Origin of the sequence: Rickettsia africae ESF-5, from assembly GCF_000023005.1 — a bacterium.
Taxonomy (GTDB): domain Bacteria; phylum Pseudomonadota; class Alphaproteobacteria; order Rickettsiales; family Rickettsiaceae; genus Rickettsia; species Rickettsia rickettsii.
The window spans coordinates 1-57671 of the sequence record NC_012633.1 but is presented as its reverse complement, the minus strand read 5'-3'; the positions used below and the strand labels follow the sequence as shown (position 1 = coordinate 57671).

Genomic DNA, 57671 nt, shown 5'->3' with positions numbered 1-57671 from the left:
TAAATTCCGGTAGATTTAATTTGTTTATCAAGAATAATATTTGAATGAGAAATATTATAAGATATATTTTCAGATAATTTATCGGCTACTTCTTTATTAGTAACCGAACCGAAAAGTTTACCGTCATTTGATGTTTGACGGATAAAAACTAATTGTTGATCTTTAATAAGAGCATTAATTTTTTCTACTTCTTCTCTTATTTGCTTATCTTTTGCTTCAAATTCGTGTTTTTGTTTAACTATTAGCTCTTTATTAGGCTCAGTAGCTCTAATAGCTAATTTTTGCGGTAAAAGATAATTACGACCAAACCCGTCTGCTACTTTGAGTATGTCGCCAATTTTACCTAATTTTCTTACGGGTTTTATTAATATAATTTCCATGTACTATGCCTTTATTTAGCTTGAAATACAAAAGGTAATAACGCTAAAATTCTTGCAATTTTAATAGCATTATTTAGCTTTCTTTGTTTCTTTGCACAAACATTTGTGATCCTGCTTGGTAACATTCTACCGCCTTCAGAGACAAATTTTATTAAAAGCTCAGGGTTTTTATAATCAATAACAGGTGCATTAGGCACAGAAAGAGGGCATCCTTTACGTCTTCTAAAAAATACTTTTTTAGCAGTTTTATCTCCTACCTTGTGAGCAGCTGTTTCACTAGTATTATTACTTTTTAACATTCTTTAACCTTAATTCTTACAAATTTAATTATTAATCGTTACGTCAATTACCGGAGTATTCTCTGTACTTTGATTTTTTAATATCGGTGAAGGTTCACTACTAATTGAATCTGCTTGAATTGTAAGAAATCTAATGATATTTTCGTTAAGCTTCATTTTTCTTTCTAGCTCTTCTTTTACATTACCAGTAATATCTAGACCTAAAAAATAATAATGTCCTTTTTTGTTATTACCGATTTTGTAAGCTAAAGTTCTTAACCCCCAATATTCTTTTTTTATGATAGTGCCATTATTATCTTTAATAATTTTAGCAAAATCATCAACGATTTTATCTATATCGTTTAATGATACGTCTTGACGTATAATAAAAACTGATTCATAAAAGCTCATGATATATAAGAATCTCCAACAAACAAACTTTAAAATAAAGCTATTTATAGCAACTAAAACTATTAAATTCAAGTATTATCTTTAAAAAATTATTATTTCTTTGTTTCTTTTTATAAAAAGCTTGCTATAAACCCTAATAAATTAGAAAATTATTACAAAAATTTTTAATTATTTAACTAAATATTAATGAAGATTAATTCAGTGTTTGATAAGCTATTACCTGAAGTTTTAATTATAGAAGAAAAAAATAAAAAAGTGTTAGTATTTCTTTAAGTAATGATATAAGAGAGAGCAGGATTTAATATAATGAGGGCTTCAACTCTAGAAAAAGCATTAACTTATTTTTTTTAGTCAGCTGCTTGTTATCATGATTATTAGTGCAGAATTACAAGAAAATCCTTTAATAACAATAAATAACTAACAGAAATATAACGTACTATTTTTTTATAAGCCCTTCTTATCTGAACAAATAGTAGGTACTTTAAAGAGCTTATTGAGACGTTTCAAGTCAGTTGTACAAGATAATATTATTAAATTTAAGAATCTAAATATTGATTTAAATACTGAAAAAGTATACAAAGACGGACTGAATATTCCTCTAGGTTCTACTGAGTTTAAAAATTTACAACTTTTTTTTCAGGTTCCAAATGAAGTATTTTTGCGTCAAGAAATAATAAAATATTTATGGGAAAGTGAAGAGACCTTTAATGAACGTCTCATAGATGTTCATATAAATAGGATTAGAGAGGTCTTAGGGAAAGACAATTTAATTATTACAACCGTTCGTTTATCGGTTATTGTCTAAATAAAGGATAACTAGAATTTTATTGTCAAAATTTTCTTTGTATTTATGCATTAAGTATGTTAATATCTATTAATGTTGATGTATAATATAATTAAGATTTTATTCGTTGCCGATTTATATATTTTATAACTAAAAACTGTAAATTTTATGTTAAGTAAACTAAATAAGCCCGCTTTATTTGCTTTAATATTTTATCCTATTTTTATTATATCTCTTGTAGTTAAATATTCGTTTGATTATGGAATAGGGCTAACTGAAGTTATTTTTATAATTGCTAGTTATTATATTAATAATATTACCGTTGGGATCGGTCTGCATAGGTTATGGTCTCATAATGCCTATAAAATAAATAAATATGCCGAGTTTGTCTTAATTATGTTGTCTGCAGGAACATTACAAGGACCAGCTTTATCTTGGGCATCGAATCATTATAAACATCATAGATATACGGATCAAGACCAAGATCCACATACTCCTTTAAAATTTGATAATAAATTTTTAGGCTTTATGTGGTCTCATATAGGATGGATGCTAGTCGGGAGCGGTAGCTATAAGTCTATTGATCGCATTACTTGGGCTAAGCACGGGAAAAACAATTTATTAAAATGGCAGCTAAAATATTATTGGCAAATAGCAGCTTTTATGAATATTGTCGTGCCTTTATTTATCGGTTACTTAGTCGGTGGTACTATGCAATCGGCATATGCAGGATTTTTATTTATGGGGCTCGGTAGATTCCTACAGCAGCAAGCAACCTTCTGCGTTAATTCTTTATGCCACTTTGCCGGTAGTAAAAAATATTACAAAGGCACTGCTGGAGATATTTGGTGGATGGCATTATTCTTACTCGGTGAAAATTGGCATAATTACCATCATGCTTTTCCTTCAGATTATCGTAACGGTGCAAAATGGTATCATTTGGACGTTCACAAATGGATAATATTTTTAATGAGTAAAATCGGTTTAGCTTCAGAACTTGAACGTACTACAAAAGTACGTATACAGGCAAAAATGCAAGAAACTTTAAGCTATCTTAGTGAAAAACAAAAGCAAAAATTGACTTTAATGCAAACTAAAATAGATCATTTATTAGAAAATCTATGCTTAAAAATTAAAGAGCTTGAAGAATCATCTATTACTATCAAAGAACAATTTAAAAAATCTTTTGTAGAAATACAAGAATCACTTAAAAATTTAGCGGAGCAAGTAAGTACTGCAACGCAAATAACAGAAAAATCTTCGGAAAAACTATTAAAAATAGTTAATAAAAAAATTATTGATGCCGAACAATCTATTTATAAGCTGTATAATCAATTAAATACCTTAAAGGTATCTAATTAGGCATTATTAAATAAAGATAGATATCGTGATTGCAAGCGGGTGTTGGTGTTGTTACATGGATCCTGTTATGTCATGCCCGCCTACGCGGGAATGACATCGGTATCCACGTGGACAACACCTTCTCACAATGACGCAAACTATCATTTTTTACTTAACAACGCCTCTAATTAGTTTCAATTTGAATGATAAAAATTTTAGGTATAGAATCAAGCTGTGATGATACAGCTGTTTCTATAATCACCAAAAATCGAGAAATCTTATCTAATATAATCATTTCACAAAATACAGAACATGCAGTTTTTGGAGGGGTAGTACCTGAAATTGCTGCACGTTCTCACTTATCGCATCTAGATAAAGCATTAAAAAATGTTTTAAAAGAAAGCAACACTAAATTAACGGACATTAGTACAATTGCTGCAACTTCCGGTCCAGGTTTAATCGGCGGTGTTATAGTTGGCTCAATGTTTGCAAAATCACTAAGCAGTGCTTTAAAAAAACCCTTTATTGCAATTAATCATTTAGAAGGTCATGCTTTAACCGCAAGACTAACCGATAATATTCCTTATCCTTATTTACTCTTGTTAGCTTCGGGCGGACATTGCCAATTTGTAGCAGTTTTAGGTCTCGGAAAATATAAAATACTAGGATCTACTATAGATGATGCTGTAGGCGAAGCCTTTGACAAGGTAGCCAAAATGCTAAACTTAGCTTTTCCCGGAGGACCTGAAATTGAGAAAAGAGCAAAACTTGGCGATCCTCATAAATATAAATTTCCAAAACCTATAATTAATAGCGGTAATTGCAATATGTCCTTTTCAGGACTTAAAACTGCCGTGCGTACTTTAATAATGAATTTAAAGGAAATTAATGACACTGTAATCAATGATATAGCAGCAAGTTTTCAATTTACTATAGGAGAAATTCTAAGTAGTAAGGTACAAGATGCTATTAGAGCATATGAACAAATAACAAATAATTTTGATAAGAAGAATATAGTTATTGCCGGCGGTGTCGCTGCTAATAAATATTTACAAAAAATATTAAGTAGCTGTGCTAAAATATATGGTTATCGGCTTATTTATCCACCTATCCACTTATGCACCGATAATGCTGCAATGATTGCATATGCAGGACTTGAGCGTTACAATAATAAGTTATTTACTCCTTTGAATTTCTGTCCAAAAGCTAGGTGGAGTTTAGAGGATATTAGTAATTAAAATTTATTTACTGATATCCTCTAAGAAGAAATATAATTTTTTAATATTGACACTTCTTAATTTAGTAGTATGATATGTAATTACCATGAAACATGGCAATGACATATATAAAAAAGAGGTAAGTTTATGAGCAATAGCAATGATGCAAACATATACAAAGCATTTTATTGTTTTTCAGAAGCAACCAATTCTGCCTATTCAGCCGTAAATACTTTTTTAGAACTACCTAATGTATTTAATAAATATCCTACTATTATTTCTTTAATTTTGTCTAAAACAGCAACATTAGACGCTAATATAACCAATATAATTAAAAACGGTGTTATTATATATGATATATCAACAGCCTTAATAGGGGCCGTAAATACTTTTTATAAAGATAAAAAACTAGTCGATAAAATATTAAAAGACGGACGGCATGCTATTGATAAGCTTATTGAAGCAACAACCTATTTATCACCAATAGTTACAGATATTACAAATTTTTACTTAGTTGATCCGTATAAAGAAGAAAACGCACTATTATTTGACTTACAAATTCCTAACTCTACTAATAGTGATTATTATAAATTATCAGGTACTGAAAGTATAACATTAGCTGAAATTGAATATTATTAATACTAATTTATAGAATTTTCGTTTTGTGTCATTCCTGCTCCTGCAGGAATGACATCAAACGCGTTTTTTGAGCTATGCAACAAATCTTTTAATAGCTCGCAATGACAAAATCAATAATTATTAAACAGTGCCTTTAACAAGAATAGTGGATTATGCGATAATTCGTTATTCGGAAAAAATTAATCAACTCATTGTTACCTTCAATTCTTTATCCTTTGAATTTATTTTAACCGTTTTACCGCTACTTATTTCGCCTGCTAAAATCATTTTGGCTAAATTATTTTGTATTTCCCGCTGGATAAGACGTTTTAAGGGTCTTGCTCCAAAGCTTGGATCATAACCTTTTTCGGCTAAATAATTTAATGCAGATTCATCAAATTCAAGAATAATATTTTGTGCTAGTAAAATTTTCTTTAAACTTTCAAGCTGTATCTTAACTATATCATGAATATTATTACGATTTAGGCGATGGAATAATATAATCTCGTCTAGTCTGTTTAAAAACTCAGGTTTAAATACTGCTTTTACATATTCCATAACCTCATCCTTTACTTTATATGTATCTTCGTCCTCTTTCTGATTAACGAGTATCTCAGCACCTAAATTAGACGTTAAAACTATTATAGTATTCTTAAAATCAACCGTTATACCTTGACTATCTGTTAATCTTCCCTCATCAAGTATTTGCAGCATAATATTAAATATGTCGGGATGGGCTTTTTCAACCTCATCAAATAATATTACCTGATAAGGACGGCGTCTTACTGCCTCCGTCAACACTCCGCCTTGATCATATCCGATATAGCCGGGAGGAGCTCCTATCAGGCGAGAAATAGCGTGCTTCTCCATATATTCCGACATATCTATACGAAGTATTGCATTACGGTCATCAAAAAGAAAACCAGCTAAGGCTTTGGTAAGCTCGGTTTTACCGACTCCGGTCGGTCCTAAGAATAAGAACGAACCAAGCGGGCGGTTAATATCTTGAATCCCTGCACGTGATCTTCTTACCGCATCACTAACACCTTTAATTGCCTTATCCTGCCCTATTACCGATTCTCGTAATTTCTGCTCCATCACAAGCAGACGCTCACGTTCACTTGATAGCATCGTATCAATTGGAATACCAGTAATACGAGAGATAATACTTGCTATATCGCTTTCCGATACAATTTCTTTTAACAGCCCTTTATTATCCATACTCTCGGCTTCCTGAATCTTTTTCATAATCTCAGGTATAATTCCGTATTTTAGCTCACTAGCTTTAGCGAGATTAGCATCACGTTCGGCACGTTCAAGCTCGTTTCGGCTACGGTCTAGTTCTTCTTTGAGCTTTTGTGTTTGCTGTAGTTTAGACTTTTCAGCTTGCCATTTAGCTCCCATATCATAGGATTGAGACTCTAATTTTTCTAATGCTGTAGTTAAATGCTCTATTTTCTTTTTAGAATGCTCGTCATTTTCTTTTTTAAGTGCTGCAAGCTCTACTTTTATCTGAATAATACGACGGTCCAGCTCATCAAGCTCTTCTGGTTTACTTGATAGCTCTATTTTCATACGGCTACAAGCTTCATCAATCAAATCAATAGCTTTATCAGGTAAATAACGATCGGTAATATAACGGTTTGATAACGTCGCTGCTGCAACTATTGCACTATCGGAAATTCGCACTGCATGATGCAGCTCATATTTTTCTTTAATTCCTCTAAGTATTGATATAGTATCCTCAACCGTCGGCTCACTCACGTAAACAGGCTGAAAACGACGAGCAAGTGCCGCATCTTTCTCGATATATTTACGATATTCATCTAGAGTAGTAGCACCGATACAATGCAGCTCACCACGAGCAAGCATCGGCTTTAGTAAATTCGAGGCATCCATAGCACCGTCGGTTTTTCCCGTACCGACTAATAGATGCAATTCATCGATAAATAAAATAATTTCACCGCTTGATTCTTTGATTTCGCTAAGCACTGCTTTAAGACGTTCTTCAAATTCGCCTCGATATTTAGCTCCCGCTATTAAAGCTCCCATATCAAGCTCAATAATACGGCAATTAATAAGCGATTCAGGTACGTCCTTACTAAATATTCGTTGTGCAAGCCCCTCTATTATAGCAGTTTTACCGACTCCAGGTTCTCCAATCAATACAGGATTATTTTTCATACGTCGTGATAGTACCTGCACCGTTCTTCTTATTTCTTCATCACGTCCGATTATCGGATCAAGCTTACCGCTTTCGGCAAGCTCTGTTACGTCTCTGCCGTATTTCTTTAAAGCATCGTAACTATTTTCTGCCGATTCGGTATCTGCTTTTTTGCCTTTACGAAACTGTAAAATAGCTGTTGCTATTTTTTTATTATTAATTCCATTATTCGTTAAAATTTTACCGGCTATAGTATTATCATACGTTAATGCTTCAAATATACGCTCTATGGTTACAAAGCTATCCCCACTGTCTTTAGCAATGCTACTAGCTTTTTCTAAAACTTTAAGAGCTTCAGCAGAAGAATAAACTTGTCCCCCTCCCTCAACCTGAACTTTTGGGATTTTATTTAGTTCTAGCTGAACTTGATCTTTTAATAAGTTTATATTACCACCAGTATTATTAATAAGGGTTTGAATTATACCTGTTTCTTCACTTAAAAGACTAGATAATAAATGCAAAGGTAATATTTGCTGATGATCATTTTTAGCAGCAAGTGATTGGCTACTAGCTATCACTGATTTAGCATGTGCAGTAAATTTATCAATATTCATATAAATAATATATTTTAATTAATAAAGTTAAATATTTTTAACTAGACTATTTTTATATAATAATTTTTAATTAAAATAACAAGAGATACACAACTACATATAGAATTTTATAATGCTTTCATCATTAAAAAAACAATTTGATAACGATAAGGAGTTTTTATTAAATCATACAAAAGAATTTTTAACCACACCCGGAGTAGGCGTTACTTTAGAAACAAATAGAGCGAAAATTGAAGGAAAAAACGGTGAAACTCCAATATTAATACGTGACGGTCGTAACAATCCCAATGAAAAAATTGTTTTAGGCACTAAAGCTTTTGAAATGCAATATTTAAATGCTATCAGAGGAGCGATAAACATAGCAAAGGGCAAAAATAAACCTAAGCTTGTGCTGAAATTAAATAAAAAAACAGTAAAATTTATTAATAGTTTTAATGCTTTGAATATGGAAAAATCACAAGAAAACATATCAAAAATAGGCAAGCTGAAATTGACAGTGTTGCTGAATTGCTAGGAAAAAATGATATTAAAAATGCTCATAAAAAATTAAATGTTACTAAAGATTTTCAAAATTTCAATGATGAGCATTGTAATATAGTCACTTTGTCAAAAGTCATCAATGATGAGGGAAAAGAGCATATTGTAGTCGAAGCGGAAGTAGCTTTTAAAGACTTGACAGAAAAACAAAAGCAAGAATATCAAAATAGAGACGGTAAAAACTGGTATAATGTAATGCCTGAATGCGAGAGGAAGCTTGTTGATCAGTATACTGATACAATTTAAAACGGTAGGCATGTTATCCCAACCCAGTTACGACAAATTGTTGGCATGAAAAACGCCTTTGAGAAAATTGGGGCAATAACCAACAAAGACGGTAAAAATTTTGAAACATTGCTTACATCTAAACATGCAGGTACATTAGCTTCGATTTCAAATGATATAGATTCTAGACAAAAAATTACCAAATTAAATGCACGCCAAGCTCAAGAATGGCTTGAAGACGGCGTTATTCTTCATACTAATACATTAAACTCAGGTCCTATAGGAGCTGGCAATGATCCCACAATTGCTGATCAGACAAAAAAATCTATGGAAAATGTCGGTGGGAAAAATACTAATACTCCTCTTAATTTATTTAGGCTTATAGGAGTAACAAATAACTTTGCAGGAGTGAGTGATACTTTAAACAAAATAGCAAAAAATTTACCGACTGAAAAAGGCATTGATGAATTAAAAGCACATATTAAACCGAGAAGCAAATTTGAACATTTTTTTAGGATAAATAAACCTAAAGGAAATGCAGCAGAAACAATTAACAATACAAATTTAACGGATCAGGAAAAAGAAATATTAAAAAAAGCTGTAACATTAAGAAAAAATATTGAACAAGCAGATATTCCTTTTAGAGTATCCTTCGAGACAAAACTTCCTTTTATATCTTTTAATAAAGAAAATATTAATCTAAATATATCAGATGTCTTAAGTAATTTAACAGCGAAAATAAGACAAAATAAACAAGAAACTAAAACCACTAGTTTAATAAATTTACCTCAGGAAGAAATATGTACAATGTGTGCCAGCGGTAAAAATAGAGAAGGGCTTAATGAACATAATAAAATATCTCAAGCAGTATCAAAATATACCGGTATAAAAAGAAACAGACATCGATAAACAATTACTTAAAAACTGTCATATTACTCCGCAAGCAGGTAGTATTTATGCAGGCGGTGCAACAATAGGTTGTTACAGCACTATAAAAAAGAAAATAAAAGAGTCATTCCAAAAAGTAGAAAAGAAACACTTGCTGCTATAATGGCATTAACTGCTAAAACTAATAAAATTGCAGACAAAAAAAAGATGGATAAAAGATAGATGCAGAATATGAAAAAAATCACCCTAGAGAATCTATCGCAATACGCAGTGATAGGAAAGTTGTTAAACCGTTAACTAAATCGGTATCACAGCTTAAACTAAGTATAACCCCACCGGTTAAATTTAATAAAAGTCAAAATATAGGTATGGAGAAATAATGTCAGAACTTACAATTGTAACAGGTGATACTAGAAGAATAGGTAAAGTTACCGCTTTAGAATTAAAAAATAAGAGTCTTATGGTAGTTGCTAATTTTTTCAGCAATTACGACACTGCTAAAGAAATAGAAGAAAAATACGGTATAAAAACCAAACGCTGGAATATTGCGGATTTTGAAGAATGTAGAAAAGCAGTAAAGGAAATTGAAGAGGAGTTTAAAAAACCGGTAAGTATTCTTGTAAATAATGCCGGTATTACCAAAGATAAAATGCTACATAGAACGAGTCATCAAGATTGGAATGATGTGATTAACATTAATCTCAATTCTCGCTTTAATATGTCTAGTAGCGTAATGGAGCAGATACGAAACCAAGATTACGGTCGTATAATAAATATCAGTTCAATTAATGCTCAAGCAAGGCAGGTTGGGCAGACTAATTACTCTGCTGCTAAAGCTGGAATTATCAGCTTTACTAAGGCCCTTGCTCGTGAAACTGCTTCTAAAAATATCACCATTAACTGTATAGCTCCAGGGTATATTGCAACCGAAATGATAGGAGCAGTACCCGAAGACGTGCTTGTTAAAATCGTTAATAGTATCCCCAAAAAAAGACTAGGACAGCCGGAAGAAATAGCTAGAGCCGTGGCATTTTTAGTTGATGAAAATGCCGGATTTATCACAGGTGAGACTATTTCTATCAACGGCGGCCATAATATGATTTAAACAATTAACTAATAATAGATTAGAATATGAAAGAGATCGTAAACCAATTAATCTCTAAAGGAAGAGAACTTTTAAGTAAAAATGAATATAAAGAAGCACTTAATATATTTACCTTAAATTAAACAATATAAAGGTTTTCTACATATCTATTATTATGAAGGCATCACTTACTTGTGTTGGGGAGAGTATTATAATAATGTTGAACAAACAGACCTTTACCTTAAGGCAGTAGCTTCATTACGACAAACAGCTCTATATACATCTAAACCTAAAGATACTGATATTTTATTAGGAAAAGCTTTTTATAAAGCAGGCAAATTAAGCGAAGCTGGTACTGTACTTAACAAATATATATATATCTTGTCCAGAGAATGAGGAAGAATTTCAGGAAATTCTCAGTCAAATAACTCCAGAACTTAATAAAACTAATAATTCACCGATGTTATCGAGAGATAGTAGTCAATTAACTTCGTTTAATAATAAAGATTCGCATGATATAATAGAAGTGAGTCAAACATTAAATGCATTAATAAGCATAATAGCTAAACATGACCACGATATAGCTCGACATGCGCAAGCAATTGCAGACATAAAAAAATGTTACAATCTGCAAATGTTGGGTATACTGCAGATATAAACAACCAAATTAAAGAATTGAAAGTCATTAACCCTAAATTAGAAGAATATTATAAATGTTTTAATATGGCTTTACAACAATGTATGTATTGCTGCTAGTGCTGTAAGTAGCGGTCTAGTAGTTCCTGATGCAGGGTATTTAACGTGTGAGTGCCTCTTCTCTTATAAAATGGGTTTGTTATCTTGGCGACATAGCAGCGTCCGGTTTTTTAAATTCTATTGCCACTGCTCTAATAGCAGTTCTGCATGATGCCGGTGATAATATGTTTAACTCTAAGGAAGCAAAAAAGCTAGTAGATGTACTTACTAAATTTTGTAAAATGATTAATAAACAATCTGATATAACCGTACCTGTAGGACAAGATCTACAGAGATTAGCTTTACTTTTTGCTAATTTAAGGAGTGTAGAAATCAAAAAAATAATGAGACAGATTTCAGTAATTTCTTTACGACTAAATTGCCAATGCACAATAAATTTTTTCGTTATGATACCAAATAATATCAAAGAAATGAATAGTAATCCTATGGAAAAATTAGCGTTTCAAGATTCTATTTCTTTGATTAGTTATATGTATCATCATGCAGAGGATATATTAAAGAGTTCTAAATCGTTGTTAAATCAAATTTTAACTACTACAAAAGAAGGATTAAGCACATCATGGAATGATATAAAGCAAACTACTTCCGGCAATGTAGAGTACGATTTATGGCAAATGGAAAAGTAAGTACCTGAATCTGAAATAATAACTGAGAAAGCAAAAAGCGGACAGCTGCGAAGTATAAAGATATCTTGCTTTTCGGTTGATTGCTCAAAACCACTTTAAAAAAATAGCGATTTCTTCAACCGGTATCAGAAGAGGAGTTGAAGATTTTCTTAATCAAAAATATTTTGCTGATAAATTTACTGAAGAAGAACAAGGTTGTTTTGTCTTATTCTTAACATATAAAATATTTAGATATGGTAATAAGGTATGTCTCAAATATTTTAGCGAGCAACAGCCGGAGCTAATTACAAAAATTTTCGATGATTATCCTCATTTATTTTTTAGGAGAGAGGCAATTAACATATGTATTAAAAATAAAGATGGTAGACAAAAAGCATTAGATGCAATAAAGTTAAAATCGTCAAATAAATTTTTTAAAGATTGCTTTGATACAGTATTCCCTAAGGTAGATGTTGTTGTAAACCTCATATTTGAAGAAGAACCTAAACCGAAGCACGTACCTAATGAACCTGAGCTTGTATTTAACTTAGAGCTCATACCTTTAAATATAGACGAAAATGATGATGTACTACCAACAAGTAATGTAGAAAATAACCACTAAATTTTTAAAATGACTAGCATATATCACATTCTTGACCGTGTTCCTGCTATTTATAAGCAGGACATGGAAATAGAGTATGAGCATTTGGCTATGCAATTAATTAAGTCCGGTAAATTACGGATAGATACCGATGATTGCTGCAATTTTGCAAGGTTTACCGAACCTGCTCTTAATATAAGCTTAATGGTTAGTCAAGAAGAGCTAACAAGCCCGCATTTAATCCCTGAAACTACCAAGCTTTTTCAAAATTTATACAAAAATTCCGCTTCAGATCAAAAAATAAAATCAATTTTCGATAATTTAAAAAAGCAAATACAAAAGCTACAGCCGGTTAAGAAAGAAGTAACCGAAATGCTAGCACGTATTTTTGTTCAGTCGGCTCATCCGATCGTAATAAGGTGGCTTCTTCTTAATAAGACGGAAGTATTTCTTACCTACTCACATAATATCGGCGATATGATGGATATGGTTAGCTGGCAACGAGTAGGCGGTAATAGCGGTATGCAAAGCACTAACGGCAAGGACGTAGCTATTTTTGTTTCATGCGGCGGTAATCCTTTTGCTGAAAACAATAAAGATCATCCGACTTACGGTAACGGCTTTGCTGCGGCAGCAAGACTTCAGATTATCGCAGCCCAAGAGCTTGGGCATTTTGCCGATATAAAGAGAGATGATAAAGGCAGGCAAATAACTCGCCATTCAGCTAATTTTTCCGGTACTAAAGCTACCGATAAAGTACGAATTGCTAGAAAAAATGACATAATACATTGTCATAATTTGCTGAGTAAGCTACTTAAAGCAGGTATGAAAAAGCAATTAGATTATGAAACGAAACTTAAATTTTATAATGCAAATAAAGTTAGCGGCTTAAAAGTTTATGCTATAAAATTCATGATTTTTATATATAAATTTCAGCTTCTAAATTATAGCAGTAGGAATAATCTAATATTTGTAAGAAAATTTAAAACCGATGAATATATGGCATTAATGATTGATGCTATGTTTAAAGATATGCAAGCTAATTTATCACCGGCAGCTGACGTGTATAAAAATAAAAACCCTGAAATTGAAGAAGCGATAGCCTGCATTGAAGCCTTAGCAAGAGTACCGCAACAAACCGTAAAATGGGGATATTTAACTACCAAAGAAACTATGCATGACCTTTATAAAATATATTATAACGAGGTTATACCTTCTTTAATTACTAGCTATAATGCTATCACCGGTGAAAATTATCAACGTGATTTTAAAAAGCCAAAAAGTAATTTCTTTTCTAAAATCAATATCTTTAGTAACAAAAAGTTAGTACTAAAACCGGTTAGGGAATTATGAGTATACTGATGTGAAATGCAGAATGGTAGACGAAGATTAACTTCAAAAAGAGCAAGGAATTCACAAGGCGATGAGGCATTGCTGCGTGGATATTGTTTTTTCGTCATTGCAAGGAAAATTACAAAGTAATTTGACGAAGCAATCTCAGGAGTTTGTTATTATTTCATGAGATTGCCACGCAGCCTACGGCTGCTCACAATGACGATTTGGTATCCCGCACAGGAATGATATTTTTAGAACAATATCTTTAACTTTATGAACCTTTAGTGGCTAGTATATTTGCTGTGTAAATTACAGTTATACGTTGCAAATAGCTCAATATTCTTATGAGCGGTAAGTAAACTTGCACCTACATTATAGCCGACTTTCGGTGTGCTGCTACTTGTAGTGTTCTCAAAGTAATTATCTGCCCAAATAAATCTAGCTTTCACCTTAGGTTGCTTATTGCTAAAGCTATTTTCTACAGAAGCATGTAGTCCCGGTACTATTTGAGTATCGTTTGATAATCTCTTAGGAGCGGTTAATTTTATGCCTGCAATCCCTGTAGTTAAGTTACCGGACTTACCAGCGACATACATATTATTCACACCTGTACCGGTTTGCTGCAGTATAAGTATATCCATTAGGAACAAATCCATCTCCATTACTCATCCTCAAAATTGATAGGGCGGCTACATCATTCGCCGTGTGAACCCTATTAATATTAATCACAATATTTGTACCGAATACCGTAGGGAGATTTTGAAAAACTATATCGCTTTCTCCTAAAGCATTTATAGTAATATTACCTTCAAGTACTACATCACCAGTAAGAATTACGTTACGTCTAAGATCGAATGTCGAGCCATTAACGTTACCGTTAATTGTAATGTCCTGCGTGCAAATATTATAAGTTCCCGAATCAAAATTAGTTTGTCTAGAATGAATATCATTATGCAATTTGTGTTCATGATTACCTTCAAACATCACTTTAAAAACTTGTTTGGTTTGTGAGCCGATTTCATAAATATCAGGAATCTTTACAAAAGTTACCTCTCCTCTCATAGTTTTAGTATTAGTAATATTACCGGTAAAACCTTTATTAACCCTTACCTTCCCAAAACTTATAAACTCTAAATTCCCTGTATCTATTACACTGCCGTTGCGATGTTTCATATCAACTTTTTCTTTAAATACAAGCTCAATAGATTCAACGGCACTAATATCATTACCGGTAATGGTTAGCTCAGAACCTGTTCCATTACCGCTTATAAGCTTTAGCTTTGCTTTTGCATTATTATTATTGGCGCCATATGCAAGAGGTGCTCCTAAAGCATTTTGAACTGCCCTTTGAGTTTGGAGATTGTCAACGTTAGTTATATTGTTAATACTAACTCTTGTAGTTGAATTGCCTTCAATAATAGTAAATACCCCATTAAAACCATAAAGATTAATATCATTAATATTAATATTTTGGGCAAAATTAACCATATGGTTATTTTCTGCGATAATAATATTGTCATTATCTTGTGGAAGATAACGGTTGTGATTATATCTTCAATCATTCATCGTACCTATATTAGAAGATGGATTTCCCGCCGGGAATAATATCCGCCGCAAAGCCTCCCATGCTTGCAAGCAGCCCAATAATACTACTGGTTGCTAGTAAAAGTTTATTAAAAAAATTTTGTTCTTATTAGTTATAATTTCCCCTATAACTTATTGCTTTTAATGATTTTACCACTTAACTTATCGGTCATTATACACATTTACGATGGCGTGATTTATGAAATTTAAGGGAAATAGGCTGGTTTAATGAAAGGTAGGGGTTATGGTGTTTGTTTGGTAGGTAATCATCATTACGAGCAGGCATTACCCGTGTGGATCAGTTTTCCGTTGTCATCCCGTGGTCAAACCACGGGATGACACCGAGTGCGTTTTTCAATTCGCACAATAATGTCGTAATTTCCTCGCAATGACGTCAAAATAACATCCTATTCATCATCTATATTAGAAAGCTCATCTTGTAATTCTCGAGAAAATACATCCTCATCATCGTTAGAATCATTCGATTTCTTAAGAGAGTTTTTGAAATTATTTAGGTCTTTATTTTCAAACATTTCAATAGATTTTAAAGTCTCGTTTGGAATTATAACTATAATATTTTTACTTAATTCATCTAAATAATCAGTGGTAACGGCAACTTTCAGTACTCCTCCATATTTGCTCTGTTTGCTACTTACTACAAAATCTTTTAAAGATTTACTTTTAAAATAGTTTTCAGAAGTAAAGATCATTGTTATAAAAAATAGTACTAACGAGATAGTAGTACCTACGGCAAATCCTGCTAATAGCCCTAAGAATCTGTCAATAAAACCGTTTCTCATAAATGAAATTATAGCAAGAAATTTATAAACTATAAAAACACATAAAATTAAAGCAATAACATAAGATATAACACCGGCAATAATTATTCTTATAACCTCATTATCCATATATTTCCCGATTAGGTCAGAAATATATGGATATAAAAAATATCCTAACATTATAGAAGTAATAAAACCGAGTATTCTAGTTGCAAACCCGATTATGCCTTGATATAAGCCGAAAAATGAGAAAAGAGTAATAATAGCAAAAATAGTAATATCAAAAAATGTGATCATTATTGTTAACTTCTATTGAATAATTGGATTTAAATCTTATATATTATATAATTAAAGTTTAATTTATGGGCGATAAAATTTTTCATAACTTATCCGGTAAAACACTAGTTGCTACACCGCATGTAATTACAAAAGGCATTTACCATAAATCCTTAATTTATATGTTATCACACACGAAAGAAGGAGCAATAGGATTAATATTTAACCGCTTAGTAAATCATATAGATTTAAAATCGTTTTTTAAAATAAAAAATGACAAAATAACAACCCCGGTTATGGTTCCTATATATCTTGGCGGACCCGTAGAACATGAAAAAGGGTTTTTTCTTCATTCTAGCGATTATAATAAAAATTTGTTATTGGATTTCCATAATGATTTAGCAGTAAGCTCTAATTTAGAAATTTCAGAAGATATAGCTTTCGGTAAAGGACCTAAACATAGCTTATTCATTGTCGGTTATACAGCATGGAAACCAGGGCAGCTTGAAGAAGAATTAGAGACAAATCTATGGCTGGTTATGGATTGTAATAAAGAATTTATTTTTGCCGATAATCCTGAAAGTAAATGGCATAATGCATTAAAACACTTAGGCATTGATGAAATACATTTCTCATCACAAATAGGAAATGCTTAGAGATTATCTGTTAACCATTTTTCGGTAAGCCTAAGTAATAATGCTTTAAAAATTTTCCCTGACTGCTAATTAAATACACAAAATTAGAATGTTGTAATTCATATTTGTTTGTTTTTACATCAAATATTTTGGATGTATAGAAGACCTTAAATTGATCTGCTAATTGTTCAATATCTTAGACTCTCCCTGTTAAACCTATAAAATTATCATCTATTTTTTCTAAATATTTTTTTAATACTTCACTTGTATCATGCTCAGAATCTAGAGTAATAAAAACTACTTGTACTAAAATATTCTCTTTCTTCAAAATCTTAATAATATCTTCTACTCTTTTTAGTGTTTGATTGTCATATAAGGAATAGGTAGTACCAAAATAAATCAAACTTAAATGACCTTGCAAATGGGTACTATCAAATTTCTTTCCTTCTTGATCTATAAGAGTAAACTTAATTTTAGGCGAATCGTCCATATTACTAGTTTTCGCACCAATCTTAAGCTTAGACGGAGTTAATGAAGAATACAATAAACATAAAAATATTATGCCCGTAATCATAGCTAGGGCTATAAAAATTTTTATAATATACATTTGGTTTTTATTATTTCTCATAACCATAAGTAATTATTAATAATAAAACTTATTCTTATCATATATGCAATAAAAATCATCTTTCAGTATATTAAATATCGTAATATCTAAATTGTGATATTTTTAGTTAAAAATTAATTAATTTATTAATTAAATTGAAATTTTTTGAGTTAAGATTATTAAATAAAAAACAACTAAGAAACGGATTAATTATGTACAATTATACCGTTTATGTAAAACGTTTAAATGATAAATTTAAAAAACAAGAACATACGGAAATAGTAGATAGTACTATTTCAAATACTAAATGACAACAACAATGCAACTCAACCGATACAAACACACTCCTAAATCAAAATTCGTTTGAAATAACAAATAATATTGAACACAATAAAGCAGAAAATATGAGGGATATAATGATGTTGAAAAAAGAAGAAATAAAGGAAGCAGAAATGGAACATTTTATATCCAATATGTAAAGGATAAAAATTTTATCGACTTAATTAATAAAGATAATGAGAAATATGAATCTATTATTGATAGGAGTAATAAAGCCATAATTATATTAGGGCAAGAGAAAGAAGATTTAAAGCTCATAGCTAATTTTCTTAAAGACGGTGAATTAATATTAGAAAGTAATGAGTATGGAGATTGGGACTGCTCAAAAAAAGTCTAACCACAAGTTCAAATATTTTAGATAGTTTTTATATAAAAAACGCAAAATATTTAACATATAACAGTTCTTATTTGGATGCGGCTAATTCATCCTCTGAATCTACTATTGACAAATTTTTCCTACAAAAAATTCTAACTTTTCCCTTATCAAAGCCAATGTCGGTATATTTGAACAATTTACTAAATTATATTGATATAAATGAAGGTAATTTATCTATAGTAGTGACTGATAGCCCAAACAAGCAATAATCATACTCGTATATCTAAAATTATTGATGAAACTATAAAACTCGGTAATTTTAGCGATGAACAAAAGAGTATCATTAATAAAATAAAAGATTCTATTTTTACTTCAAGCTAGCGAGCAAGCAAAAGACTATACAAAGCTATTAAATATTAGAGATGATAATTATATCATTCTAGATGAATATAATAAAATAACAATCGACGGCGAAAATTTAACATATATTTTAAATTCTATAAATATAATTAATAAAGAAGTACCAATTAGTATCAATGAGCTTAAAACATAAAAACTTATAGAAAATAATTTAAAGTTTTGAAGATGTTTTGCCTAAAACAGACAAATTGAAACAATTAATAGATATAGTAAATTATTATAAACAGTTAGAAGACAATGCCAAAACTATAGGAAATTTCTTAGAAACCGTTAAAAAATTAAATCAGCTTTTAGAAACACCGAAATCAGAAAATAAATTAGAACATCTTCTAAATTACCTTAAATATATTTATCTAACATCAAATTTTCCGAAAAAGAAAATTTGGTTACACTTAATTCTGCAAAATGGTTTAACGATTTATTTACCTCGGGGCATATAATATAAAAGAAAAGTTATTAGAATCATTTAAGCATACAATATGCAAAGATAAAGATTCATTTTATAACAAATTAAATGAGACTATTGAAAAATTTTATGAAGATATCAAAAATAACGATGTTTTAGACTTAAAAGCAATCAATAATATATATAAAAACTTTTTACAGCATATTAACAATTCTAGCACTGATGTTGAAAATTTAGATAATATTAAATTATTTTTAACAAAGAGCTTTAAGAATTTTAATAATATATTAGGTATAACTATAAATAATAGCATTAGTAATTTAGAAAAACTAATAGGCTCAGTCAGCAAGCAAGAAGCTAAATCTCTTTGGAAGTATATTACCGCCTCTAAATCTATTACAGAAATATCTCAAAATCTCGATAAAGTAATATATGATAAGCTTTTACATCAGCCTGTGTTTACCTGATCAAGCGCTACCTATTTATAATTTATTAGAAAAATTACTAAAAGAAACTCACAAATCTATTAATGATTGTTATAAAAACGAAAACTTATATAAACATCAATTAGCAAAAATTTATTGTCAACAAGCACAAATCTGTACACCTAATGGCTCAACAAAACTATCTAAAGACTCAATAGGATTGTATGAAAACGCTGCTAACCTTGGTTCTGAAGAGGCAAATATAAAACTTGGGAAGATTGAATTTAAGAGCGGAAATTATGTAAAAGCTTTAGAATATTTTAAAAATACTACTCATATATCTTATGCAAAAGAAGCTTTTAATGAATTATTACATCTAAAAGAATCAGAACTAAAAAAGAAAATACAGCAAAAAAAGCTAAATTAGCATCAGAAATAATTGAATTATATTCAAGCCAAGGTGATTTTTATAACCAATATAATCTAGATATATCAGAAAAAAGTCTGCAAGATTCACTAAAAGTATTTTGTCTTAATACGAAAGCTCTCATAGAAGAACAAGGAAGACCTAAACCTTATGGAATAATTATATGATTTGTCTAAAGAGTTAACATCAATAATTTCTTCACCGTGTAGTCAACTTAAATTTATACAAAAAACTGAAAAATATAAAAATTTAACAGAAAAATTTAAAGAAGAAAAACTAGAAACTAATTATACGAATATTACGACAAGCCGGTCACATGATTCATACTTTAAAGAACCTTTACTGAAGTTCGATGATTTACACCTTAATTCTTCATTTAGACCATATTATGATAATAATGAAGATTCTAGCAATATGTTAGGTGCTTGTTATAATTCCTCAGAGTTAGCCTCAATGAGAAAAATTTACTATCTCTTAATACAATTTTTATAGACAAGCAGAAATGTGGTGCTAGTATAAAAATAGCTATATTTAACGATGAATTAGATTATGACAAATAATCAATTTTCTGAAGATACCAAAAAAATTGCTGATCAAATAAAAGATGCATTAATGGGTATTAGTGACGATCTTGTACTTGAAAGTAAAGAGGTAGAGGAAATTTTTGAAGAATTAAGCCAAAATGAAGAATTTGAGTATGAGATGGAACGAATGCTTTCTATCTTAAATGAACAAACTATGGATTTAACTCAACTGCAAAGTCGGATTATCTTATTAATCCGTAAGTATTTAGGTAAAACTAAAAACTTAAAGCTTAAAATGCTTAAAATGGATGAGAAACTCATTAACAAGAATGTTGCCGAAGTCAGTAATTATTTAATGCATCAGCATTCTAAAATAGTTAGAGATGCTAATAAAAACCTTACAAACCCAAAAGACAAATTACAAGGTTTAACCAAACAAGCTAGAATAGACTTAAAACGTTTATTAAAAAGCTTTGCCGTTTACCAAATTTATATGTTTATGAACCCAAAAAGAATAGCAGGCGAAACGAGGCTAATGAACTTCGCCTATAATATGATCAAAGGGGGCATGAAACTCGCTAAAAAATATGAAGGCGGCAAGGAAAAAGAAATTAAATCATATTCACCTAGACTTATTAAAAAACTTGAAAAAGCTCATGTCGGCTTTAAAAAAAGTGGCGGTATATCAATTTAACTATTGTATCTTTTTATAAATTTTTATAAAGAGCTTATACTAAACTAACATTAATATTATGATAGGTATCAAGCTTTCAACTTAAATTATGTAAACTTAATATTGCGGAACTAATAACTTGGGTACATCTTGGCTGCAGTACTCAAGAAAAACACCACGCTCAACCTATAAAAATTAACATAAAACTCTTTCTCTCAACTCCTCCCCTTGCTACTGTAACGGATAATATAAACGATACTGTTTGTTATGCAAAAATCGTACGGCTAGTACAAAAACTTTCTCAAGAAAATCACTTTAATCTTATCGAGTATTTAGCCGCACAAATATATGTGATATTATTTATCAAAATTTTATCGAATCTAAATTAGAAAAGATTTTTCTAAACGTAACCGTTACTAAATTAAAATCACCGGTTTCAGGAGTGCATGGCGGAGTTTCTTTTTCTTATTCAGGAAAGGAGACACTATGATTTATATTTCTATAGGCAGTAATTTAGGTAATAAACTTTTAAATATTAAAAAAGCTCTAAATTCACTAAAAAGTTGTAATTTTATATCGCTTAAGCAAGCTATTCTACAACCTAATGCAGATAAAGCTTGGGATAAATCATATTTAAATATGGTGGTGCAGGGCAAAAGTACTTTAACGCCTAGTAAACTTCTAATTGAGCTTAACAAAGATTGAAAAACAACTAGGTCGAGCAAGCTCTTACGATAAATGGTCTCCAAGAGTTATTGACTTAGATATCCTACTTTGGAATAATTGCCATATAGATTTACCTGATTTAAAGATACCGCATCCTGAAGTATTCAACAGACCATTTCTTATTCATCTAATTGCAGGTTTAAGCTTGGAATGTCGTTATTCATGTCCGATCAATAATTTTTACAACAATAAAACCTTTGCAGAAATAGCACATTTAATTGAACATCAAGGAGTTATACGCTCTCTTGTTTTAAATCCTCAATTTGTCGGTATTTTAAACATTACTCCTGATTCTTTTTCTGATGGAGGATTGAGTTTTCATAAAGAAGATGCCGTTAGAAATTTTGTACGCTTGATAAATGAAGGGGCTACAATAAATTGAGCTTGGATCACAATCAACACGTCCTTCTGCTTTAATTATTAATGAAGATGAAGAATATGCAAGACTTAATAATGTTCTTGAAGAGCTTAAGGAAGTTATAAAGGAAAAAAAAGTTATAGTCAGTATTGATAGTTTTACTCCTGAAGTAATTAAACGTGTTTTAAAAAAATACCCTATTTCCTGTATCAACTTGGTTAAAAATAATCTAGATGATTATACATTACGATTAATTGCCGATTATAATTGTAAAATTATTACTATGCATTCATTAACCGTTCCACCGCAAAAACAAAAATGTCTTGATTTCGATAAATCTCCGCTTGCTAGCTTAAATATATGGACAGAGCAAGAAATAACAAAATTAGAAAAATGTGGATTTGATAGAAAAAATATCATTCTTGATCCTGGAATTGGTTTTGGAAAATCCGTTTATCAAAATTTATATATTACAATATATTAAAGAATTTAAAAATCTAGGATGTGAGATATTGTTAGGACACTCACGAAAATCTTATATTTCCGCTTTTTATAATTCCAAAGCATCGGAAAGAGACTTAGAAATAATAGCAATATCAAAATATTTAATGGAAAACGTAGTTGATTATTTACGAGTGCATAATGTTATAGAGCATCAAAAATTTTTTGTAGCAGACCATATGATTAACTATATCTTATGAAAAATAGAAAAATCATCGGTATAATGGCATGTGACCCACAAGGGGTGATAGGTAATAAAGGTCAGATGCCTTGGTCTTATACTAAGGAGTTTGAATATTTTTATCAGACGGTAAAAAATAATATTATAGTCATGGGACGAAAAACCTTTGACTCTATACCTACAAAGATTTTAAAAAATTGTATTTGTATTGTTTTTTCAAGAAATACACCATTACAATCTTATAATAATATATTTTTTATTAAATCCTTAGATGATTTTTGGCAGGTAATAAAACCTTTTACTGATAAAAAAATTTTTATGGTTGGAGGGACAGAAATAGCAACTCTTTTCCTAGAACAAAATCTTATTGATGAATTTTTACTTACAAAAATAAATAAAAATTATGATGGAGATACTTTTTTGCCTCTTAATCTTTTAGCAGAATGGCATTCTGTAATAATAGATAAAACAAACAATTATCAGATTTATAAATTTACTAAGAGGAGGTAAGATGAAATTTTTAGAACAGCTTAATATAAAAATCTTGAGCAATATAACCTCTTAAATCATCCATTTTTCAATTATGGCATATGGGAAAACTTACTCATTCTACTTTACAAATTTACACAAAAGAATATTATCATTACGTTACAGCTTTCCCACGTTATATTAAGTGCAATACATTCCAAATGTAGTGATATACAAGCTAGACAAATATTACTTGGTAATCTTATAGAAGAAGAACAAGGTGAAGAAAATCACCCGGAACTATGGAAACGTTTTGCTAAAGGACTTGGATGTTTAAGAAACCAACGCACTTCAGAACCTAAATTAGACTCAACTCAAAAACTTGTTCAAGGTTATTAAATTAACAGAGGAATCTTTTTCTAGGAGTACTTTATGCTTATGAGCGTCAGACTCCTAAAGTATCTGACTCTAAAATTCAAGGATTACAAAAATTTTATGGAAATTCAGATTACAGAACTTTACAGTCCTTCATTGTTCATAGTAAAGTTGATCAATGGCATACACAAGAATGTGCAAATTTGATTAATAATTTAAGCTCAAAAGAACAAACATTAGCACATCAAGGAGCAAAACTACTATGGCAATTTCTAGAGGGTATAAATGCAACGTATCAATAATTTAACTATTATTCTTTCATAAAATGAAAAATATCTTCCTACATTCCTTAAGTCTTGAGAATTATCGTAATTTTAAAAATCTTGAACTAAAAACAGATAATACACCAATAATTTTAATAGGTGAAAACGGTAGCGGTAAAACTAATATTTTAGAAGCTATATCGCTATTTTATCCAGGAAGAGGGCTGAGATCAGCAAAACTTGCCAATGTATGCAAAACTTCAGAAGATCATTGTCTAGTTAAAGCTCTATTGCAAAGTAAGCTAGGACTTGCAGAATTTACCACCCAATTTAAACGTAGTTCTAATAGAAGGATAACTGAGTATAACGAAAGTAAAATAGCCAATAATGAGTTAAGTAAATTCACTAGCATGGTATGGCTGACTCCACACATGGAAGGAATCTTTACAAGCGGTAGCAGTGATAGAAGAAAATTTCTTGATAGAATAGTTTATAATTTTGATCCAAAGCATGCAGAGCTAGTTAGTAAATACGAATATTACATGCATGAGAGAAATAAAATTCTAGTAGAAGATATAAGAGATGATAATTGGCTTAAAATTATTGAAGAAAAGATGGCTGATATTTCTAACCATATTGCTAATAATCGCTTAAAAACCTTAGAATTTATGCAGCAAGCAATAGATGACCTTGAAAATGAATTTCCAAAAGCCGATTTATCGATTGACGGCATTGTTGAACAAAAAATATTAAACGGCAAAAAAAATATTGTTAGTTTTATTACTGCAGAACTTTATCAAACAAGAAGCAAAGATAAACTACTTGGTCGCACTAGTTTTGGAGTTCATAAAAGTGACTTTTTAGTAAAGCATCAAAAGAAAAATATCTTAGCCAAATTCTGTTCTACCGGTGAACAAAAAGCTATATTAATTGCAATAATCCTTGCTGAAATGAATTATGCTATAAAGCTAACTAAAATAGCACCGATTTTACTTTTAGATGAGGTCTTTGTGCATTTAGACGACAAAAGACGTCAATATTTAATCGAATTCTTGATCGGCTTAAACATGCAACTATGGGTTACCACTACCAATCTAGAGGGAATAGAAAATTTTGCAACTAAAGCACAATTGATTAAGTTATAGTTTGTTTAATAATGTCATTCCTGCGAAAGCAGGAATCCAGCATAAAGCGAGATAAATCAAGCTTTTAATTTCAAAAATTTGCTGTATTTAATACTTTTTTTCTGGATTCCTGCTTTCGCAGGAATGACACTGAACACTTTTCTCACACCATGTAACAACGCCCGCTAAAAGCGGGAATGACATCAAGTGTATTTTCTGATCCATACAATAAAGTACTATCCCAATCAGATTCACAAGAAAAATTTCATCCTTCTTGATTTTTATCGCACCTCTTAAAAAAACCAAAATAACTATTATTATTTTTCATAAAATAAAATTACACTTCACTTACATATTATTAGTTAAATTTAAAGTTTTTTGTATATAAATATATTGCTTAATCTTTTGAAAATGCTTAAAATTGATTTTTAATTTATGTAAATACTATGACAAAACAAGCTAATAAAATATCCTATGATGAAGTACCTTATTCTCCATTTACTTTCAGTTATACCTCCCCACCTTATTTAAGAACTATCGGCAAGCTATTCGGGCTAAACCCTCCACCTCTTGAAACTGCTAAAATACTTGAACTCGGTTGTGGAATCGGTGTTAATCTGCTTAACTTTGCTGAAACATATCCTAAATCACAATCTCTAGGTGTTGATTTATCCAAAACACAAATAGAATTAGGTAAAAAAATTATCAGTGACTTGAAAATAAAAAATGCCGAACTAAAGGCATTATCTATATTGGACCTTGATGAGTCATACGGTAAGTTTGATTACATAGTTTGTCACGGCGTATATTCATGGGTACCTGAAGAAGTACAAGATAAAATACTCAAAGTCTGTAATAAACTGCTAAATCCGAACGGCATAGCTTTTGTAAGCTATAATACGCTCCCGGGCTGGAATATGCAGAGAACAATACGTGAAATGATTATGTTCCATTCAGAGCTATTTAATACTAGCCATGATAAATTACAGCAAGCTAAATTACTTTTAAAGTTCATCAATGACTCATTAGAAAGCTCCACAACGCCTTATTCTAATTTCTTACGAGATGAAACAAAATTATTATCTGCATATACGGACTCATATGTATTACATGAATATTTAGGCGAAATTAATACAGGTATATATTTTCACCAATTCATAGAAAAAGCTCAAAAAAATCATCTAAATTACTTAGGTGATACGTCGCTTACTGCAATGTTTATCGGTAATTTACCTACTCAGGCAGCAGAAAAGCTACAAGCCGTTAATGATATTGTTCGTACTGAGCAATATATGGATTTTATCACTAATAGAAAGTTCCGCTCGACATTATTATGTCATCAAAACATACCTATAAACAGAAAAATTGAATTTAATAATTTAAAAGAGTTTTTTACTAGCCTTAATATTAGACCGGTAATTCTAGAAAAAGCTGTTGATTTAACTAACGAACAGGAAAATGTTAGCTTCTATTACGAAAATTTACCTGAGCCTTTTATTTCAACCACTTCACCGATCATGAAAGCTATTTTATATGTATATGCCGAAAATATTAGCAATCCGATAAGCTTAGAACAAGTAGCAAAAGAAGCTTTTAAAAAGCTTGGTAAATATCAATTACAAGATTTCTTAGCAGCATTAGAACAGCATTTTATCATATTCATTTTTCAAGGTTATCTCAAAATATTTGAGACAAAACCTCATGCTATAGCAACTATCACCGAAAAACCTAAAACTAGCGAATTTGCAAGATACCAAGCAAAACAAGCATATTTTAATAATGTAACTAGCGTGTTTAGCGTCACTAATAGACTTAACGATATGGTAGGTATACCGATACATGAAAAATATATTTTAGAAATGTTAGACGGTACGCATAATATTGATGATATTAAGAAAGGTGTTCTTGAAAAAATTAATTCAAAACTTTTAACTGCTCGTGACGATAAAGGACAGGAAGTAACAGATCCAAAATTATTAAAAGAATTTGTTGACTATGTAGTTAATACATCCCTTGAGAAATTCCGGATAAATTATCTGTTAGTAGAGTAATTAAAATGTTCGTGATCAAGTCTGCTTTGTTGCATGGATCAGCTTTTTCGTTATTGCGAGTAGTCGTAGACTACAGCCAATCCATAAAAATATAATCCGAGTAAATGAAGGGTAGCTATACGAAGCTCAACTTGGAAAAGAGCAAGGAGCCTGTAAGCCGAGGAGCAGAGCGTATACTTTTAATACGTGAGCATCCGAGGACTTACAAAGACGACACAGTCAATTTTTCAAGTTGAACGAGTATAACTATGCTACTAATTTTTCACGCAGTACTTCAACTAACTTATTAATTGCTTCGGTTGGGTGGATGTTTTCAAGGATAGCAAGCTCGCCTGCAAGTCTATTTAAAGCTGATTCGTAGAGTGTTCTTTCACTATAAGAACGATCATTATCAACATTTTTATGTAAGTCCCGTAATACTTCGGCTATAGCTACAATATTACCTGAGTTAATTTTGCCTTCATATTCTTGGGCTCTTCTACTCCACATTCTATTTCCTTGTTTTGGTTTACCTTGAAGAGTTGAATATATGACATCTAAATCTTTTCTGCTTGCAACCGCTCTAAGACCAACAACCGCAGCTCTACTAACAGGCACTTTTAATGTCATTTTATCCTGCGAAAAGGAAATTACATATACTTTAATTTCAGTACCTGCAATAGTATGATATTCTATATTTGTTATTTCACCAACTCCATGTGCAGGATAGACAATTCTCTGCCCTATTTTAAACTCAGATTTTTGTTCGGATTGTATTGTATTTGCCATTATTAATTCCTCCGTAGTGGTTTTAGTGCCTAAGAACTTAATGTTAGACTATTATTTTCTATAGCATAGCACATTTTGCTTTTATTATAAAGTAGAGATTTTTATTGAAATAAAATTGATACGATCTTATTGTAGATAATATTAATAAGTTAAAGGAATAAATATGCGAAATATTTTTATTATACTAATATTTTTATTATTTTTGAGTAGCTGTTCAGAAGAAAAAGCACAAGATAAGAACCATGAGGAAAAACAAATAATAGAGCACGAAACTCAAAATAACGAAACTTCTAAAGCAACGAATCAGGAAGCCGTAAATTCTGAAAATACGGCTGAATCAATAGTTCCTGCTAATGATAATAATCAGACTGATGAAGTATCAACGCCGGCTTCACAAAAACAAAAAAATCCTGCAATAAAACCTGTTAAGGTCACCTTTAAAGTTGATGATAATGATATGGTTCTTGGTAACAAAAAATCAAATGTTATAGTAGTCGAGTATTTTTCTCCTACCTGTCCGCATTGTGCTTATTATCATCAAACAATTTTTCCGGAACTTAAGAAAAAATATATTGATACTAACAAAATTGCATATGTGGTTCGTGAATTTATTGCTACTAAACAAGATTTAGATGCTGCAATTTTAGCCCGCTGCAAGGGGGATACAAATAGTTTTACACAACTTCATAATATCATATTAATACAACAAGATAAGTGGGCATATAGCAATAAATACAGAGAATTATTAACTGATATAGGACAACTTGGCGGTATTTCTCCGGAAGAATATAAACAATGTTTAAATAATGATAAAATTACTGCAATACTAATTGCTAATACCAATTTTGTAGCAAAAGCACCCCAATTTATAGGTACTCCTTCTTTCTTCGTTAACGGAGTACAAACAGGAAGTTATAGCATAGATACTATTTCCACAGCAGTTGATAAAGCTTTAGAGGAGCAGAAAGAAAAAGCAAAAAATGAAATGAGCTTGTAATTTAGATCGTCATTGCGAGCAGTCGTAGACTGTGCGGCAATCTCGTTAAATATCCTGAGATTGCTTCGTCGACGGCTATGGCGTCTTCTCGCAATGACGGAGATAAACTAATGAATACGGAAAAACTAAAAGATATCAAAGCCAGAATTAAAGACTTAACAACCCCTAAGTTTTCTAATCCTAAAATTCGGCAAGAAATTAGCCCCTTCACTATCGCTGTAGATTTAGTTTCAGGTACAATGGTAGGTGTCGTAATTGGAATATTTACGGATAAAATTTTTAATTCTAAACCTTTATTTCTTATTATATTTACAATAATAGGAATGATTGCCGGCTTTAACATTATAAGGAAAAAAGTAAATAATAAAAAGTAAGGAAATGACTCATAGCCCTTTAGCACAATTTGATATCAAAAAATTAATAGACATCAAAATGTTCGGTTTTGACGTCAGCTTTACTAATTCGAGTATCTATATGTTACTTGCTAGCATCTTAGCTCTAACTTATTTTTACTTAGCTTTTTATAACCGGAAATTAGTACCTTCTAGATTACAAGTGAGTGCTGAAATAGTTTATAATCTTGTAGCTGATATGTTAAATCAGAATATAGGAGTAAAAGGACGTAAATTTATTCCGTTAATTTTTAGTTTATTTATTTTCATTTTATTCTGTAATTTACTTGGTATGACACCTTATAGCTTTACTACCACTAGTCATATTATCGTTACTTTTACCTTGGCAATTCTAGTATTTTTAATGGTAACTATAGTCGGTTTTGTAAAACACGGCTTACGTTTTTTAACCCTTTTTTTACCGCATGGTACTCCTTTATGGTTAGCACCGTTGATGATAGTAATTGAACTATTTACATATTTAGCAAGACCGGTTAGTTTATCATTGCGACTTGCCGCTAATATGATGGCAGGACATGTTTTATTAAAAGTAATAGCCGGTTTTACCGTGTCATTAATGATTTACTTGAAATTTCTGCCAATCCCTATTATGGTGATACTAATTGGGTTTGAAATTTTTGTTGCAATACTTCAAGCTTATATTTTTACTATTTTATCTTGTATGTATCTTAATGATGTTATTAATTTACACTAGGCTTTTTGCACAACTTGCTTCTAAAGGTAATTTGTACGTCAATCCGATGCTTGAATCCTCATGTACTTTTTTGTACTCTGCAGTTCTGTGCTTCGTGTTTCCTGCAAATTCCTCTTTATTAGCTTCGTTGTGCAAAAAGCCTATTATACAGATAATTAGATAAAATTTTTTGATTAATTAAAAGTGAGTTTTTTTATGGACATGGTTTCTTTAAAATTTATTGGTACAGGACTTATGGCTATCGGCATGTACGGTGCAGCTTTAGGCGTTAGTAATATATTTAGCTCTCTACTTAGTTCAATAGCACGAAACCCTTCGGCTACAGAAAACTTACAAAGAATGGCTCTGATCGGTGCAGGTCTTACTGAAGCAATGGGACTTTTTTCCTTTGTAATTGCTATGTTACTTATTTTTTCTTAAAATTCATTTTTAAATAAGATGCCTCAATTTGATATTGCTACCTATTATTCACAAATTTTTTGGCTTATCATTACTTTCGGCTTATTGTATATCTTTGTTTATAAATTTATAACTCCAAAAGCTGAAGAAATTTTTAATAATAGACAGACAAATATTCAAGATAATATTACGCAAGCCGATACATTGACCATAGAAGTAGAAAAGCTAAATAAATATTATAACGAGGAAATAGACAAAACAAATGCTGAAATAGATAGACTAAAAAAAGAAAAAATAGACTCTTTAGAATCAGAATTTTTAATTAAAAAAAAGAATCTAGAGCAAGATTTAAAAAACGCTATAAATCAAAACATTGAAGATATAAATTTAGCTGCTAAGCAATTTAGAACTAATAAAAGCGCAGCAATCATAAAGCTTGCCGTTAATATTATTGAAAAAATAGCTGGCACTAAAGCAGATATGAATTTACTACAAAATATAAAAGTAAAATAATGAATTTCCTAGATGAGAGCTTCTGGCTTGCCGTTAGTTTTGTAATTTTTTTATATTTAGTTTATAGACCGGCAAAAAAAGCCATTTTAAATTCTTTAGATGCTAAGATTTTAGAAGTCCAAGAAAAAGTTCTACAAGCTGAAAAGTTAAAAGAAGATGCTGCTTTGCTCTTTAAACACACCAACGCACAAATAAAGAAATTAGAAACTTTACGCTCTCAAATGATAGAAGACAGTAATGAAGTTACCAAGAAAATCATTCAAGAAAAAACTAAAGAAATTGAAGAATTTTTAGAGCATAAAAAATCTGATGCTATACAGTTAATGCAAAACCAAAAATCAACCGCAAGTAAAGAGCTACAAGATGAATTTTGTGATGAAGTGATAAAACTTGTATCCGAATATTTTCAATCAGTTAAGCTTTCAGAAAGCAACATTGCTAAAAATTTAATGGATAAATCTGATTTTCCTCAGGATGAGGGTAAAGCTACATAGCCACACTAACCACTAGCTAGCAATTTATTTAAAATTGCTTCATCATTAACACATACCCGTAATATTGAGCCATCAATAAAATATTCAGGATGTTCGTTTGTTATCTTATTTGTTAATTCAGGATAGGCTCTAACAAATTCTTTTACACAAGCGAAGTTTTTGCTAGAACTGTTAATCGCTCCTAAACAAATCGCTTCAAAACATAACATTTTAGCTATTTCTGTATTTTTAAGGTCAGATAAAACTCCTAGTTGTTTTGCTATAAATATCTATCACCTAAATAGCCTTGCACCCCCAATTTCCTAAGATTGAGAACTTACTATTCCACTTATCTTTAGCAACATTAATATATATTTTATTTAAAACATTCTTTTGTATTTTTTGTTTAATTTCTAATGTAACTTCCTCAAAATCGCCTCTTTATAATATAAACTCCCTAGTTTCATTATTTTTTATAAATTCTGGTGCAATTTTTTTGAGATAAGTTTTTAGCTTTGTAGTGGCCTAAACCTAAAGTTTGACGTACATTAAATAAGATTGTTTATAGAACTCTATAGCTTCATATGTATTATCCAATTTTCATAAATCACTCCGATATTATTAAGAGAGCTAGCAATAAAAGAAAGATGAACTAATTCTTGATCGATTTTTAAAGCTTTCTTATAATATTTTAACGATTCTTCAAATTTACATAATATATATTCATTATAATAACCCATTTTTTGATATAAATTTGCCTTTCTACATTTATCCATTTCAATATCATCATTTAATATTTTTACTACATGGGGATAAAATATTTTAGAATTTTCCCAGTCTTCACTTGGAACATCTGTTATATTGGAAATAAATCATCTAAGATTTCTGCTAGTCTTGTATAAATCTCTTTTTCATCTATCGCATGTTCTTTATTTTATTTATATATTGCTTTGTTATAAATTGCATTAATCTATGTAATTGTAAGCCGGCTTGTCTATTTTGGTATGTTAGATTCATTACCGATAATGCTTCTATAACCTTTTTATAGGTTCTTGTAGCTTTTCTTCATCTATTAAAAATAATTCTTCGAAAATCTCTATACTGATAAACTCAGGGTCTAAATCTGCAGAATATTGTAAAATATCTGCCAAACTAAAGGTGATTTTTCTAATAATTGTAGTAATAAAACGGTTTCTATATGATCATCTTTGCTATTTTTAAAGTAATTAATGTTAATCATTTACTTTAAGTAATTTATTTGCTTTTAAATATGCTACTGCTTTAGATAGCCTATAAGGTGATGCAGCATCGTTACTACCAAAGTCTTCTACTAATTTATCAATATCTTTCTTGTTTAATCTATTTTTTAGAGATTTCTTTAAATATAATATCGCTTCTTTTTTACTAAAAGACTCTACTAATATAATATTTTCTATATCATCACTTAAATTATTATTTTTAGTAGTAATTATCACTTGTGCCTTATCATTAAGTATATTAATTATACTGTTAAGATAAGGCTCTATATCTTTATGATCTTCAACATTATCAAAAATAAATAATATAGCTGAATTTAAATTAGCAATCCTTTCATGGACTAATCTTATTATGTTTTCTTCCTTTTCATCTATTACGTAAATAGTAAATTCTTTAGCAAGTTGTCTATATGCTTCAAGGACTTTGTCTGCAGAATCTACGTTAATAAAACGTACTATTTTCTTTTTCGCTTGTGTTTGTCTATCTCCATATTTTATAGCTAGAGTGGTTTTACCGGCTCCAGCGAAAGCACTAATTGTTACAAATCGTTTTTCGTTTAAAGTTTCTTCTATTTGTTGTAATATTTCATTATGGACAATCAAACTATAAGTTGATAAACTTACTTCAATTAACCTTAAAATTTGCTCTCTTAAATCATCTACTTTAACTTTAGGTAAGTTTGTAAAGATATAATATTTGCCATATTGAGGTTCATATAGTTTTTTTATTACTTTTAACTATTGTTTTATTAAATTTGGTATTTCTTTTTTATCTTATACTCAATTTGCTCAACTGTGCTAGATACCAATCACTACTGCCCTTATTATTTGTATTTGCTATATCTACAGACAAATTTACTTCTTTTATACGATAATGACCTTTGTAAGAAAGTTCAAATGTTCCCTCAGGGATTATGATCTCTTTTGATGGGCAACCTTGTGCGGCATTATTTTCTAAATGCTTATAAACCTCTAAAAATTGTCCGGTTGCAATATTACCGCTTATAGGCTGATCGATTACCTCTAAGAAGCTTCCAAATGTCGTTGCAGTAGCATTTTTATATATTAGATTGCTTGCTAAAGGTAATAAATATCAAGTGCTTTTATTAATATGCGGATTACAGACATTTACAAAATTTGGAGCTAATAAATAAGTTGTTATATTTAAAATTTTTACGTCAAAGGTAGTTTCATGGCTATACATCTGCGGCTAAAGATTTTCTGTAGCTAAATCCGGGCTATCGAATGTGATTGCCTTTGCTTTTGGATAATGAAAATCTCTATGAGCAAAATATAAACTAAGCTCTGCGAGCCATACCCTAAAGAATGACCTGTGAAAGATAAATTATAATTATTCTCTTCAGCATATTTGGTAATCTCCTTTGTAGCTTCATATGCGGCCACTTGCTGTGCCACTATCTGTCCACCTAAAATACTTTTAAAATGAGCTTTAAACGGTGAATTAGTTTTGAGCAAATCTAATTTTTCAAATGTAGTACCTCGATAGGTAAGTACAATTTGTTTTACTTTTTCATTTACATATGCTACTGCGTACTATCTACCTATTTCAGGCTCCAGTCTTTTAATTGTTCATTTCGGGTTTTGACCTTTTCATTATTTTCTTTTTCTACAGCAAACTCTACAATATAATTTTCCGTAGAATCCATATAAGCATGTAAACTAAATAACCCATGGACAAAGTCGGTAGGGTGGTGCTTTATAGTTTTGATTATTTAAGATCTTATATTATAGGAAAATATAGAATGGTGACCCCTACGGGACTCGAACCCGTGTTCCCACCGTGAAAGGGTGGTGTCCTAACCGCTAGACGAAGGGGCCTTAATTTTAAAGTAAGCAATATAGTTAGTCATACCGTGGCTATGACCACGGTATGACATTAAGTTAGAAGTTTTATATAACACCTTTGCAAATATTGCAAGTATAAAAATTATAGGTTTACCTTAAGCTTAACACTACCTTGATGACTTCTATAATGTTTATTTAGATAATAATTATAATCCAACGAAATAGTAGTATTTTTGATACTGCCTATAATACCCGTTCCTAAATTATAGGATGTTTTCGGTTGCTTCGGTATTAGATAATGATGTTTGAATGTATTATCAAATATTTTAACAACTCTATTTATTCTTTGGGTTTTCTCTTTAAAATTATGTTCTACCGCTCCTTGGAATGTTAGACCTAAATTATTAAATTTTAGAGCGTCTTTTAAAGGTACTGTGACTTTAGTACCGACAATTCCGGACAATATATTATTCTCTTTCATTGTAAGAGCTATTTCTTGTACGTTAACACCGGTTTCATTATATACCCCGTCTCGTGACTTCCCGTATCTTAAGCCGATATTCGGGGTAATAACGAACTTGCTCTGCAAAAGATAATTATAATGCAGTAATGCTTCCACATTATAACTATGATTACGATGTTTTACATTACTTTTAATTTTAGTATCACCATATGAATAAGTTGTTTTATCTTTAATAAAGTTTTTAGAAGCAGATACTAAAGCTTGTAGTGCAAAATTCTTCGGTAATTCTTTTTGTCCGTAAATAGAAACCACATGACTATTAATAAGTTCTTTATCATTATTTTTACTATTTTTAAATTTAAATACTGAATGAACATTACTATAAGCTATACCTACGATATTATTGTCGATTTCAGCATCGAACCCGATAGTAGCACCTTTGTTAGTACCTCTATAACCGGTCATATTCTCAACGCGTCCATGATTATTAGTGCCGTACATACCACGCATCCACAAACCTCTTTTTATATTAGACTCTTCTTCATCACCGGCTCCCACTGTTACCATATTATTAGACATATTCATAGATGCATCTAATCTGTTACGAATCATATTATTTACAATAGTATTAACAACTTTCGCTTGATTTAAAGTAGGAGCGTTTTCTGAAATTTGCGTTTGCATTTCTTTTTTTGCTTCCTGTTCAAGAGGAATAACCGTATCAACTTCCGTTATTTTAAGATTACCCCCATCGGAATCGGATAATTGCCCTATTGTTTCTTCTTCCTCTTCAAACTCTGAATCATAACTTTCTTCATCTTCGCTACTATCGCCTAATGCTAAACATTCCTTTTCTCTATCGTCACTTAATGCTAATGCACTCTCATTACTTGATGCAAGTGCAGGTAATGAAGATAATTGTCTACTTACTTCTGTGTCTTCTTGTTCTTCATCTCCTGCAGGTAAGGTAGATTCTGATTTACCATCCGACACTAACATTTCTTGTAGCAATAACTGAGCAAGAATATCTGTAGCTTCTTCGCGAAGTAACGAAGAAATTTTTTCATCATGTTCTTGTAATTGTGCATTTATTGCTAAAAGCATTTTTTCATCTAATTCCTCTACATCCTGTATACGATTACTTATATAAGCCATTGCTTCTTTAATATGATTAAGTTCCTCACTTCTAGAACTTGAGCCAGACAATTCTTCTATTTTTTGTATTTCTTCTATTTTTTGTATTTTATTGCTTAATACTCTTATATAGGTATCTACATAATCTTTATTAATTTCTATATTTAGAGTATCTACCGGAGTTACAACATCACGACTACTCAAATCATCATCATTAGAGAAGCTGTGTATGCTACCAACTGAAGATGAACATGAAAATACCGGCTTACTCTCAGTTACCTTAGGTTTAGATTCAGTATCTAGATGCTTTATCTTCCCTTCTAACAAAATCTTTTCTTTATTTAAAGTATCTAACTCCAATTCCTTATTATAATCATTGGCTATTTTTTCATGTTTAGATTTTAATTCCCCTAATTGCATAACATTAGAATTGTTTAAATCCTCTAAGCCACTAACCGAAGGTGAACGGGATAGATTTGATTCTGCATCACTAAGTACACCGCTTATGTCATCAATTGAATAGGAACGTAATATTGATACATCTGTGCTTGAAGACTTTTCATTTAAAGAAAATTCTGCTTCTATGGCTTTCCTTTTTTGTTTTAATTGTGATTCTTTTGAAGATAAGTCTAGTGCTTCCATAGCTAACCGCTTAAATTCTAGGTTTTCTGGATCTTGATATTGATTCAATTTGGCAATATCTTGCTTTTCCTTAACTATTCTAGCTTCCTCTACTTCTAATAGTTTATCTTCTAAATCCAAATACTCTAATTTCTTGTCAAGCTTGGCACTTCTGAATGGTAATTTTCGTTTACTAGTATTCGTGTAACTTATAGATGGCTTAGGTTGCTCTGTCTTATATATTGTTTCTGATGCTAAATCCTCATAACTAACCGACTCATATATAGTAGATAAATTAGATAATGGCTGTGTACCTTTTTTAATAGTACTATCAACCAAATTTAGTCTACCTTGTGATCTATCATTTATTATAATATTTTTATGATCTTCTCGAAATTGTTGAGCTTGCAGAGAGTTATATAGTGACCCTACATTTATAGGTGGGGTTACAGCTAAATTTTCTGGTAAGCTATCCATATTAGCAGTCGGCATAGAATGACTATTTCCCCCATTTGGATTAAATCCAACATCTACATCTGTTTCTATATTATTAAAGTGTTTATCTGCTCTGCTTTTAATAGCATCCAATTTTTTTTCTGCTTTTGCATTATAAGCTTTTATATCTTCCGGTTTGCGTATTAATACCTGCTGTAATTTTTGAGAGATCTTAACTGCTTCTTGGTAATCATTTTCTATTTCCTGTAAAACTAAACTAACTGATCTTCTTTGTGAAGGACTGGTTGTTTGCAGTATTGCGGTTCTCTTTGCATCTAAAAGGCTTATAAGCTGAGTTGCCTTTTTTATGCATCCACTAACTACACTTAAACTAGACTCCTTATGATTCTCATTTCCCCAAACGTGGCCAAATTCTCTCTCTTGATCTACTGTTCTTTGCTTTGAGGTTTCTCCATCTCTTTTCCTTCTTCTGTTCTCTGCATAATTTGTTTGCAAAATTGACCCTACTTTTGATAAAGCTCTCTTTATTATATTACCTTGTTTTTTCTTACTAGAAACTAAATAGGTGCTTTCTTCAGTTAAAGTTTCTTGAGGTGCATAATGTAAATCTAGCCCTAGATCATCCTGCACACCTAAAGTTTCTGTACTCATTTTTTCTGATTGCAGTTGTTGTATCTCCGAAATACTTCCACTCACATTATTTTTCCTCGATGAGTCACTTTTAGCAACAGTTGTATTTTGTGTTGGCGTTATTAAACCAAGAGTTTCTATAGTTAACGTATCAGGTTGTTTTAGATTCTGAACGAACGCGTCGCCAGCTAAATCTAAATATTCTAATCCTCTTTTATCAAGCTTTGGACTTGAAGAATATGGTGCAGAATTTTTCCAATTGTTGTCAGATCTCAAGCTTTCATCTGTAGTTGTGGTTTGTAACAATGCTGATTTTTCTTCAAAATTTACACTTTTAGCTGAAGACGAGCGTGATAATACTGGAGTACTGCTTTTTCTTGAATTCTCTTCATACTCTGCATAAGACTGAGATATTTCCACTTGCTCATATACTTTTTGAGTTTCTAGAATTCTAGCTTGCTGAATTTCATATAACTTCTCGAACAAACCTGCATATGCCTTTATACTGGCAAGATGTGCAATCTCACCTAATTTTTGACTAAATTGATCCGCACTAAACTTTCTCATTTCTGTTGCTAAACTATCTATTACACTATCTATTTGAGCTTGATTTGACTGATTTGGCTGTATGCTATTCAAATAATTAATGTATTGTGAAACCTTAGCCTCATAAATATCTTTTGAATGACTTGGAATAGGGTCCTCTATTTCTTGATAAGGTTGCTGCTGAACTTTTATTGGCACTAAGTACCCCTCTTCATCCTCTGGTTGTTCACCTAAAATTCTCTGAACCCCATAATTTAATGGTATAGTTGGCTTTGCTTTTGGCGACTGCTTATAAGTAGGACCGGTAGAACTATTATAAACAACAGGAGTTAATAACTTTAGATTTTCCTCTATCTTATTTAATTGTTCAGAATCACCATTCATTTTATCTTGCATGGCTCGTAATGCCGTTCTACTTATTTCTTTTTTCGCACTAGCAGCTACTTCTTTAGCTTTATCTGATGCCGTTTTTATAGCTTTTTCTTGTTTCTTTATTTCTAATAACTGCTTTTGTGCTTCTTGTTTTTTCTTTTCTCTTTTTGTTCCAGCACTACTTTTTCTTGCATTATCTCCGCTTGATTTATTTTTATTAAATACACCTTGCCGAGCCTCATTAATTCTTGCTTGCTGTGCTTGAAACGCACTAACTTCGGTTGACGCCGTTGTAACCGGAACTGTTTCCTGCGATTTTATCGAAACTTTATTTGCTGGAATATCTATTTTTTCTATTTTCCGAAATAATCTATCTGCTTTATTGTTTTTACTTGTTAACTCTTTTTTAAGTTTCTTTATTTTATCTTTATTTTCACCTATTTTGATTTTTGTTTCTATCTCTTCAGCTCTTGACTTGAGTGTTTCTGTTGTTTTTTGTGTTGAAGTTAGCTGCGTATACAACTTCTGCAATCGTTTTTTATCTTTTTTATCTGTGGTATCTTTAATAGCCTGTGTTACTTCAGCTAACTTGATTCCTATCATCTCATGAACTCGTGATATATTACTTACCATTCCTGCTACAATTTCAGTACTGCTTTTTTTTATAGGCAACGGTACAAATGTCGGCTTCGGACGAACTTCTGATTTAACCTGTGAGCTAGATTGCACTGCCTGTTGTTGCGGGTCGCTACTGCTAAACGATAATCTTCGTGATGCCTTTGAGTTTGTGTTTATGTTTGGTGGTGTATTAGCTCCTAAACTATCATTTGGTTTAGAATCTGAAGTAGACTGATACGAAGTCGCCGGTGTTGATGATGGAGTACCAGGTGCCGTACTATAATGTTCAGGTGATGTCAGGGTAGTATTTGGTGTATTAGGTGCAGTGATAAAACTATTTGAAGCTGGGCTAACAGTAGGCGAAGACGCTGTTATTATAATCTCTGGTTTTTGAGGCATTTGTTCTGTCGATTCAGGAGTATAAGTATTTTGACTTTGTTCTGTTTTTTCAATGCCTGCAAATGTTTTGCATCTAGTAATTGGTCGTACTTTTCTTGCTTTCCCGACATCAGACTTACTACGTGCTACCACTTTATAATGATCCTCTATAGGAATATCTTTTAATGGATTATATACTTTAGGTTCGTTAGATATTTTCATTTCTCTTATTTCAGATGGAGTATATGTGTTTATTTCTGGTTCCGATACAATTACTGTTCCTATCTGCTGCGAGGTACTTGTCGTATCTTTGTGTCCGTTTAATTGTGACACGTGATTCAACAATTTATTACTGAGATCGATACGAAATGCTTCTTTACTCATCGCCATACCCTCAAAAGGTATTACAGCTCCTACTGAAATAGAGGCAAGCAGAGAATATTTTAAAAATCTTGATTTTTTTAGTAAATGTTGTTCTGTTAACTTATTCATTACAAATATCTCAATTTAAATTAAAATTTCTATGTACATAACATTGGACATTATAATAAATAAGTTAATAAAAAGCAATATATAAGTTAATTTATCTTAACTTATAATTACAAGAGAATTTTGTTCTAATTATTGAAAATATAACAGATATAACGTATAATGCATTTTTAACTTTTGATAGAAAACACTGCGATATTTTAAAATAACTTTGGAAACAGAGTATAATAATTTAAATATTTGGTATTTTGTTAGTTTTATTTACGGTATTATTGTTTATTTTTCGCTTGATTTTGAGCTTTCATTTACAACAATTTTTTTCATTTTTTGTGTTTGTTTAATATTAACCTTTACTAGAAATTCTAATATATTTTTACAGTTTACTTACTGAATGATTATTGCTTTTATTTTTGGCATATTCATCTCTAAATATCGTGTAACAAATTTACATAGCGAAATACTTTATAAACCTATCATCACTAAAATTAGCGGTAAAATAGAATCGATAAAACCGACTATTATAGGAGGATAAGTAGTATTAAGTCGCATAAAGATAGAAAAAATTAATCGTAACTTACAAAAAGTTAAAAAATTAGTATACCGAAAAAATATATACAAGAAATTAGGGTAAATAACCGAATTACTTTGCTTGCTAAGCTCTATAAGCCACAAAATAGTATACTACCCGAGGGTTATGATTTTGGTTTTTACGCTTATCTATCGGATATTGGAGCAAACGACTATGCGATGTCTGAGCCACAAATTATAGAACGTAATGAAACAAATTTTGATAGTTTTATTTATAGAGTGTGTTCCTATATTTATAATAATTTAATAGAAAAGATAAAGGGAATTTTGCAGCTGCAATATTACTTGGCAAGACAAAAGGTTTAAACAGGCAAATAATGCAGGATATGAGGCAAAACGGTATATCACACGTGCTTTGTGTTTCAGGATTGCATCTATCTTTAGTTGTGATGATTATTTTCCTTACTACAAGGTTTTTATTAAATCTTTCAAATTATTTGGCATATAATTTCAATATAAAATTAATCTCTGCTTATTGTTCGCTAATAGGAAGCTTTGGTTATTTAGAACTAAGCGGTATGCAAATAGCAGCGACTAGAGCTTTTATTACTGCTGCAATTTTTATTTACGGTATTATATTTATCGGACGCTCTTGCTTTCCCCTTCATTCACTTGCAATTGCGGCTTTTATAATATTATCGTTAAATCCCGAATATATTTTTCATCCAAGTTTCCAATTATCTTTTATCGCCGTATTATCGCTTGTTGCCGGTTATGAATTTTACTTAAAGAATTCATGGTTACTTGGAGAAAAGAAAGGTATTTTTGGAGCAGTAAAATTTTATACAGCCTCAAATATTTATTCAAGCTTCTTAGCAAGCATCATAACGGCACCTGTAGTAATTAATCAATTCTTTATATTTGCTACTTACTCAGTACCAGCTAACCTCATTGTCGTTCCGATAACGTCATTCTTTCTTATGCCTCTTGCTTTGTTATCTCTGCCTTTTCCATGATCGGGTTTGATAACTATATCCTAAAGCTTATGGGATTCTTGATTGATATAATAATAAAATCAGCCGCCTATTTTAATAGTTTACCGGCTGCTGTATAGTATTTCAGTTATATTACCAATTTCAGCATATTACTCTTTTTTATTCGGCTTTTTTGGCTTTGTATATGGAAAACTGCTTGGCGTTTGCTTGGTCTTGCAATCATGGCAATATCTTTTATATTTATGTCCTACTCCCCAAAGCCGGAATTAATATTTGATGCAAATCATATGGCGATAGGCGTTAAAGATAGAGAAAATAAACTAGTAATACATGCTGATAAAATACCTGCTTTCAATAGAACTTACTGGGCTAATTGGTTTGGACAAAAAGATAGTATGGTGTTACCTTTAGAGAATAATATTTTTTAACCAACTACGGACAAAAAATTGTCATTAATAAAGATAATCATTGTGAGAAAGCCGAAATTCATATTAATCTCAATTATAAATCTAAATGCCGCGAGAGCTTAATAACGATTAATAAAGATTAAAAAAAAGCCCTATTATACTTATCTTTTGCAATAAAAAGGAATGTACGTAAAATCTTAGTACCGGACTGTTCTTGTTCTATGTCATTCCCACTTGGCATTGTTGTGTGGATACTGAGTCGTTATTGCGAGGAAAAACTGTAAGTTTTGACAAANCAATCCAGTAAAAAATGCTAGTTTTTAACATTTTTTTATTATTTTTCTGGATTGCCACGCTCCTTACAGTCGCTTGCAATAACGACTCAGTATCCACACAACAATGCCAAGTGGGAATGACATAAACGAGCCATATAACAAGGTCCAGTTTTTAGCTAGGATGACATCAAAGTCTTTTTAAAAACTATCCGATACTTTAGGTAAAATCGAATAATGCAAGTTACACACAAAATACTAAAAATCCCCTCAAAAGGATATAGAAAAATCTTGAGTCTCTTAAATGAAAAAGGACAAGCAAGGCTTATAGGCGGCTGCGTACGTGATGCGTTACTAGATCTCTTGCATAACAAAACTAATAAAGAGGAATTTGAAGGAGACACGGAACACAGAATCGCAATGTACATAAACGTACGTGAGGATTCGAGTACCGGATCGACGTACAAATTACCTTTAGAAGCAAGTTATCCAAGAGATCGACTTGAGAAAGGTAGCTGCGATATAGATATAGCTACTAATTTGACACCTAGTGAAGTAACAAATATTTTATCTGGAGCTAAAATAAAAACTATTCCGACCGGTTTAAAATTCGGCACGATTACGGCTACTTTAAATAATGAAAAATTTGAGATCACGACTCTTAGGAAAGATATTGAATGTAACGGCAGACATGCCAAAGTAATATTCACCAACGATTTTGCCGAAGATGCCGCAAGACGAGATTTTACTATTAATGCTTTAAGCTATTGTCCCTTTAAGAACGAGATATATGATTATTTTGAAGGGTTTAAGGATTTGCAGCAGGAAAAGGTTGTATTTATAGGAGAAGCTCTAGATAGAATTAAAGAAGATTATTTGCGAATTCTACGCTTTTTTCGGTTTTCTAGCTATTATGCGAATCAGCTTGATGATGGCAACTTTAAAGCATGTAAAGCTTTAAAAGACGGCTTAAAAACTTTATCACGAGAGCGAATTAAAAGCGAAATGGATAAAATTATTGTTTCAAAAAGAGCAGCACAAATTTTAAAAGCTATGTTTGAAATAGGAATATTAGAACTAATATTCTCTATCCAAAATTATGAAATAAAATTTTTTGAGCAGGCAAATGATTTTAAATTAGAATTAGTTACTCGATATGCACTCTTATTATATTGTCAAAAAGATTTAAATTTAAAGGTCTTTCTAGATTGGAAATTCTCAAAACATGAAGCAATGCAAATATTATCAATAACGAACTTTCTGAATGACGCTAAATTTAACATGAAAAAAATTTGGTTTGAAAAAAAGAATTATAAGGAATATTTATTAGCAGCTAGAATAATCGGTAAATTAAATCATTCACAAGTAAAAGAATTTATTCTTAAATATGATGCGTTATTACGTCCTAAATTCCAAGTAAACGGTAATGATTTGTTAAATATGAATATAGAAAAAAAAAAAATAGGAGCAAAACTAGAATATCTAAAAAATTTTTGGATAGAGCAGGATTTTAAACCTAGTAAATTAGAGTTGTTGGCGAAATTATGAGAGCTAGTACGTCAAACCGTCATTGCGAAGAAAAATTGAAAATTTTGACGAAGCAATCTCGTGCCAAAATCCTGAGATTTCCACGCTCCTTTCAGTCGCTAGCAATGACGATTTGGTATCAACGCAAGCAAGCCTTCACAGAGATGACATACCTAGCATTACTATTCCTTACATTCCTCAGCCTTACTAGCTATGCTAAGCCTAAGATAGTTGTAAGTATTACGCCAATCGGCAGTATTGTTTCGATGCTTGTTAAGGATAAAGCGGATATCGAGAGCTTAGCTATTAGTAGTGACTGTCCACATCATTATAATTTAAAACCTAGTGATTTAGTAAAAGTCAAAAATTCTGATATAGCAATTTATATTAATGAACAATTTGACGGTTTTGCCGAGAAATTAATTGATAATCATAGCAAAAACATTATAAAAATCAGTGATATTAAATCTTTAACCACTATAAAAGATAATTGGCATATTTGGCTTGATCTTAATAATGCTGTGATTTTACTACAGGAATTTGCACAAATATTTAGTGAAAAATTTCCTGAGCTACAAGAAGATATTAATAATAACCTTTCAACAGCACTTAAAGAATTAAATAAGCTACAAGAGATTAAAAATAATGAGCTTGCAACGATAAAAGACGTAATTTTATTAAGTGACAGTAGCGAGTACTTTTTTCTTAATACTAATATTAAAACTGCAAAATTATATAGCGAAAGTCAAAAAAGCCTCCGATATATAAGCAAACTAGAAGATTTAATTAAAGAGTCTAATAACAAATGTCTTGTTTTAAGTAATGAACAAAATTCACGATTATACGACAAATTAAACGCTAAAATAATAATATTAAATAGCGAAAACTGGAATGTGCAGAATATAGGTTCCAACACTTTTCAGAATCAATATTTACAAATGATTTATCAAGTTAAAAAATGCATACACTAAATAGCGAAGAAGAGACAAAGAAGCTTGCAAAGCTTTTAGCACAAAGCTTAAAACCAAATGATATAGTCTTACTTAACGGTGACCTTGGAGCAGGTAAAACATTTTTTTGTCGTGAAATTATTAAATATTTTTGCGGTGAAAATACAAGCATTATAAGCCCTACCTTTAACTTACTGCAAACTTATAAAGCATCTAACTTCACTATATATCACTATGACCTGTATCGTCTTAAATCACCTGAAGAAATTTATGAACTTGGATTTGAAGAGGCATTAAACGGCAATTTAATTTTAATAGAATGGTCTGAAATTATTAAGCATTTACTTACTCCGCCTTTAATCGAAGTAAATCTAGAAGTATTAGATAATAATAAACGTTTATGTAGTATAATAACAAATCATAAAGAAAATTCACAAGAATCTTCCCTTATTGATTTTTTACAAGATTCTCCACTATTCGATACAAAACTTGATATTCAAAGAGATAAAAGCCCTACTAGAAAAGTTAAGTTATAATTATGAACTATTTAATTTTTCTTTTAACTAATTTATAAACTTTTCCATCATTTCTTTTTCCTATAAGAAAGATATTTAATATTTTATTTAAAAAATCCTTACTCTCTTCATCTGATAAAAAACCACTTTTACTCACATTTTTTGCTTGCATTGCCCAATTACATATCTTCAAGCTGATTAATTTTCTCATATTCTTCATGTGATATAAGAACAACTATGAGCTTACCGTATTATTAATATCTAACTAATCAATTGTCATGTAATAAAAACGTCTTTTCAATAGGAAGTAATTTTAATTCCGGTAACATCGGCATAATTAAATCTATTCCGGCTTTTTCGTTACTATTACCGTGTACCAATATAAAAGAACCATTTTGAACTTTTTCGCCTTTAGCAAGCCATGCATTACTCCCAAGCGGAATAAATCCCAAATCTTTTAATTTTTCTATTAATGTTTGATCGGAAACTAATCCAGGAAAACGAAAGAAAGGTGACGGAGCAATATTATAACTTACTAATATTTTCCCTGCTTCTAATACTTCATTTTCAAAATCATCTTTATTGGAAAGAAGGAAATTATCTTCAAGAGGTTTATCTTTAAAATAAGGATGACTAAATGAATGATTAACCCATGTTATTTGTAAATAACCGTTTTCTTGTTGTTTTAATAACCATAAGAATTCTTCTGTATGCTTATTAATCCATAATCCTGAAACACATATAGCAATCGGAATAGGTTTATTTAGTTTGATCGATAATTCTAAGAGCTTTTTAAAAAAATCTTCTTCAAAGCTTTTGGAAGAAGGACACATGTCAATTGTCAAGAACTGTCCTTTTACTTTATACATGCTACTCGTAGCACCGTAATTTTGTTGTATATAAGGTGTAGAGCTAAAGCTATATTTATTTAAAACTTTAATATACGGAGTTTTACTTAATTTTTTTAGAAGATTTTCTTTTTCTATTTTATTCGTAGGTAAAATTACCAGCTCTTGTAGGGCTATTTCAGTTTTAAAAGAATTCGGATCTACTAAAACGAAATATGATTTTTCATTATTTAAATAAGAACGAATAGCAATTCTTATTTTTTTATTTTCAGCAATTATAGGCAAAAATACCGGTTTATAATCAGTTATAATTACTGCTTTTTCACTTGCATAGCTTAAACTAAAAAACAATATTACAAAAATAAAACTTAAAATTCTTTTAATTTATTCGTCTCCATAACGCTCGTATAAAATTCCGCAATTTTCTCTTTTACAGCTAGAGGATCGTTCATTAAATTAACAGCACCTCTAAACTCTGCTGAATTCGGTAAACCGCTACTATACCAGCCAATATGCTTACGTGCAATAGGTACGCCCACAGATTCACCATAATAATCAAGTATTGCCTCATAATGCTCGGTTACGATATCTAGCTGCTCTGCTATAGAGGGAGCAGATTTTTCTTCACCTGTTTTAAGATAATGATCAATTTGTGAAATAAGCCAAGGTTTGCCATATGCTCCTCTACCGACCATAATACCGTCTGCACCAGATTTTTGTAGGGCTTCTTTTGCCTTAGCAAAATTAGTAATATCACCATTAGCAATAACCTGAATCTTTACCGATTCTTTAACTGATCGTATAAAATCCCAATCGACATTACCGGAATAAAACTGGCATCTAGTTCTACCATGAACGGTAATCATCTGAACACCTAAGCTTTCAGCAATTTTGGCTAAAGTCGGAGCGTTTTTCGTATTATCATCCCAACCCATACGCATTTTAACAGTTACCGGCAGCTTAACTGCTTCAACGGTAGCTTCAAAAATTTTAGCTGCCAACTGCTCATCCCTCATTAGAACCAAGCCTGAATAACCGCCTACTACTTTTTTCGCAGGACAGCCAAAATTAAGATCGATAATTTTTGCTCCCATACCCTCATTCATTTTAGCAGCTTCTGCTATCACATTCGGCTCACAGCCTGCTAGCTGTACGCAAGCACTTGTTGCATCATCACGCATAATGGCACTTTTTTTTAGTGACTGCCTAGATTCCACAATCATTGCTCTACTTGCTACCATTTCAGAAACTACAAGCCCTGCACCAAATCTTTTCACTAATCTTCTAAATTCCAAATCCGTAACACCTGACATTGGAGCTAGTATAATATTTGAAGAAAGCTCAATATTGCCGATTTTGATTATAAAAACCGTTATAAAAATAAACACTCATGATATCATAATTAAGTATTTTTGTCTAATATTACTAATTAAGAATAGACAAAAGCCGATTAATCTATTATAAGCTTAAGTTATATTTCCTTACACCCTAATAAATGAAAGAATAGTATAGACGAAGATCAACTTGGAAAAGAGCAAGGAGTCTGTAAGCCGAGGAGCGGAGCGTATACTAATACGTGAGTATCCGAGGACTACAAAGACGACGAAGTCAAATTTTCAAGTTCATCGAGTATATACGGCCACGTAGCTCAGTCGGTAGAGCAAAGGACTGAAAATCCTTGTGTCGTTGGTTCAATTCCAACCGTGGCCACCACTATTCCTTACTTTAAATCCCGTTATTTTATATCTTCAATTAAATTTCTATTGCATCTGTAAACTTATTTTTGTAATTTTAATTAACTTTAGATTAATAAGGATAAATTATATTGATAAGATTTGTACTAAAATAGCTACTTCTATTTCAAAAAAGCTTTATAATTCAGTAACAAAAAATAGCTACAATATATTAATTTAATTCTTCTTAATAAAACGTAAATTAATATTTGTGACTTTTTATCTATTTTTTTCCTAGATCTTACAATCAAGTAGACGTTGTTGCGTGGATCGATTTTTCCGTCATTGCGAAGAATTTGCATAGCAATTGACGAAGCAATCTCAGGAGTTTGTTATTATTTCATGAGACTGCCACGCAGCCTACGGCTCTCGCAATGACGACATCATTCTTTACTTAGCAATACCTTTTATTCCACCTGTAAATTTTGTTGCATAATAAAACTATCACTTATATACTGTCGCTAATGATTAATTTGTTTAAAGTTATATGGTAAGTAGTAATTTTTATAAAAATCTAGGGCCACGAAAACTAACAGCAATTATAGATTTTTTACACGATATTATAGCACCTCCTAAGATTCATGAAGATATAGCTATTCATGATATTAAAATTCTGCAGGAAGCATCACCAAATGATATTAGCTTTTTAAGCAATCCTAAATACTCCGAATTTTTAAAAACTACCAAAGCTGCTGCTTGTATAGTGCCGAAAAATTTTACGGGAGAAGCAAATCCAAATACTGTTTTATTACACGCCCAGAACCCATATTTTGCTTACGGCAAATTAATAGATTTTTTTTATACTCCTATTAAATCATACCCTGCTAAAATAATGAAATCCGCTATTGTTGCAGATTCGGCGACTATCGGAAAAAATTGTTATATAGGTCACAATGTAGTTATTGAAGACGATGTTATTATAGGTGATAATAGTATTATAGAAGCTGGAAGTTTTATAGGTAGAGGAGTAAATATCGGCAGAAACGCTAGAATAGAACAACATGTTTCAATAAATTATGCAATTATAGGCGACGACGTCGTAATACTTGCAGGTGCAAAAATTGGACAGGACGGGTTTGGATTTTCTACCGAAAAAGGCGTACATCACAAAATATTTCATATAGGAATAGTTAAAATCGGCAATAATGTTGAAATTGGTGCAAACACTACTATTGATAGAGGATCACTTCAAGATACAATTATAAAAGATTTATGCCGCATAGATAATTTAGTACAAATAGGGCATGGCGTCAAAATAGGTAAAGGCTCTATTATCGTAGCACAAACAGGTATAGCAGGAAGTAGCACGATCGGTAAATATTGTACTCTTGGAGGGCAAGTAGGAATCGCCGGACATCTAAATATAGGCGACGGGGCACAGGTAGCGGCACAAGGCGGTGTAGCACAAAATATAGAAGCAGGTAAAATTGTCGGCGGCAGCCCTGCAATTCCTATTATGGATTGGCATAGACAATCTATTATTATGAAACAATTACTAAAGACCTCTAATAGCAAATTAAAAAAGTAGCTTGCTATTGAAAAGAGCTTTGTTGTTGCATGAATACCTGAGTCGTCATTGTGAGCAGCCATAGGCTACGGTGGCAATCCAAAAAAGTTAGCAAAAAGTGCTGATTTTAGTACTTTTTACTAGATTGCTTCGTCAATTATTTCATAATTTCCTCGCAATGACGGAAAATTTACATTAAAGAAGAGATCTAAATAAATGATCATAGATATTACCGAAATCATGGATTGGATACCTCATCGCTATCCATTTTTATTAGTAGATAGAGTACTTAAAATCGATCCTAACAAATCAATAACAGGTATTAAAAACGTTACTGTTAACGAACCGCAATTTACAGGACATTTTCCGGCAAGGCCTGTTATGCCCGGTGTTCTAATGGTTGAGGCTATGGCACAATTAGCTGCTGTATTAGTTGCTAAATCTTTAGGTTCTACTAAGAATAAAGAAGTGTTTTTAATGACTATCGAAAATGCAAAATTTCGTAGAATTGTTCAGCCTGGGGATACTATGTATATCCACGCTGTTATTGATCAGCAAAGAGCTAACGTATGGAAATTTTCAAGTACGGTTACGGTCGAAGGTGAAATAGCTGCAGAAAGTAAGTTTACCGCAATGATTAAAGATAAAACATAGGGACATAGTGTCAAATTCTAATATCCATACTACAGCTGTAATTGCAGAAGGTGCAAAGCTTGGTAAAAACGTAAAAATCGGACCGTATTGTATTATAGGTCCTGAAGTTGTGCTTCATGACAATGTCGAGCTAAAATCCCATGTAGTAATTGAAGGGATTACCGAAATCGGCGAAAATACCGTAATCTATCCTTTTGCATCAATAGGTCAACCTCCACAAATCTTAAAATATGCTAATGAGCGATCAAGCACGATAATTGGCTCTAATAATACTATTAGAGAATATGTTACGGTACAAGCAGGAAGCCAAGGAGGCGGAATGATGACAAGAGTAGGAAATAATAATTTATTTATGGTCGGCGTCCATATAGGTCATGATTGTAAAATCGGCAATAATGTAGTATTTGCTAATTATGTAAGCCTAGCAGGTCATATTGGGGTAGGTGATTATGCAATAATCGGCGGACTGTCTGCCGTACATCAATATGCTAGAATCGGTGAATATTCGATGATCGGCGGGCTATCGCCGGTCGGAGCAGATGTAATACCGTTTGGGCTTGTAAGTAGCAAACGTGCGGTGCTTGAGGGCTTAAATCTAATCGGTATGAATAGAAAAGGGTTTGATAAAGTAAAGTCTTTAAGTGCTTTAAAAGCTATCGAAGAAATCTTCTCAGGTGAAGGTAATTTTGCTGAGCGTATAAAACAAGTTGCTGAGAAATATAACAATAATTCTATAGTAATACAAATTATCGATTTTCTTAATCAAGATAGTAGTAGAGCATTTTGTCGTTTTGAGAAGTAAATTTATTTAACTAGCGATATGTAACACTTTGTGTTACAATTAAATATTATAAGGAGGATAAAAAGTATTACGACTAGTATACGCTTAGAAATAAATTTAAGTAAAAAACTTGAAAAAGCAACTTATGATTTACACCGTGAAAAAAGCTGGATAATTAGTAAAGCAATACGTATATATCTTAAACAACTAGAAAATTCAGACCTAGCCAAAGAAGCTAAACGTCAACCCTTATTAGCTAGTAAAGAAAACAATCCTGATACCAACTTATGGTTAAAACACAATGAAGAAAGTTGGTTAGATGAATGGAAATAATGGAAATAAAAAAAAGATATATTGTTGCTTGGTGTAATATCTGGAGATTATGGTAAACCTCGCCCCGCTGTTGTTGTTCAATCTAATTTATATAAAAATCATCCCAGTATAACAGTTTGCCTTCACAACGGATTTAATAGATGCCCCACAACTTTTCACCTGTTATTAACTCCTACAGAGCTAAATGGTTTTAATTTAGAATCTCATATTATGATTGATGAAATTAGTGCTATAAGAAGTGATAAAATTCAAAAAAATTGGTGAATTATCACCTGAACAACTAGAAGAGTTAATTGAAGCTATTATATTAAATTATGGATGAATTAGCCACTAATTTTCTCATTTTTTCTTGCAAAGAGTTTTGGCGTAAACGAGTTTTCAAGCTCTTAAAATCAACTATTTCTGCATTTTGATTTTGCTGGCTACATGCAAAAATATATTTCTGCTCTCCTTTAACTTTTTGAATACATTGTCCGCAAATTCCTTTCATCATACATTGCATCGATGAATTAACGCTAACTATTATTTTTGTATTTTCACTGAATATTCCATTTTTTAGACTTTGCAATTCTTCTATTATTTCAGGAGAAGCATTAATTATTACTATATCCACTGAAACTAATTTACGGATTTTTATATCAGGATAGGTAACAAATATAACTTCATTATTATTTTCTTTTAGAACTTTTAATAAGCCTATATTACCGACTTCGAAATCAACAATAACTATTTTTTTATTTTGAGGTATTTCTAGCGGCGAACCTGTCGGTCCCATTAAAACTACTTTCTCATTTTCAGATAATGTTTTACATAAGCTAGTAGATTTACCGACTTCAAAAACTATAAAGTTAATTAAGCCTTTTTCTACATCAATATCGATAGGACTTAAGGCTACAGGCTCTATTAACTTAGCAGCATCTTCAGAATAATTTTGTAAGCGAAAAAACTGTCCGAACTTAAAATTTTTAGCAGCAAGCGGCGAATGAATTATCAACTCAAAAGTTTTATCATCTAAAATATTTATTTTATTAACCCTAGAAGTCAGCAAATAATCAAGCTGCGTACAAAAATCTTTATAACTACCTTTAAAGCTAGGATTATTATTTATAAGCTTTTTGTTAATAGCGTCGTACCCTTCTTTGCTACTAGCAAGAGCCTTCACTACACTACCCGAATATTTAGGATTACAATCACCGAAATAGCTATATTTATCCTCATTGAATTGAGTGTTATTTTCTATACCGATTGCCATAATCACGGTTTTGGTTTTGATGTCATTGCGAGGAAATGCATAGCATTGACGCGGCAATCTTGTTAAGCCAAACTCCTGAGATTGCCACGCAGTCTTTGACTGCTCGCAATGACGGTTTCGATTCTCAAACTCCACAGATTCCACATGACCGTATTTATCAACATTAATCCTTAAAGGTTGCATATTTTCCTTAAAATCAACACCGAGTGCTAATGTATATATTAACTCCTCGTGATTTAATTTATATGCCGGCGAATCTTGTAATCTTCCACGATAGTAAACAGTAGCACCCCCAAGCTTATTAAAAACCTTTCTTAATTCTTCATTATTCTTAGCTTCTTTAAACAATTTTGCATGAGCAATAAATTCTTCAGCTATTTCTTTATCTTCCTCCGTTAAATCTTTTTCTATATAATCTTCGGCAAATTCCTCTACTTGTTTTTTATAGTAATATAAACTTTCCGTTGCTGCGTCTAAGGAAGTAAGACCGCCGCCTATTACCGCAATCGGCATCCTAATTACCATATTAGTACTAGAATTTTTCAAAAATGCCCCTCCGTTTTGCAAAGTCATTAAGAAATCAGAAGCCGTTTTTACGCCCTTAGCTTCAAAATTTTCTATATCCAAAACTTTCGGCTGACCTGCTCCAATGCAAAAAGCTATATAGTCAAAACCCAAATCGAAAGCTTGTTCTTTCGTTATATTAAAATCTAAAGCTACTCCGTCATAATATTTGAAATTATTATTTCTCTCTAATATTAGCCGCAATATATCGAGATTGTTTTTATCCCACCGAACGGTAATCCCATATTCCGCTACCCCTCCAAATCCTCTTGGCATTCTTTCCGATAACAAATTTTTATATTCATGCCAAAATTTTATAGGCTTATGAACGTCAAAAGGCAGTAGAGTAATTCTTAAACCGTCAATAGCCACAACATTATGACCTGACCGTAATAAATAATAGCTAAGACTAAAACCTGCAGGACCAAGACCGGTAACTAAAATATTATAATTAGTAGGTTCTTTCGGAAGCGGTGCATAAATATTAAGTGGATTCCAACGAGTAAGCAGTAAATATATCTCTAAGCCGTAAGGTAATTTAAGTGTTTCTTCTAAAATATTTGATTCTATTAATGGGATATTTACCGGATCTTGCTTTTGGTAAATACAAGCTTTTGAGCAATCATTACAAATTCTATGACCTGTTGCTGCAACCATCGGATTATCAATAACGATAATAGCAAGAGCACTTAGGTTAAAACCTTGTGCCTTAACATAGTTCATTTCAGAAATTTTTTGTTTTAACGGGCAACCTTGTTTTAAATTCGTCATTGCGAGCGACTGCAAGGAGCGTGGCAATCTCGTCAAATCTCCTGAGATTGCCACGTCACTTCGCTCCTCGCAATGACGATTCTGAGGTTGCAGTAATCCCTTAGAACAGCTATCCTTATCTTGCTTATGGCAATAAATACAATAATGAGAATGGTTTAAAGCTTCATCTAGATTTAAAAAAGAATCTGTATAGTCAAAATCTACTCTCTCATTTTTTTGATATTTTAATATTTTTTTATCGTCTATTAGATTTTCTTTATCTAGTTTTTGTGGGAGGTTGAATAGGATGTTATCCTGTGGCTTGATACCCTCACACAAATAAACCCTATATGCAGCATACCTAGCTGCTATGTCTAATTCTTCTGCAAAACTTTCTTCTGCCTGTTGCCATATAATTATTTGTTTGGCAAATTCTCTAGAAGTAAAATTCGCACCTATTAAATCAGTTAGTTTTAAATACACATCTTCAAAATCAATATCTTTTATTTTTTCCGGTGGATATTTTTTTACGGCAACACGTTGAACAAATTTTCTTTTACATTCATAAATAATATCAAAATCTTTATGTTTTAACCTTGATATCGTTATTTCTTTTGAAATACAAAATAACTCTGCTAAAAAATCGTCTAAATGAGGGGAAATTTTTAGCAAAAATTCGGAATAATCTTTTGGAATAATGGAGAGAGGAGTCGATCTAAATAACATTAAATCTTTATGCAAAGATCTATCAGCTTTAAAGAGATAATCTAAAAATATTTGATCTAATTTTTTAAGTCCGGTTAAATCTAATTCATTAAAATCTAGATTAAAACCAAGTTTCATAAATAATAAATAACTCTTTTAGAAAATTGTCTATAAATTAAATAACTGATACAAACAGTAATAAATGCAACTATAATAGACTTAACTATCAGCATCATATCCGGTAATGTTCCGTCAATCACCAACGCTTGTACGGGTCTTATAACTAAAAAGAACGGATTAAATTCAAAATATATCTTTTTAGACTCCGGAATTAGCGAATATGGATAAACTATCGGTATACTCCAATAAATAACTCCAAGAATAACACTCAACATTTGCGGAATATCTCGAATATACGGCGTTAAAAATGCTACTGCGATAGAACCGCTAATCACACATATTATTAAGGGCAAAATTAATATCGGCATAAATATTATTTGCCAAGAAAATTTTTCTGGAAATAATAAAATAAAAGCAAAATACATTGCCGAAAATGAGCAAATTAAAGTATATAATTGCCCTAAACTATCCGCAACAGGAAAAAAAGTCTTAGAAATTCTAACTTTTTTTATTATTTGATCACGTGTAACTAAAGAACTTGAACAAATCGTTAAACTGCTTACTATAAAACTCCACAAAGGAATACCGCCGACTAAATTCATTACCATAAATTCTCTCGGCTGTCTTAATAAAAAACCGAAAAAATATGAAATTACCATTATGTGAATAAAAGGCTGAATTAAACTCCATAAAGAACCTAAAAAAGAATCTTTATTTTGCCTAATTATAGAAGCTTTAACTAGTAATGCTATTGCTCGCCAGTATTTTTTAGAAAAAAAATACTTTATCATTTATGAATTTCCTTGTTGTTGGTTATAGATTTTAAACATTTCCGATGGTGTACCATCACCTATAATATTGCCGTCTTTTAATAAAATACATCTATTGCAATTATCTTTTATAATTTCTTCTTGATGGCTTACTATTATTGAAATAGGAGTATTTTTAAATTTATTCTTCATTAAACTAAGAGATTTTTCTATAAAATAGCTATCGCCTGCCGCAAAAACTTCATCAAGTAATAGAATCTGCGGATTTTGAAATATCGATACAGAAAAAGCAAGACGTGATAACATACCGGAGCTATAAATTTTTATCGGTAAATCAATTTTACTACCAAGTTCTGAAAAATCTATAATTTCTTTTTCAATTTTTTTGCTATATTTATCCAGCATATTATTATATAGCATTAACATTTTTATATTTTCACGACCAGTTTGCTCAGACTCAAAACCAACTCCCATATCTATAATTGCCGCAATATCTCCATGAACTTTGACTGTACCGGATTTTAACGGATATATTCCGGCGATTAACTTTAGAAACGAACTTTTTCCCGAACCGTTACTCCCTATAAAAGCTATTTTTTCTCCCTCATAACAAGAAAAATTAATATTGTTTAATATAGGTATATTTGGAGAAAGAGAGACTCCTTTTTTCAAGAAGAAATGCTTTAAACCTTGAGCTCTTTTATGAGTATCAATACCTTCAACATAACCATTAGTTATCTCTATAAATACTTTTGAATAGCTAAGTGACATAAAATAAATATTAAATAGATTTATTAATCCAATCTAAAAGAGAATTTTTTTGTTGCAAACCTATTTTAGTATCTTTTTGTTCACCATTTTTAAATAACATTATCGTTGGAATACTACGAATACCGTATTCTGAAGGAGTGTTAGGATTTTCATCAATATTCATTTTAAGTACTTTTACTTTGCCTTGTAATTCTTTACTGATTTCATCTATTATCGGTGTTAACATTTTACACGGTCCGCACCATTCTGCCCAAAAATCAACCAGTACAGGTAAATCCGATTCTAATACTTCCTTTTTAAAAGAGCTATCCATTACGTTATTTGCCATAAATTCCTCTATGTTTTTGTAGCATTGTCCATATGGCTTTCATGTCATTCCCGCGTGTAGGCGGGGATGACATCGAGTAGGTTTTTCAATCTATGCAACAAAGTCGCTTTTAGCTAGGAATGACATAGTGTTGCTTTCGGATTCATATGGACAATATCTATATTTATAAATAAAATTATAAAGTACAGGCTTCTACTTGTAAATAATGAAAATCTTTTTATTTATTATATTTATTTTTTCTATTATAATATATTCGCATTATTAAAGCTGCTGTTTCCTCTATTGATCTAGTCGACACATCAATTACCGGCCAATTTCTTTGATCACAAATTTTTCTGACTTCTAGGCACTCTTTTTGTACTATATTAAAATCCGTATAGCTTTTATTTTCGTTAATTTGTAATAGATTTAATCTAGCTTCTCTTATCTCAATTAACCTATTTGGATTAATAACGAGTCCTACTACCAATTGATCTATATCTTTTTCTATAAAATCAGGAAAGGGGCAATTATAAACATAAGGAATATTGGCAGCTTTTAAACCGTTATACGCTAGAAATACGGAAGTCGGTGTCTTAGAAGTTCTAGAAGGACCTATTAATATTATATCAGCCTCTAATAATTCATTAAGCATTTGTCCGTCATCATGTCTTATAGCATAATCTATGGCATTAAGTGTATCAAAATAAGTTTTATCAAATTTATAATTGTAATTCTGTTCTTTTTCTATTTCAATACCTGAAAAAACAGACATTTCTTTAATAATTTTACCTATTACAGAAATACATGGAATTTTTAATTCATAGCAAAATTTCGTTAAAGTTTTTCGGAGTTCTTGATCGGCAATCGTGTATAATACTATCCCATGTTTATATTCTATTTTACTTAATACTTCATTTAGCAATTCCAAATTTCTAATCATTGGCCAATGATATAATTTTGGTTTTACGGAAGTAAATTGTGCAAGGGCAGAATTTGCTGTATATTTTGCAGTTTGCACGGAAGAGTCTGAAACTAAGTGAATAATTAGCTTTGTCAT

61 protein-coding genes, 2 tRNA genes and 4 pseudogenes (1 of these 67 running past the window's edge) are annotated in these 57671 nt (G+C 31.2%); 44 read left to right on the top strand and 23 right to left on the bottom strand.

The window, feature by feature from the left end:
- The 3 genes in view from rplI to rpsF are tightly spaced (at most 24 nt apart) and all read right to left on the bottom strand, a layout consistent with a single transcriptional unit that may run on beyond the window.
- Nucleotides 1–380, bottom strand: the 5' portion of a protein-coding gene (rplI, locus tag RAF_RS00345) for a 50S ribosomal protein L9 (RefSeq protein ID WP_012719335.1). The gene continues 136 nt to the left of window position 1, outside the view; the window shows 380 of its 516 coding nt (coding positions 1–380); the start codon lies at nucleotides 378–380; its stop codon lies beyond the left edge, outside the window.
- An 11-nt stretch (nucleotides 381–391) separates the two neighbouring features.
- A complete protein-coding gene (gene rpsR / locus RAF_RS00340) occupies nucleotides 392–679 on the bottom strand; it encodes a 30S ribosomal protein S18 (protein WP_012719334.1) in 288 nt (95 codons plus the stop codon).
- Between the two features lie 24 nt (nucleotides 680–703).
- The gene (rpsF, locus tag RAF_RS00335; protein WP_010976750.1) at nucleotides 704–1069 is read right to left on the bottom strand and encodes a 30S ribosomal protein S6; all 366 of its coding nucleotides are present in this window, start codon (nucleotides 1067–1069) and stop codon (nucleotides 704–706) included.
- Between the two features lie 493 nt (nucleotides 1070–1562).
- On the opposite strand from rpsF, the gene RAF_RS00325 reads away from it, so the two are divergent.
- From RAF_RS00325 to RAF_RS00310, 4 genes are all read left to right on the top strand, one after another.
- A complete protein-coding gene (locus RAF_RS00325) occupies nucleotides 1563–1874 on the top strand; it encodes a winged helix-turn-helix domain-containing protein (RefSeq protein WP_012719332.1) in 312 nt (103 codons plus the stop codon).
- A 147-nt stretch (nucleotides 1875–2021) separates the two neighbouring features.
- Nucleotides 2022–3215 (top strand): fatty acid desaturase, encoded by a 1194-nt coding sequence (locus tag RAF_RS00320; RefSeq protein WP_012719331.1) that lies wholly within the window; start codon nucleotides 2022–2024, stop codon nucleotides 3213–3215.
- Between the two features lie 182 nt (nucleotides 3216–3397).
- On the top strand, nucleotides 3398–4432 hold the full coding sequence (tsaD, locus tag RAF_RS00315; RefSeq protein WP_012719330.1) for a tRNA (adenosine(37)-N6)-threonylcarbamoyltransferase complex transferase subunit TsaD: 1035 nt from the start codon (nucleotides 3398–3400) through the stop codon (nucleotides 4430–4432).
- A gap of 126 nt (nucleotides 4433–4558) precedes the next feature.
- Nucleotides 4559–5050, top strand: coding sequence for a DUF5424 family protein (locus tag RAF_RS00310; protein ID WP_012719329.1), 492 nt, complete (start codon nucleotides 4559–4561; stop codon nucleotides 5048–5050).
- 183 nt (nucleotides 5051–5233) lie between these two features.
- Here the strand turns inward: RAF_RS00310 and clpB are convergent, their stop codons facing one another.
- On the bottom strand, nucleotides 5234–7807 hold the full coding sequence (gene clpB / locus RAF_RS00305) for an ATP-dependent chaperone ClpB (RefSeq protein ID WP_012719328.1): 2574 nt from the start codon (nucleotides 7805–7807) through the stop codon (nucleotides 5234–5236).
- A 112-nt stretch (nucleotides 7808–7919) separates the two neighbouring features.
- On the opposite strand from clpB, the gene RAF_RS00300 reads away from it, so the two are divergent.
- From RAF_RS00300 to RAF_RS00255, 9 genes are all read left to right on the top strand, one after another.
- The gene (locus RAF_RS00300) at nucleotides 7920–8321 is read left to right on the top strand and encodes a hypothetical protein (RefSeq protein ID WP_041471793.1); all 402 of its coding nucleotides are present in this window, start codon (nucleotides 7920–7922) and stop codon (nucleotides 8319–8321) included.
- Complete coding sequence (locus RAF_RS00295; RefSeq protein ID WP_041471792.1) at nucleotides 8315–8590, top strand: hypothetical protein; 276 nt, start codon at nucleotides 8315–8317, stop codon at nucleotides 8588–8590. Before RAF_RS00300 ends, RAF_RS00295 begins: the two co-directional genes overlap by 7 nt.
- 45 nt (nucleotides 8591–8635) lie before the next feature.
- Nucleotides 8636–9478 carry a hypothetical protein gene (locus RAF_RS09150; RefSeq protein ID WP_234943910.1) on the top strand — a complete coding sequence of 281 codons (843 nt, stop codon included), beginning with the start codon at nucleotides 8636–8638 and terminating at the stop codon, nucleotides 9476–9478.
- A gap of 69 nt (nucleotides 9479–9547) precedes the next feature.
- Entirely contained in the window at nucleotides 9548–9679 is a 132-nt protein-coding gene (locus tag RAF_RS10240) for a hypothetical protein (protein WP_268738930.1), read from the top strand.
- A gap of 157 nt (nucleotides 9680–9836) precedes the next feature.
- Nucleotides 9837–10562 carry an SDR family oxidoreductase gene (locus RAF_RS00285; RefSeq protein ID WP_012719327.1) on the top strand — a complete coding sequence of 242 codons (726 nt, stop codon included), beginning with the start codon at nucleotides 9837–9839 and terminating at the stop codon, nucleotides 10560–10562.
- A gap of 439 nt (nucleotides 10563–11001) precedes the next feature.
- A complete protein-coding gene (locus RAF_RS00270; protein WP_004996895.1) occupies nucleotides 11002–11199 on the top strand; it encodes a hypothetical protein in 198 nt (65 codons plus the stop codon).
- 145 nt (nucleotides 11200–11344) lie between these two features.
- Nucleotides 11345–11923, top strand: coding sequence for a hypothetical protein (locus RAF_RS09590; protein ID WP_012719326.1), 579 nt, complete (start codon nucleotides 11345–11347; stop codon nucleotides 11921–11923).
- Between the two features lie 76 nt (nucleotides 11924–11999).
- Nucleotides 12000–12524, top strand: coding sequence for a hypothetical protein (locus tag RAF_RS00260; protein WP_012719325.1), 525 nt, complete (start codon nucleotides 12000–12002; stop codon nucleotides 12522–12524).
- Nucleotides 12525–12533: 9 nt separating this feature from the next.
- The gene (locus tag RAF_RS00255; RefSeq protein WP_010976735.1) at nucleotides 12534–13856 is read left to right on the top strand and encodes a DUF2748 family protein; all 1323 of its coding nucleotides are present in this window, start codon (nucleotides 12534–12536) and stop codon (nucleotides 13854–13856) included.
- A 263-nt stretch (nucleotides 13857–14119) separates the two neighbouring features.
- Here the strand turns inward: RAF_RS00255 and RAF_RS00250 are convergent, their stop codons facing one another.
- The 3 genes from RAF_RS00250 to RAF_RS00240 all read right to left on the bottom strand — a co-directional run bounded on the left by RAF_RS00250 (nucleotide 14120) and on the right by RAF_RS00240 (nucleotide 16498).
- Entirely contained in the window at nucleotides 14120–14479 is a 360-nt protein-coding gene (locus RAF_RS00250) for an autotransporter domain-containing protein (RefSeq protein WP_014410290.1), read from the bottom strand.
- Entirely contained in the window at nucleotides 14436–15326 is an 891-nt protein-coding gene (locus tag RAF_RS00245; RefSeq protein ID WP_041471790.1) for a hypothetical protein, read from the bottom strand. Before RAF_RS00245 ends, RAF_RS00250 begins: the two co-directional genes overlap by 44 nt.
- Before the next feature lie 503 nt (nucleotides 15327–15829).
- A complete protein-coding gene (locus tag RAF_RS00240; protein ID WP_012719324.1) occupies nucleotides 15830–16498 on the bottom strand; it encodes a CvpA family protein in 669 nt (222 codons plus the stop codon).
- A 65-nt stretch (nucleotides 16499–16563) separates the two neighbouring features.
- Here RAF_RS00240 and RAF_RS00235 point away from each other — a divergent pair, with 65 nt between their 5' ends.
- Nucleotides 16564–17133: a YqgE/AlgH family protein gene (locus tag RAF_RS00235; protein ID WP_012719323.1), complete on the top strand. Its 570-nt coding sequence runs from the start codon at nucleotides 16564–16566 to the stop codon at nucleotides 17131–17133.
- 10 nt (nucleotides 17134–17143) lie between these two features.
- Here RAF_RS00235 and RAF_RS00230 read toward each other — a convergent pair.
- Nucleotides 17144–17740: pseudogene (locus tag RAF_RS00230) on the bottom strand (SCO family protein).
- A gap of 1224 nt (nucleotides 17741–18964) precedes the next feature.
- Between RAF_RS00230 and RAF_RS00225 the strand changes: the two are divergent.
- The 12 genes and pseudogenes from RAF_RS00225 (at nucleotide 18965) to RAF_RS00175 (ending at nucleotide 27296) form a co-directional block, all read left to right on the top strand.
- A complete protein-coding gene (locus tag RAF_RS00225; protein WP_041471789.1) occupies nucleotides 18965–19234 on the top strand; it encodes a hypothetical protein in 270 nt (89 codons plus the stop codon).
- Nucleotides 19235–19632: 398 nt separating this feature from the next.
- Entirely contained in the window at nucleotides 19633–20052 is a 420-nt protein-coding gene (locus tag RAF_RS00220) for a hypothetical protein (RefSeq protein ID WP_041471788.1), read from the top strand.
- A 549-nt stretch (nucleotides 20053–20601) separates the two neighbouring features.
- On the top strand, nucleotides 20602–21270 hold the full coding sequence (locus tag RAF_RS00210) for a DUF5394 family protein (protein WP_012719320.1): 669 nt from the start codon (nucleotides 20602–20604) through the stop codon (nucleotides 21268–21270).
- Nucleotides 21271–21371: 101 nt separating this feature from the next.
- Nucleotides 21372–21638: a dihydroneopterin aldolase gene (locus RAF_RS07170; RefSeq protein WP_327203454.1), complete on the top strand. Its 267-nt coding sequence runs from the start codon at nucleotides 21372–21374 to the stop codon at nucleotides 21636–21638.
- Between the two features lie 97 nt (nucleotides 21639–21735).
- The gene (locus RAF_RS00205; RefSeq protein WP_014410280.1) at nucleotides 21736–21954 is read left to right on the top strand and encodes a 2-amino-4-hydroxy-6-hydroxymethyldihydropteridine diphosphokinase; all 219 of its coding nucleotides are present in this window, start codon (nucleotides 21736–21738) and stop codon (nucleotides 21952–21954) included.
- Complete coding sequence (locus RAF_RS10235; RefSeq protein ID WP_041471787.1) at nucleotides 21935–22357, top strand: 2-amino-4-hydroxy-6-hydroxymethyldihydropteridine diphosphokinase; 423 nt, start codon at nucleotides 21935–21937, stop codon at nucleotides 22355–22357. Before RAF_RS00205 ends, RAF_RS10235 begins: the two co-directional genes overlap by 20 nt.
- Nucleotides 22353–23034, top strand: a pseudogene (gene folP / locus RAF_RS10230) (dihydropteroate synthase). The gene RAF_RS10235 and the pseudogene folP overlap by 5 nt, the downstream one beginning before the upstream one ends.
- A complete protein-coding gene (locus RAF_RS00185; RefSeq protein WP_004996932.1) occupies nucleotides 23031–23525 on the top strand; it encodes a dihydrofolate reductase in 495 nt (164 codons plus the stop codon). The pseudogene folP and the gene RAF_RS00185 overlap by 4 nt, the downstream one beginning before the upstream one ends.
- 78 nt (nucleotides 23526–23603) lie before the next feature.
- Nucleotides 23604–23882 carry an iron-containing redox enzyme family protein gene (locus RAF_RS10480; RefSeq protein ID WP_081463643.1) on the top strand — a complete coding sequence of 93 codons (279 nt, stop codon included), beginning with the start codon at nucleotides 23604–23606 and terminating at the stop codon, nucleotides 23880–23882.
- A pseudogene (locus RAF_RS07155) lies at nucleotides 23866–24160 on the top strand (iron-containing redox enzyme family protein). Before RAF_RS10480 ends, RAF_RS07155 begins: the two are co-directional and overlap by 17 nt.
- A 23-nt stretch (nucleotides 24161–24183) precedes the next feature.
- Nucleotides 24184–25266: a DNA replication/repair protein RecF gene (gene recF, locus RAF_RS00180; protein ID WP_012719319.1), complete on the top strand. Its 1083-nt coding sequence runs from the start codon at nucleotides 24184–24186 to the stop codon at nucleotides 25264–25266.
- Between the two features lie 425 nt (nucleotides 25267–25691).
- Complete coding sequence (locus tag RAF_RS00175) at nucleotides 25692–27296, top strand: methyltransferase regulatory domain-containing protein (RefSeq protein ID WP_004996937.1); 1605 nt, start codon at nucleotides 25692–25694, stop codon at nucleotides 27294–27296.
- A 246-nt stretch (nucleotides 27297–27542) separates the two neighbouring features.
- Here RAF_RS00175 and RAF_RS00170 read toward each other — a convergent pair whose 3' ends face one another.
- Nucleotides 27543–28064, bottom strand: a complete 522-nt coding sequence (locus RAF_RS00170) for a CarD family transcriptional regulator (RefSeq protein WP_012719318.1) — start codon at nucleotides 28062–28064, stop codon at nucleotides 27543–27545.
- A 163-nt stretch (nucleotides 28065–28227) separates the two neighbouring features.
- Here RAF_RS00170 and RAF_RS00165 point away from each other — a divergent pair, with 163 nt between their 5' ends.
- The 3 genes from RAF_RS00165 (at nucleotide 28228) to RAF_RS00155 (ending at nucleotide 30168) form a co-directional block, all read left to right on the top strand.
- A complete protein-coding gene (locus RAF_RS00165) occupies nucleotides 28228–29061 on the top strand; it encodes a DsbA family protein (RefSeq protein WP_012719317.1) in 834 nt (277 codons plus the stop codon).
- 110 nt (nucleotides 29062–29171) lie between these two features.
- Nucleotides 29172–29435, top strand: coding sequence for an AtpZ/AtpI family protein (locus RAF_RS00160; protein ID WP_012719316.1), 264 nt, complete (start codon nucleotides 29172–29174; stop codon nucleotides 29433–29435).
- A gap of 4 nt (nucleotides 29436–29439) precedes the next feature.
- Nucleotides 29440–30168, top strand: coding sequence for a F0F1 ATP synthase subunit A (locus RAF_RS00155; protein ID WP_012719315.1), 729 nt, complete (start codon nucleotides 29440–29442; stop codon nucleotides 30166–30168).
- Here the strand turns inward: RAF_RS00155 and RAF_RS07140 are convergent.
- Complete coding sequence (locus tag RAF_RS07140; RefSeq protein WP_083762071.1) at nucleotides 30160–30303, bottom strand: palindromic element RPE1 domain-containing protein; 144 nt, start codon at nucleotides 30301–30303, stop codon at nucleotides 30160–30162. The genes RAF_RS00155 and RAF_RS07140 overlap by 9 nt on opposite strands.
- 60 nt (nucleotides 30304–30363) lie before the next feature.
- Between RAF_RS07140 and RAF_RS00150 the strand changes: the two genes are divergently transcribed.
- The 3 genes from RAF_RS00150 to RAF_RS00140 are packed head-to-tail and all read left to right on the top strand — an operon-like array spanning nucleotide 30364 to nucleotide 31574.
- Nucleotides 30364–30588: a F0F1 ATP synthase subunit C gene (locus tag RAF_RS00150; RefSeq protein WP_004996954.1), complete on the top strand. Its 225-nt coding sequence runs from the start codon at nucleotides 30364–30366 to the stop codon at nucleotides 30586–30588.
- An 18-nt stretch (nucleotides 30589–30606) separates the two neighbouring features.
- Nucleotides 30607–31080: a F0F1 ATP synthase subunit B' gene (locus RAF_RS00145; RefSeq protein WP_004996956.1), complete on the top strand. Its 474-nt coding sequence runs from the start codon at nucleotides 30607–30609 to the stop codon at nucleotides 31078–31080.
- Entirely contained in the window at nucleotides 31080–31574 is a 495-nt protein-coding gene (locus tag RAF_RS00140; RefSeq protein ID WP_010976712.1) for a F0F1 ATP synthase subunit B, read from the top strand. The genes RAF_RS00145 and RAF_RS00140 overlap by 1 nt, the downstream gene beginning before the upstream one ends.
- A gap of 5 nt (nucleotides 31575–31579) precedes the next feature.
- On the opposite strand, the gene RAF_RS00135 is transcribed toward RAF_RS00140, so the two are convergent.
- The 5 genes from RAF_RS00135 to RAF_RS00110 all read right to left on the bottom strand — a co-directional run bounded on the left by RAF_RS00135 (nucleotide 31580) and on the right by RAF_RS00110 (nucleotide 40325).
- Nucleotides 31580–31783 (bottom strand): hypothetical protein, encoded by a 204-nt coding sequence (locus RAF_RS00135; protein ID WP_041471786.1) that lies wholly within the window; start codon nucleotides 31781–31783, stop codon nucleotides 31580–31582.
- A 342-nt stretch (nucleotides 31784–32125) separates the two neighbouring features.
- Nucleotides 32126–32329, bottom strand: a complete 204-nt coding sequence (locus tag RAF_RS00130) for a tetratricopeptide repeat protein (protein ID WP_041471785.1) — start codon at nucleotides 32327–32329, stop codon at nucleotides 32126–32128.
- A 456-nt stretch (nucleotides 32330–32785) separates the two neighbouring features.
- A complete protein-coding gene (locus RAF_RS00125; RefSeq protein ID WP_010976709.1) occupies nucleotides 32786–33412 on the bottom strand; it encodes an NB-ARC domain-containing protein in 627 nt (208 codons plus the stop codon).
- Nucleotides 33413–34573: 1161 nt separating this feature from the next.
- Nucleotides 34574–34648 (bottom strand) — tRNA-Glu (locus RAF_RS00115).
- Between the two features lie 109 nt (nucleotides 34649–34757).
- Nucleotides 34758–40325 carry an autotransporter domain-containing protein gene (locus RAF_RS00110; protein WP_012719313.1) on the bottom strand — a complete coding sequence of 1856 codons (5568 nt, stop codon included), beginning with the start codon at nucleotides 40323–40325 and terminating at the stop codon, nucleotides 34758–34760.
- A gap of 388 nt (nucleotides 40326–40713) precedes the next feature.
- Between RAF_RS00110 and RAF_RS09140 the strand changes: the two genes are divergently transcribed.
- From RAF_RS09140 to tsaE, 6 genes and pseudogenes are all read left to right on the top strand, one after another.
- Nucleotides 40714–40854, top strand: a complete 141-nt coding sequence (locus RAF_RS09140) for a hypothetical protein (protein ID WP_041471784.1) — start codon at nucleotides 40714–40716, stop codon at nucleotides 40852–40854.
- A 382-nt stretch (nucleotides 40855–41236) separates the two neighbouring features.
- A pseudogene (locus RAF_RS00095) lies at nucleotides 41237–41964 on the top strand (ComEC/Rec2 family competence protein).
- Nucleotides 41965–42066: 102 nt separating this feature from the next.
- The gene (locus RAF_RS00090; protein ID WP_041471783.1) at nucleotides 42067–42273 is read left to right on the top strand and encodes a hypothetical protein; all 207 of its coding nucleotides are present in this window, start codon (nucleotides 42067–42069) and stop codon (nucleotides 42271–42273) included.
- Nucleotides 42274–42761: 488 nt separating this feature from the next.
- Nucleotides 42762–44072, top strand: coding sequence for a palindromic element RPE1 domain-containing protein (locus RAF_RS00085; protein WP_012719311.1), 1311 nt, complete (start codon nucleotides 42762–42764; stop codon nucleotides 44070–44072).
- The gene (locus tag RAF_RS00080) at nucleotides 44069–45022 is read left to right on the top strand and encodes a metal ABC transporter solute-binding protein, Zn/Mn family (protein ID WP_012719310.1); all 954 of its coding nucleotides are present in this window, start codon (nucleotides 44069–44071) and stop codon (nucleotides 45020–45022) included. Before RAF_RS00085 ends, RAF_RS00080 begins: the two co-directional genes overlap by 4 nt.
- Nucleotides 45010–45537: a tRNA (adenosine(37)-N6)-threonylcarbamoyltransferase complex ATPase subunit type 1 TsaE gene (gene tsaE / locus RAF_RS00075; protein ID WP_004996990.1), complete on the top strand. Its 528-nt coding sequence runs from the start codon at nucleotides 45010–45012 to the stop codon at nucleotides 45535–45537. The genes RAF_RS00080 and tsaE overlap by 13 nt, the downstream gene beginning before the upstream one ends.
- 7 nt (nucleotides 45538–45544) lie before the next feature.
- On the opposite strand, the gene RAF_RS00070 is transcribed toward tsaE, so the two are convergent.
- The 3 genes from RAF_RS00070 to dusB are packed head-to-tail and all read right to left on the bottom strand — an operon-like array spanning nucleotide 45545 to nucleotide 47728.
- Nucleotides 45545–45727, bottom strand: coding sequence for a hypothetical protein (locus RAF_RS00070; RefSeq protein WP_041471782.1), 183 nt, complete (start codon nucleotides 45725–45727; stop codon nucleotides 45545–45547).
- Nucleotides 45728–45785: 58 nt separating this feature from the next.
- A complete protein-coding gene (locus RAF_RS00065) occupies nucleotides 45786–46748 on the bottom strand; it encodes a polysaccharide deacetylase family protein (protein WP_148206956.1) in 963 nt (320 codons plus the stop codon).
- Nucleotides 46733–47728 carry a tRNA dihydrouridine synthase DusB gene (dusB, locus tag RAF_RS00060; protein ID WP_041471988.1) on the bottom strand — a complete coding sequence of 332 codons (996 nt, stop codon included), beginning with the start codon at nucleotides 47726–47728 and terminating at the stop codon, nucleotides 46733–46735. Before dusB ends, RAF_RS00065 begins: the two co-directional genes overlap by 16 nt.
- Nucleotides 47729–48001: 273 nt before the next feature.
- Here dusB and RAF_RS00055 point away from each other — a divergent pair.
- The 6 genes from RAF_RS00055 (at nucleotide 48002) to RAF_RS00030 (ending at nucleotide 51636) form a co-directional block, all read left to right on the top strand.
- Nucleotides 48002–48077, top strand: a tRNA-Phe gene (locus tag RAF_RS00055).
- A gap of 507 nt (nucleotides 48078–48584) precedes the next feature.
- A complete protein-coding gene (gene lpxD, locus RAF_RS00050; protein ID WP_012719307.1) occupies nucleotides 48585–49625 on the top strand; it encodes a UDP-3-O-(3-hydroxymyristoyl)glucosamine N-acyltransferase in 1041 nt (346 codons plus the stop codon).
- A gap of 195 nt (nucleotides 49626–49820) precedes the next feature.
- Nucleotides 49821–50258, top strand: coding sequence for a 3-hydroxyacyl-ACP dehydratase FabZ (fabZ, locus tag RAF_RS00045; RefSeq protein ID WP_012719306.1), 438 nt, complete (start codon nucleotides 49821–49823; stop codon nucleotides 50256–50258).
- A 7-nt stretch (nucleotides 50259–50265) separates the two neighbouring features.
- Nucleotides 50266–51060 carry an acyl-ACP--UDP-N-acetylglucosamine O-acyltransferase gene (gene lpxA, locus RAF_RS00040; RefSeq protein WP_004997001.1) on the top strand — a complete coding sequence of 265 codons (795 nt, stop codon included), beginning with the start codon at nucleotides 50266–50268 and terminating at the stop codon, nucleotides 51058–51060.
- 30 nt (nucleotides 51061–51090) lie between these two features.
- Nucleotides 51091–51372 carry a CopG family ribbon-helix-helix protein gene (locus RAF_RS00035; protein WP_012719305.1) on the top strand — a complete coding sequence of 94 codons (282 nt, stop codon included), beginning with the start codon at nucleotides 51091–51093 and terminating at the stop codon, nucleotides 51370–51372.
- 24 nt (nucleotides 51373–51396) lie between these two features.
- Entirely contained in the window at nucleotides 51397–51636 is a 240-nt protein-coding gene (locus RAF_RS00030) for a type II toxin-antitoxin system PemK/MazF family toxin (RefSeq protein ID WP_041471780.1), read from the top strand.
- Between the two features lie 43 nt (nucleotides 51637–51679).
- Here RAF_RS00030 and RAF_RS00025 read toward each other — a convergent pair whose 3' ends face one another.
- From RAF_RS00025 to RAF_RS00005, 5 genes are all read right to left on the bottom strand, one after another.
- Nucleotides 51680–54781: an FAD-dependent oxidoreductase gene (locus RAF_RS00025; protein ID WP_012719303.1), complete on the bottom strand. Its 3102-nt coding sequence runs from the start codon at nucleotides 54779–54781 to the stop codon at nucleotides 51680–51682.
- Nucleotides 54778–55554 (bottom strand): ABC transporter permease, encoded by a 777-nt coding sequence (locus RAF_RS00020; protein ID WP_004997009.1) that lies wholly within the window; start codon nucleotides 55552–55554, stop codon nucleotides 54778–54780. The genes RAF_RS00025 and RAF_RS00020 overlap by 4 nt, the downstream gene beginning before the upstream one ends.
- Complete coding sequence (locus RAF_RS00015; protein ID WP_012719302.1) at nucleotides 55555–56304, bottom strand: ABC transporter ATP-binding protein; 750 nt, start codon at nucleotides 56302–56304, stop codon at nucleotides 55555–55557.
- Between the two features lie 10 nt (nucleotides 56305–56314).
- The gene (gene trxA, locus RAF_RS00010; protein ID WP_004997015.1) at nucleotides 56315–56632 is read right to left on the bottom strand and encodes a thioredoxin; all 318 of its coding nucleotides are present in this window, start codon (nucleotides 56630–56632) and stop codon (nucleotides 56315–56317) included.
- A gap of 217 nt (nucleotides 56633–56849) precedes the next feature.
- The gene (locus RAF_RS00005) at nucleotides 56850–57671 is read right to left on the bottom strand and encodes a pyruvate, water dikinase regulatory protein (RefSeq protein ID WP_012719301.1); all 822 of its coding nucleotides are present in this window, start codon (nucleotides 57669–57671) and stop codon (nucleotides 56850–56852) included.

Excerpts from the sequence above, each read along its gene's own strand:
- rpsR (WP_012719334.1), bottom strand. The coding sequence starts at position 679 with ATGTTAAAAAGTAATAATACTAGTGAAACAGCTGCTCACAAGGTAGGA.
- RAF_RS00170 (WP_012719318.1), bottom strand. The coding sequence starts at position 28,064 with ATGGCAAATACAATACAATCCGAACAAAAATCTGAGTTTAAAATAGGG.
- RAF_RS00300 (WP_041471793.1), top strand. The coding sequence starts at position 7,920 with ATGCTTTCATCATTAAAAAAACAATTTGATAACGATAAGGAGTTTTTA.
- lpxD (WP_012719307.1), top strand. The coding sequence starts at position 48,585 with ATGGTAAGTAGTAATTTTTATAAAAATCTAGGGCCACGAAAACTAACA.
- RAF_RS00210 (WP_012719320.1), top strand. The coding sequence starts at position 20,602 with ATGACAAATAATCAATTTTCTGAAGATACCAAAAAAATTGCTGATCAA.
- RAF_RS00220 (WP_041471788.1), top strand. The coding sequence starts at position 19,633 with ATGATAAGCTTTTACATCAGCCTGTGTTTACCTGATCAAGCGCTACCT.
- RAF_RS00165 (WP_012719317.1), top strand. The coding sequence starts at position 28,228 with ATGCGAAATATTTTTATTATACTAATATTTTTATTATTTTTGAGTAGC.
- RAF_RS00255 (WP_010976735.1), top strand. The coding sequence starts at position 12,534 with ATGACTAGCATATATCACATTCTTGACCGTGTTCCTGCTATTTATAAG.
- RAF_RS00310 (WP_012719329.1), top strand. The coding sequence starts at position 4,559 with ATGAGCAATAGCAATGATGCAAACATATACAAAGCATTTTATTGTTTT.
- RAF_RS09140 (WP_041471784.1), top strand. The coding sequence starts at position 40,714 with ATGATTATTGCTTTTATTTTTGGCATATTCATCTCTAAATATCGTGTA.
- RAF_RS00140 (WP_010976712.1), top strand. The coding sequence starts at position 31,080 with ATGAATTTCCTAGATGAGAGCTTCTGGCTTGCCGTTAGTTTTGTAATT.
- RAF_RS00235 (WP_012719323.1), top strand. The coding sequence starts at position 16,564 with ATGGGCGATAAAATTTTTCATAACTTATCCGGTAAAACACTAGTTGCT.
- tsaD (WP_012719330.1), top strand. The coding sequence starts at position 3,398 with ATGATAAAAATTTTAGGTATAGAATCAAGCTGTGATGATACAGCTGTT.
- RAF_RS00015 (WP_012719302.1), bottom strand. The coding sequence starts at position 56,304 with ATGTCACTTAGCTATTCAAAAGTATTTATAGAGATAACTAATGGTTAT.
- RAF_RS00270 (WP_004996895.1), top strand. The coding sequence starts at position 11,002 with ATGTTATCGAGAGATAGTAGTCAATTAACTTCGTTTAATAATAAAGAT.
- RAF_RS00160 (WP_012719316.1), top strand. The coding sequence starts at position 29,172 with ATGAATACGGAAAAACTAAAAGATATCAAAGCCAGAATTAAAGACTTA.
- RAF_RS00145 (WP_004996956.1), top strand. The coding sequence starts at position 30,607 with ATGCCTCAATTTGATATTGCTACCTATTATTCACAAATTTTTTGGCTT.
- RAF_RS00005 (WP_012719301.1), bottom strand. The coding sequence starts at position 57,671 with ATGACAAAGCTAATTATTCACTTAGTTTCAGACTCTTCCGTGCAAACT.
- RAF_RS00135 (WP_041471786.1), bottom strand. The coding sequence starts at position 31,783 with ATGTTATGTTTTGAAGCGATTTGTTTAGGAGCGATTAACAGTTCTAGC.
- fabZ (WP_012719306.1), top strand. The coding sequence starts at position 49,821 with ATGATCATAGATATTACCGAAATCATGGATTGGATACCTCATCGCTAT.
- RAF_RS00080 (WP_012719310.1), top strand. The coding sequence starts at position 44,069 with ATGAGAGCTAGTACGTCAAACCGTCATTGCGAAGAAAAATTGAAAATT.
- RAF_RS00130 (WP_041471785.1), bottom strand. The coding sequence starts at position 32,329 with ATGGATAAATGTAGAAAGGCAAATTTATATCAAAAAATGGGTTATTAT.
- RAF_RS00245 (WP_041471790.1), bottom strand. The coding sequence starts at position 15,326 with ATGGTTAATTTTGCCCAAAATATTAATATTAATGATATTAATCTTTAT.
- RAF_RS00285 (WP_012719327.1), top strand. The coding sequence starts at position 9,837 with ATGTCAGAACTTACAATTGTAACAGGTGATACTAGAAGAATAGGTAAA.
- RAF_RS00020 (WP_004997009.1), bottom strand. The coding sequence starts at position 55,554 with ATGATAAAGTATTTTTTTTCTAAAAAATACTGGCGAGCAATAGCATTA.
- clpB (WP_012719328.1), bottom strand. The coding sequence starts at position 7,807 with ATGAATATTGATAAATTTACTGCACATGCTAAATCAGTGATAGCTAGT.
- RAF_RS09150 (WP_234943910.1), top strand. The coding sequence starts at position 8,636 with ATGAAAAACGCCTTTGAGAAAATTGGGGCAATAACCAACAAAGACGGT.
- RAF_RS00240 (WP_012719324.1), bottom strand. The coding sequence starts at position 16,498 with ATGATCACATTTTTTGATATTACTATTTTTGCTATTATTACTCTTTTC.
- RAF_RS00090 (WP_041471783.1), top strand. The coding sequence starts at position 42,067 with ATGGCAATATCTTTTATATTTATGTCCTACTCCCCAAAGCCGGAATTA.
- RAF_RS00025 (WP_012719303.1), bottom strand. The coding sequence starts at position 54,781 with ATGAAACTTGGTTTTAATCTAGATTTTAATGAATTAGATTTAACCGGA.
- rpsF (WP_010976750.1), bottom strand. The coding sequence starts at position 1,069 with ATGAGCTTTTATGAATCAGTTTTTATTATACGTCAAGACGTATCATTA.
- RAF_RS00185 (WP_004996932.1), top strand. The coding sequence starts at position 23,031 with ATGAAAAATAGAAAAATCATCGGTATAATGGCATGTGACCCACAAGGG.
- tsaE (WP_004996990.1), top strand. The coding sequence starts at position 45,010 with ATGCATACACTAAATAGCGAAGAAGAGACAAAGAAGCTTGCAAAGCTT.
- trxA (WP_004997015.1), bottom strand. The coding sequence starts at position 56,632 with ATGGCAAATAACGTAATGGATAGCTCTTTTAAAAAGGAAGTATTAGAA.
- RAF_RS00205 (WP_014410280.1), top strand. The coding sequence starts at position 21,736 with ATGATTTATATTTCTATAGGCAGTAATTTAGGTAATAAACTTTTAAAT.
- RAF_RS00110 (WP_012719313.1), bottom strand. The coding sequence starts at position 40,325 with ATGAATAAGTTAACAGAACAACATTTACTAAAAAAATCAAGATTTTTA.
- RAF_RS00150 (WP_004996954.1), top strand. The coding sequence starts at position 30,364 with ATGGACATGGTTTCTTTAAAATTTATTGGTACAGGACTTATGGCTATC.
- RAF_RS00070 (WP_041471782.1), bottom strand. The coding sequence starts at position 45,727 with ATGAGAAAATTAATCAGCTTGAAGATATGTAATTGGGCAATGCAAGCA.
- RAF_RS00175 (WP_004996937.1), top strand. The coding sequence starts at position 25,692 with ATGACAAAACAAGCTAATAAAATATCCTATGATGAAGTACCTTATTCT.
- recF (WP_012719319.1), top strand. The coding sequence starts at position 24,184 with ATGAAAAATATCTTCCTACATTCCTTAAGTCTTGAGAATTATCGTAAT.
- RAF_RS00155 (WP_012719315.1), top strand. The coding sequence starts at position 29,440 with ATGACTCATAGCCCTTTAGCACAATTTGATATCAAAAAATTAATAGAC.
- RAF_RS00085 (WP_012719311.1), top strand. The coding sequence starts at position 42,762 with ATGCAAGTTACACACAAAATACTAAAAATCCCCTCAAAAGGATATAGA.
- RAF_RS00250 (WP_014410290.1), bottom strand. The coding sequence starts at position 14,479 with ATGGATATACTTATACTGCAGCAAACCGGTACAGGTGTGAATAATATG.
- RAF_RS00320 (WP_012719331.1), top strand. The coding sequence starts at position 2,022 with ATGTTAAGTAAACTAAATAAGCCCGCTTTATTTGCTTTAATATTTTAT.